We start from the raw sequence: 57,671 nt of genomic DNA on the forward strand, positions 1-57,671 counted from the left end.
CGATCAGGCGGCCGCGACGCGGCCGTAGTGGCTTCGAAAGAACAGCAGTGGGGACGCCTCGGTGTCAGCTCCCAGGTCGTTGACTCGGCCGACGACGATGTGGTGGTCGCCGGCGTCGTGCACGGCATCGATCGTGCAGCCGACCCAGGCCACCACCCCGTCGATGACCGGATCTCCGAGCGGCCCCGGACGCCAGGCCACCTCGGCGAACTTGTCGCCCCCTGACACCGACAGGGCACGGCAGATCCGCTCCTGGCCAGCGGCGAGGACGTTGACACAGAAGCTGCCGCGCTCGGCGATGACCGGAAACGTCGACGACGTCTTGCCGGGCAGGAATGCCACGAGCGGCGGGTCAAGCGAGACCGAGGTGAACGACGAGACGGCCATGCCCACCGGCCTGCGCTCCCCGTCGAGCGAGGTGATCGCGGTGACGCCGCTCGGAAAGTGCCCGAGGACGGACCGGAATCGTGCGGAGTCGAAACCCTGGCAGATCGTAAGCATACTTACACTGTAAAAGCTACCGAACGTCTAGGACAAGCATGCTGATGAGAAGTCAGGATCCGGTTGGCAATATGCTTCGGGGGTGACAGGCCCATTGCCTTACATCGACCCCTTCGACGACGGCCGGTCGCCGAGGCGAGCACCAGCGGACATGGACGAGGCGTCCTCGCTGATCGACGCGGTGTTCCGCCTCGAACGCGCGGTCACGAGGATCGGCAACGCCCGGTTGCGTCCGTGGAACATGACGCTGTCTAGCTATACGGCGCTGCGGATCCTGGCCAACCAGCCGCATCTCACCCTCGCTCAGCTGGCGCGCCGCTGCTATGTCCGGCCGCAGACCATGACCCGTATCGTCACCCAGCTGGAGAACCGGGGCTTCGTGGTCCGCAGCGCGCACCCGGAGAGCGAGCGGGCATTGTCGCTCCAGGTCACTGAAGAATGTATGGCCGCACTGGACGAGATGGGCGCGGAGGTACTCAAGATCAGCGACACGCTCAACGCGCTCCTTGGCCGGGACGACATCGTGGCCACCGATAGTCAGCTGCGGCAGGCCGCGCTCGTGGTCGAGAGCGAGCTCCGGGAGATGAACCGACCGGAGGAGTAAGCATGCGGATGAACAACAAGCATGCTTATACTCGGTTCCATGGTACGAGACCGATTGAGTGCGGCGCTGGCTGCCCTGCGCGACGGGCGCCCGGCGCTGGTGACCGACGCGCACGATCGCGAGGACGAGGGTGACGTGGTGCTCGCCGCGCACGCCGCCACGCCGGACTGGGTGGCGTGGACCGTCCGGCACACCTCAGGCCTGCTGTGCGCGCCGTTGACGCCGCGCCGCGCCGCCGACCTGCGGCTGCCGGCGATGGTGGACCGAAACGAGGACGCCCGCGGCACCGCCTACACGGTCACGGTGGACGCAAAGACGGGCGTGACGACCGGCATCAGCGCCGCCGACCGCGCCCACACGCTGCGGGCACTCGCGGATTCTTCGGCCACCGCCGCGGATTTCGTCCGTCCCGGGCACATCCTGCCGTTACGGGCGCGAGCCGGCGGGGTGCTGGAACGGCCGGGCCACACCGAAGCCGCCGTCGATCTGTGTCGGCTCGCCGGCCTGCCGCCCGTCGCGGCCATCGCGGAGCTGGTCAACGACGACGGATCGATGCTTCGCGGGCCCGGCGTCAAAGCGCTCGGGCGCCGCTTCGACCTGCCGACCCTGAGCATCGCGGAGCTGATCTCCTACCGCCAACAGCATCCACTCCCGGCCGCGGAAGAGCCGCGCGTGACGCGGACAGCCGAGACCGAACTCCCTACTAAGCACGGCCGGTTCCGCGCACTCGGCTATCTCGACCTACGCACCGGCGCCGAACACGTCGCGCTCATCCGCGGCGAGCCGGAGGACCCCGTGCTGACGCGGGTGCACTCCGAATGCCTCACCGGGGAATCCCTACACTCCCAGCGCTGCGACTGCGGGCCTCAGCTCGACGACGCGCTCCGCGCGATCGGCAAAGAGGGCGGTGTGCTGGTGTACCTGCGTGGGCACGAGGGCCGGGCGATCGGCTTGCAGAAAAAGCTGGCCGCCTACCAACTGCAGGACACCGGGCTGGACACTGTGGACGCGAACCTCGAGCTCGGCGAACCAGTCGACGCCCGCGAATACGGTGCCGCCGCAGCGGTGCTGCGCGACCTCGGAGTCACGAATGTCCGGCTCCTGACCAACAATCCGACCAAAGTAGCCGCCCTCGATACTGGCGGAATCTCGGTTTTGGAGCGGGTGCCGCTCGCAGTCGGTGCCGCTCCAGCGAACCTTAGCTACCTGGCCACCAAACAACACCGAATGGGCCACCTGCTCGACCGGCGCGAGGTTTCCTGAACACGCGGCTGCTTCGCAAGCTCGGACGCGAGTTCGGACCTCGCCGTGCAAAACGGCCTGCTGCAGCTGGTTTTCCTTCCCAGGACGGCGGGTTCGTTGTCGGACGCGCACACGAATTCTCCTGAACTCACCACCGGCGACGACGAAAAGTGTCTGTGGAAGGTGGAGGCCTGATGTGCCGCACGGCCTGTACGCCGCTCTCCCGGGGCCAGCCGCCACCATCACAGCCGAGAAAACGGAGCGTCCATGCCGACACTCGAGGAAATCCTCACCGACCTACGCATTGAAGGCGATGAGCTGGACCGGATGGTGCGCCATCTCGATCCGGCGGCGTGGGCCACGCTCACGCCCGCCGAAGGGTGGACGATCGCACACCAGGTCTCGCACCTGGCGAGCACGGATGACTGGGCCATCACCGCTGTTACCGACCCGGCGGAGTTCGGCAGCCGACTCCAGGCAGCATCAAACGGTCTGGTGGAAGCGGAAGCCGCCGAAGGTGCCCGGGAGCATCCCCACCTGCTTCTCGCCCGCTGGCGCCGCGGACGCCACCGATTACTGCACGCCGCGTCCGTCGCCGACCTGGACGCTCGACTCCCGTGGTTCGGCCCTCCGATGAAGCTTGCATCGATGGTCACAGCTCGGATCATGGAGACTTGGGCGCACGGCCAGGATGTCGCCGACGCGCTCCACGTCGACCGCGAACCCACCGCCCGTCTCCGCCACATCGCTCATCTCGGCATCCGCACCATGGCATTCGCCTTTACCATCAACGACCTTCCCGCTCCTGACACACCGGTACGCGTGGAACTCCTCGCTCCGAACGGCGACGAATGGGTCTGGGGACCCGAAGACGCCTCCAATCGCGTTCGTGCTCCCGCACTCGACTTCTGCCTACTCGTCACCCGGCGCCGACACCCCACCGACGTGGCGATCGCGGCCAGCGGCGAAATAGCGCAGCAATGGATGACGATCGCTCAAGCGTACGCAGGCCCACCGGGCCCCGGCCGGTCACCGGCAAAAGCATGATCCAACCGCACAACTTGATCATCTATCACGAAATGTCGTCGCCAGGCGAAAACATCAGCCACCTAGGCATACCTGTAGGGCGGTGTGCTTCCCGCCCGCAGCCTGGTCCACTGAAGGACAGCGTCCTGGGTTGGCACCACGAAATTTCCTGACCGACGTGTATGGGAGTGGAAGGGGACGACGCATCATGGCGGCCACCACGCGTGTTCAACTGGTGCAGGCAGAGAAGGAGAAGACTGGGGCCTCGCGGGCTCGTGGCCGGACTCCCTCCGCGCGGTCGGCGGGCGGGAGGGCTGGGGCGAGTGCGGTGGTCCGCGACGTGGCCACGTTCATACTGGTCGGCCAGCGGCCAGGTGTGCGCAGTGCCCCGGCGACGTCAGGATCGGAGATCGGCGACGTCGTGCCCTCACCTGGTGCGCCCCTGCGTCAGCCACTACAGGCGGAGAGGAAAGCCCGGTTGGTCGCCGACTGCGGCCACGAGCAGGCTGAACGGGCCGCAGTGCAGCGCTCCTGCGTTCACGACGTTCTCCGTAGCGCCGGCCGGCCCCTGGACGACTCCACCCGCACCGATATGGAGTCCCGGCTCGGCGCCGACTTCTCGGATGTCCGCATCCACGACGACACCGCCGCCAGGACCTCCGCCGCAGAGCTCGGCGCCCGCGCTTATACCTCGGGCCACCACGTGGTCATCGGCGATGGCGACAAGCACACCCTCGCGCACGAGCTGACCCACGTGATCCAGCAGCGTCAGGGGCCCGTCTCCGGCACCGACAACGGCTCGGGCCTCAGCGTCTCCGACCCGTCCGACCGCTTCGAGCGCGAGGCGGAGACGAACGCGCGACGCGCGATGAGCGAGCCCCAGCCGCTCCAGCGCAGCGTGGCGCAGGCGGCACACGCCGACCGGTCTGTCACCGAGCTACCGGTGCAACGGATGCCCAAGGAGACCAAGGAGACCGGGGAGCCCGAGGAGCCCAAGGCGAAGAGGGCGAAGACCGACAAGGGGAAGGGCGGTGGACAGAGCCAGGTAAAGGAACTGTTGATCAAGGAACTCACGGGCAGATTGGGGTGGAAGACGCACGGCGGCGGGCAGAGCCTGACCCTCCATCTCACGCGCGCACCGGAGGAGACCGAGAAGACCGCCGCCACGAAAGTCGAGCAGATCTACGGGGGCAGTAGCAACATACGGAAGCCGAAGTCCTACAAGAACAACCGGACCATGCAGAGCATGCGATGGATCTCCACGCTTGCGAAGGACTACCTGGACCGGAAGAATCCCTCCAACAAAGCGGAGGAGGTCCAGGCGACCGTCATCGGCGGCACGATGTACATCTCGGCCAACCAGAACAAGCACAACACGCAGCTGGGCGAACTGGCCGAGAAGCACAACACGGGCGAGGAGTTCGCGAAGGCTCTCGTCGCCGACCTCGGCAAGCAGGAGACAGATGCGACCGACCGCTTCTCCCGGCACGTCGGCAAACTGAGGGAGCGGGTGGCCAACGACGGCACCGGAGACTACGCCGAGATCGCTTCCAAGAAGGTGGAGGTCCCCGAGGACGTGTCGAAGGCCGACGACGGGTTGCACGCGGAACGTCGGCTGGGCCAACTCTCTGGTTTCGACCCGAAGATGACTGTCGGCATCAAACGTCCCTGCGTCGTCTGCTACTCACAGCTTTACGCGGTGGTCGACGCGGAACTGGTCAACGGAGGCAACCTCAAGGTCTACCCGGGCCCGCTGTGGCCGAGCAAAGCGGCAAACAAGGGGATGGCCAGCTACGAGGACAAGAGCGTCTCGGAGTATGCCGGGTACCTCCATGAAACGGTGCAGAAGGCCGGCGGCACCTACATCAGCTTCACCCGGGCCGGGAAGTACTCATGGGACCAGAACAGCGACTCTGACTCGGACGCCTGAGTCCTCATCCCTCGCCTAGCTCTACCGGCCTTCGCGGAATCCCGCCGCCCAGGTGCCCGAACCGTTCGCCACCCTCATCCTGCGCTACCGCGAGCTGCGCCCGAACACGCGCACCACAACCAACCCGAACTCCCGTGGCTGTTCGTTGGTCATGCGGGTAGAAGAGTCGATCCGCCCGGGCGGATCGACTAGATAGTTGATTCCGATTGGATGCCATTACAGGTCCACGTCGCGGGTCTCGGATTCGGTTTCGGCCGCGTGGGGGCTCCCGCCGGTGAGGACCTGGACGGTGTAGCGGCGCGCCGTAGGTGGCGCCGCGCCAAAAGTCGGCGACCTGCGCGAACTTGGCATCGAGCGCCGGCAGCGGGTCGGGGAAACCGGCGGGCCGAGCGGGGCCTGGTCGGTCGGGAAGACGGACAGGACGAGGACCCGCTGGTTCTGGACGTTGACCGAGGGCGTGCCGTTCTGCGGGCCGTGGACGAAGCGCGGCGCGGCGGGGGCGACCCAGCCGTGCTCCTCGGGATAGGGCAGCAGCTCGAAGGCGGGGCCGTCGGCGCTCTCGGGTCCGACCTCGACGCGGATCTCGCCGGTGCGGGCATCCTCGGCGGCCATCACGAGCAGCCGCTGGGGCGAGGCGCGGACGACCAGCGCGGGGCGGTTGCCGACGATCACTGTGTTGGAGGCGCGGTGCGGATCGAAGCCTTCGCCCGTGATCTCGACCAGCGTGCCGGGCCAGCCTTGCCTGGGCGAAACGTCGTGGATGCGAATGGCCATGTCGCTTCGACCGTGCCCTGCGTGTACAGGTGGTTGATCTTCGCCCCCAGGTAGGCGCTGAAGGAGGAGAGCCCGCGAATGCAGGAGGTTCCGCCGGCGTCTCGGTAATGCGCTCATCATTGCCCTGATAGCCGGTCTCGGTTGGTTCGCGCGAGCACTCCAGTTCTTGACCACGAGAGCCAGTTCGTGCTCGGGAGAGCCCGGACCTGCCAGCTCCCAGTCGAGCAGCATCAACCGGCCCGATTCGTTCTGCAGGACATTGCTCGGCGTGAAATCCAGATGACACATGATCAGGCCCGCTGGATCGGCGGGCTTGACCACGGCCGAAAGGTCCTCGATGGCAGGCAAGGCAGCTTCCAGTCGACGGGCCCACTGGACTCCGTCGCCGCGCAGCGCATCGAGCAATCCCTGCCATTCCGACGAAGTCGGTACCGTGCCCCACTTCGACGCCGGTGACCACTCCCAAATCCGTACCGGCAACGCACCCAGAGCGATGTCCTCCCTGCGCAATCTGGCAATCAGCGCCCTACGCCTGGCCGGACACACCAACATCGCCAAAGCCCTACGCCACACCGCCCGCGACCACACCCGGCCACTGACCCTCTACGGAATCACCCCCGGACAAGCCAGAACGACTTTGCCGGAGCCCAAAATTCTGGGTCTCACGGGCTTGCGACAATCAATGCTGTACTGCTCTGCGCTCGAGCTCCTGCCCGAGGACATCGGTACCCATGTGAGCGCTTCGGTATCCGACAAGACTGACGAGCTCAATCACCGACAGGATGTCGCGTGGACTGACGCCGATCCGCAGCGCCTTGCGGATATGGACCCGAGCACCGCTGACGTTCAGGTGCGTGGTTGCCGCGTCGACCGCGATGATCAGTAGCTCCTGGATCTTGGCGTCGACGCCGAGCGGTACCGACATGAGCTTCTGGTACCGACGGACGTAGGCAGGATGCATGGCGACCACCCCGTCCCAGACGGGAGAGTAGAAATCCCTGGTTGCCTGCACCCACGCTCGGAGCTCATCGGCCGCGTCCGGATCCGAGTCGAGCTCGCCATGATAGCCCTCGGTGGCCATCTCGTCCACGAGCACGGGGACGACCTCGGTCATGCTGTGGCTGCCAATGGCGCCGACGACGAAAGCGGCGCGGATGGCCGATGGTTCGACACCGAGGTCGAGTGCGCGTGCAACGTGGTGACGGACGCTGTCTCGATCAAAAAGCGTGATGGCGGAATACGTTGCGATGAGCACGAGCTCGCGGGTCTGCGGAGAAAGTGTGCTGAAATCCTCCACCTCTTGCTCGAGGGCTGCGTGGGCGTCCGTGTAATCGGCACCCATGAGGTCGAGGTATTTGGTCTCGTGGTCCTGTGAGATCACGCGTCCGGCTCCTTGTACTGAGCTGACGGCGACGTAGCCGCACATCAACTAATGATTTCGAGAGTGTTACGGATCGGTCTACTGCTTGCGCAGCGCGACACGCGGTGCCAATCTTGCACCCGCAACCATACACGCGTAAGAAACTACACGTCATGCTGGGTAGCGGCTCGGTCGCTGACGCTTGTGGACGGTCTTCAGTAGTCAAGCCGCGGGTGGGGCTAGGCGGCAGCCGTGGACTGGAAGTGTGTCCGGCTGCACGCGGCGAGCGGCACCGAGAGATCAGGAGCACGGGTATGCAAGTGGGATACGTCCTCCGTCGCATAGGGCAGGCCCTACTCGTGGTGTGGGCCGTGGTCACGATCGCTTTCATCGTTCTCTACGCGATGCCGGGCGACCCCGCCGAACTGATGTTGAGCGGCGGAAGTGCGGGCGTGGCGATCAGCCCCGAGGACTTGGCGCGGGTGCGCGCCGAATATGGCCTCGACCGTCCACTGTGGATGCAATACGTGGGGTTTCTGGGCGGGGTGCTGCACGGCGATCTGGGAACGAGCTTCCTGACACACGAACGTGTCTCGGAGGTGCTCGTGTCCGCCCTCGGGAGCACCACGCAGGTCGTGCTGCTGGCGGCCGTGCTGTCGGTCGTCATCGGTGTCGCACTCGGGACCTCGGCGTGCACGGTGCGCGCCAAGTGGCTGCGGGGCCTGATGACGATGCTGCCTCCGCTGGGCGCCTCGCTCCCCACGTTCTGGGTTGCGTTGCTGCTCATGCAGGTGCTCTCGTTCCAGCTGAACTGGCTTCCGGCCGCGGGTAACAGCGGGTTTGCCTCGCTGGTGCTCCCGGCCGTCACGCTGGCGATGCCGGGAAGTGCTTACGTGGCCCAGGTGTTCGCCGCATCGCTGCGAACAACGCTGCGGGAACCGTTCGTCGAGATCGCCCGCAGTCGCGGCGCCAGCGATCGTCGTGTGCTAGTGCGGCAGGCGATGGGCAATGCGCTGCTGCCGACCATCACGGTGCTGGGCATCGTCGTGGCCAGTCAGCTCGCGTTCTCCACGATTACAGAAACGGTGTTCGGCCGCCGCGGTCTGGGCTCGCTGCTGCACACCTCTGTGCTGCAGAAGGACATCCCGGTTGTGCTCGCCCTGATCCTCGTGATCGCGGTTGTCTACGCCGGGATCAACCTGGTGGTCGACCTCGCCTACCCCCTGCTGGATCCGCGGGTACGGCTGACCGGCGCGACCGCCCCCAGTCGGCGAAGGACCGCCACCGCGGACGGAGCACTGACATGACGACAACCGATTCCACCACGCCGACCGAGAACAACCACCCGCCGGCCCCAGGGCAGGTGAGAACGGCGCAACCGGATCCGCCACGCCCGGCCCGGTGGACAGCGGCGACGGTGCTTTTCCGGCGGCCCGCGGTCGTTCTCGCGGTCGCCGTGATTGCGATCATCGTTCTCTGGGCGTTTCTGCCGGGCCCGATGAGTCCCTACGATCCGCTGCGGGCCCATCCGGCGAACGCATTGGCCGCGCCGAGTTGGAATCACTGGTTCGGTACCGATCAACTCGGACGAGATGTCTTCTCGCGGGTAGTCAGCGGAGCCGCACTGACCCTGCAGGCCACGCTGCTCGCGGTCGCCGTCGGACTCGTCGGTGGTCTGTTGATCGGCCTGGTCAGCGGTTACGCCGGCGGTCGTGTCGACGCCGTTCTCATGCGCGTCGTCGACGTCCTGCAGGCGTTCCCGGTGCTGTTGCTAGCCATGTTGCTAGTCACGATCACCGGCTTCGGGTCGGTCCAGCTGTCCTTCGCCGTCGGAATTGCGCTCGTCGGTACGGTCGCCCGAGTGGCCCGCTCCGAGGTGGTCACCTTGCGGGAGACCACCTATGTCGAGGCATCCCGCTCGTTCGGCGCGACCGGCCCGTTCGCTGTCCGCCGCCACGTGCTGTTTCCCACGATGGTGCCCGTCGCGGCGCTCGCGGTGGTCGAATTCGGGCAAGCCGTCCTTGCCATCGCCGCACTGAGCTTCCTCGGTTTCGGGGCGCCACCACCGACTGCCGAGTGGGGCGCCATGGTCTCCACCGGGCAGGCCTACCTCAGCCAAGCATGGTGGCTGGCCGCGGCCCCCGGGCTCGTGATCGCAGTGCTCGTCATTTCCGCTAACACTCTGTCGCACGCATTGCGGAGGCACCGATCATGACAAAGGACTCGACGAACCGGCCCGTCCTCGAGGTGCGCGGTCTAGACGTCGCCTACGAGGTCGCAGGTGCTACCACCCCTGTCCTGCGCGATGTCGGGATCAGCCTGCATGCGGGCGAACTGCTCGCGGTCGTGGGCGAGTCAGGCTCCGGCAAGAGCACCCTGGCCCACGCCGCCATCGGTCTGCTGCCACCGACCGGGAAGATCACGGGTGGCTCGATCCGGCTCGACGGCCAGGAGACGACAACACTGGGAAGAGCATCGAGTCGGCGGCTGCTCGGCTCGAAGATCGGTCTGGTGCCGCAAGACCCGATGATGGCGCTGAATCCCGTAAAGCGCATTGGCGTCCAGGTCGCCGAGGCCCTGCGCGTCCATCATCGGACGCCGAAGTCGGAGTGGCTGCCGCGGGTGGTGGCCTTGCTCGGAGCAGTCGGCCTGAACGACGCCGGCCGGGTAGCGATGCAGTATCCGCACGAGCTGTCAGGTGGGATGCGGCAGCGTGCTCTCATCGCCGCAGCACTGATCTCCGAACCGTCGCTGCTGGTCGCCGACGAACCGACCTCGGCGCTGGACGTCACCGTCCAGGCCCGCATTCTCGACCTTATCGGCGAGGCTGTCCGTCAGCGCGACGTAGCGACACTGCTGATCACCCACGACATCGGCGTTGCCCTCGAACGCGCCGACCGGATCGCCGTGGTCCACCACGGCGAGGTCGTGGCGCTGGGAACACCGGCCGAGATCGCAGCTGCACCGCCGGGCAGTTACACCGCCCGACTGCTCGGCTCCGCACCGTCGATGACGAGCACCCGGCTCGCGCAACCGACTACCGGCACCGCCGAGGCTCCGCTCGTGCGAGTCGACCGGGTCAGCAAGACGTTCCGTGGACGCGGTCGACACGGCCCCGTGCACGCCCTCACCGACGCCTCGCTCACGATCGGCCACGCGGAGACCGTCGCCCTGGTCGGCGAATCGGGATCGGGCAAATCCACCTTGGGCCGCATCGTGCAGGGAATGGAACAACCGACCACCGGATCGGTCGAAGTGGCAGGGATCGAGGCGTCCCGGTTGACCGGCCGAGCACTACGAGGCTTCCGGCCTCGAGTACAGATGGTGTACCAGAGTCCCTACGCCAGTCTCGATCCCCACCACGACATCGCCGACCTGGTCAAAGAGCCCCTCGACGTGCAACGCCGTGGCACGCGTTCCGAACGTGCCCGCACGGTCGCGGCGATGATCGATCGGGTCGGGCTGCCGACATCGGTGCTGCGCAAACGACCCGCGGAGCTCTCCGGGGGTCAACGTCAGCGGGTGGCGATCGCCCGCGCTCTCGTACTTCAACCCCAGCTGGTGATCTGCGACGAGCCGGTCTCGGCGCTCGACGCCACCGTGCAGGCACAAATTCTGGAACTGCTCGCCCAGTTGCAGCGGTACCTCGGGGTGTCCTACCTGTTCATCTCGCACGATCTTGCCGTGGTCCGCCAGATCGCCCACCGCACCTATGTGATGCACGCCGGCTGCATCGTCGACAGCGGCGAGACCACCGCACTAGTCGACCAGCCCGGACACGCCTACACCCGGGAGCTGCTCGCCGCTGTTCCCCGATCCGACTCCTTCCTGACCCGCCCGTAGCCGAGGGAGACAACGACGTGACGACTCGACGCCCCCACTGGCTGCTCGCCGTGATCAGCGCATGCATCGCCGTTCTCACCGTCGCCGGCTGCACGGCCGGCGACGGCTCGCAGGACGCAGCCGCCGCGACGACACCCCGTCCCGGCGGGACCCTTACCGTCGCCATCCGGACCGCCACCTGCATGGATCCACAACAGCAGTCCGGATCGGTCAACGAAGACGGATTCACCCGCGCCATCGCAGACTCACTCACCAACCAGAACGCCACGACCAAGCAGATCGAACCCTGGCTGGCGAGCTCGTGGTCGGTGAACGCCGACGCGACGATCTACACTTTCCACCTCCGCAGAGGAGTCACCTATAGCGACGGGTCCCCGTTCGACGCCACAGTGGTCAAGGCCAACTTCGACTACATCAAGAACACCCTCGCCGCACGCGCCTACCGCGGCTCCACATTCCTGGCGGCCTACAAGGGAACCGACGTCGTCGATGACTACACCGCCGTCGTGCGCTTTTCGAAGCCATCCGCTCAGTTCCTCAACGGCACCTACACCCCGGCCCTGAGCATGCTCAGCGCGGGTACCACGAAGAAAGCGCCGGGCGCGCGCTGCCTGGGTGAGGTGATCGGCAGCGGGCCGTTCACCCTCGAATCCTTTGATCCGAGTACCGGCGCGGTCCTGAAGAAACGCCCGGGCTACGACTGGGCGCCGGAGAGCGCATCCCACCGTGGGGAGGCATATCTCGACGCGATCGAAGCCAAGGTCATTCCCGACAGCAACGTCCGCGCGGGCGCTCTTCGCTCCGGCCAGGTAGACGCGAGTATCGATCTGGCCGCACAGGACGCGCCCAACCTCACCCGCGGGAACACCGCGGTCGGGCACGCATCAGCCCCCGGGATGTCGGGAAGTGTTCTGTTCAATACGAAACTCGCCGGGCTCGGCGAACAGCCGGTGCGTCAGGCGATCCTGCACGCAGTCGACATCGACACGAACGTGACGACCGTCCTGGGCGGCCTCTATCAGCCCGCCACCAGCCCGATCACCAGCGCTCTGGCAGCCCACTCCGACGAGTCCGCACTCATGGCCCACGATCCCGCTCGATCTCGTCGGCTCCTTGACGCCGCCGGATGGACCCCGGGGCCCGACGGCATCCGCCAGAGGAACGGGCAGCGACTGGCCTACACCCTGGTGCTGTCCTCGGAGTGGAACGGCTCGTTCCAGGCCGACCTGGCCCAGCTCTACCAGCAGGACCTGAAAGACGTAGGTATCGAGGTGACCATCAACGATGTCGCCCGAAGCCAGTTCCTCGATGCGGCCAGGTCCGAGGGCACCGGCATGTTCGTCCTGTCGTCGACCGCCTCGGACCCTGACCAGCTGTGGCTGGTCCTGTCGTCGTACTACCCGGACCAGGCCACACTGACATCAGCAGGGATCCCGGCCTTGATCGACGAGGAACGCGCCCAACCCGACGTCGCTCAGCGAAACGCCACGTACCAGAAGATTCAACAAAAGATCCTCGCCGACGCTCTCATGCTGCCTGTGTACGAGAACGCACAGATCATGGGCTGGCAACGCTCCGTCGGCGGATTGTCGCTCAGCCCGTCCATGCTCCCCCAGTTCTACGACGCCTACAAGCAGCAATGAATGCAATCAGGGAAAGGCCGGAAGTGAATTCAATCGAGTCGCCCATCGTCCCGCTGCAGGAGAACCACGAGGAGGTCATCGAAGCGCTACCCGGCGAAGTGGCCGCCGCCTTCGAAAAGATGTGCCGAACCGGTCTCCGCAACAAAAGACTCAGCGACGTAGAACGAGAACTGGTCCTTCTCGGAATCGCTGTGTCCATCCAGTTCTACGACACCAACGGTGTTCGCTTCCGACTCCGGCAGGCCAGATCGGCCGGGGCCACGCGCGACCAGATTCTCGGAGTCATTCTCCTCGGGGGCGGGCAAGGCTCGCACACCTACGGCAAGCCGGGCGACTCGTTCCTCGCCATCGCGATCGAACTCGGACTCATCCCGGAAAAGGATCCCGAAGGCGTCGAAGCCGCGAACGCCGGGCTCGAACGCCGACGGGGATTCCGCTCGAAGAACTGGCGAGGCTTCATGCGCCTCGATCCCGTCTTCTTCGCGGCCTACCACGACTACATGGCTTCGGCCGTCGCCCTGCTCGACGAGCGGCTCACCGAGTTACTGATCATCGCCGCGGATGTCGTAGCGCCGAACCTCGTCGACGCGGGAACCCACATCCGTAGCGCCCTCAGCCGGGGCATACCGCTCGAGGACATCGTCGAGGTGTTCAATCTTGCGATGTTGGCCGCGTGGAAGTCCTCGTTCATCGCCGCGAACGAACTCCTCGCCGAGGTCGATTAAACTTGCTCGAGCAAATTTTGGCGGCGTGCCTCGCGGGCGGTCGTCCTCAGCTGGGCCGTAACCACGCCGGGGGCGAGGCATTGTCGGGAGCTGTTGGCTCGTGCAGACCGGGTCCGGCGACCGCACTGATCGCCTCGACCACCTCGGCGACGACATCCGCCGCCGGTTGTCGGCCCCGGTCCATCAGCCACTGCACGAAGACCGACACCGCGCCGCCCGCAGCGAATCGGAGCGTGGTCGGCGCGGCGTCGACCACCCAGGCGAACTCGTATGCCAAAAGGTCCACGAGCGACATGGTGGCGGCGACCCCGGTCGGGCCGCCGAACAAACGCTCGTGAAAGGTCGCGTTGGTCGCCAACTCGTCGAGGAGCGACGACATCCCCGGCCGCAGCCCACGCGGACGCCCAGACACGGACGCGTCCATAGCTGCGGCGAGCATATCGAGGCCACACTGCAGAATCGCGTCGTCGCGGTCCTGGAAATACTGATAGAAGGTGACCCGTGTGACCCCCGCCGTCCTGGCAATGTCGCGGACCGTTACCTGCTCTCCGCCACTTCGCTGGACGACGTCACGCGTGGCGGACAGCAGAGCCGTCCGCGTTCTCGACGGTCGGGGGTCCGGATAAGAATTCGGCAACGGTGTCCTCCCACGGCAGTGACTCCCGTCCGACGCTCAGCACGTCGATCCTATCCAGACGGCAGCGGAGTCGGCGGGCGGACTCGGATCGCACTGACTGACGCTGTCCTAGCACTCCACCGCCCGGCCCGCACGGGGAGTGTGTCTCCGACTGACACCGCCGCGCGGTGACCTTCTGATAGAGGGGCGGCCTGTTGCCCGAATTCCCGAGATTTTAACGACTAACGGGCATCATTGCTGTACATGTGGGGGGTGACGGTTTAGCAGAGAGGCGAGGCTGGCTCATACTACCGGCGCGATGGTCTTTTCGGCCTAGCCCGAGTGTGAGCTGATTGGGTGCAACTGTATGTCGCTTATGGTGCCGGTGGAGGTGAGGCGGCTTTTTCAGGTGTTGACCGGTGAGGACATGACGGATGCGGATGAGGATGCGTTGTTCGCGGTGGCGGAGCGGTTGGAGTCGGATGCGGCGGTGGTGGAGATGTTGGCTCCGGCGGTGCAGGACGTGGTCGGGCGCGTGCGGGGTGGGTTTTCGGGTAAGGCGGCGGATCGGTTCGCGGAGCGGTCGGCGGGGTTTTCTCCGGTGTTGGAGGCCGGTGGTGGGGGGTTGCGGGAGTTGGCGGGGTTTGTGCGGAATTTGGCGTTGCAGGTGCAGTATTTGAAGTTTGTGACGGTGGGTGGGTTGGTGTTGTTGTTGGCGGAGATTGCGTGGGCGGTGGCGATGGCGGGTCCCACTGGTGGGGCGAGTATGGCGTGGTTGGCGGCGCGGTTTGCGGTGATGCGGTTTTTGTTGTCGCGGTGGTGGGGTCAGTTGTTCATGCGTTTGGCGATGGGTCAGGTGGTGGGGGTGGGGTTGCAGGTGTTGATGGATGCGGGTGCTCAGGGGTTGCAGTTTGCGTTGGGGACGCGGGATAAGTGGGATGCGCAGACTTCGGAGATGGCGGCGGGGGTGGGGGCGTTTAGTGGGTTGTTGGCGTTGCCGTTGTCGGCGTTGGGGAATGTGGTGGGGAATGCGGTGACGAAGGTGTTGGTGCGGGGTCTGGGTGATGAGGTGGATAAGGAGGTGTTGGAGGCGGCGGTGCGGAATGTGGTGGAGGAGCATGCGGAGCAGTTTCCGGTGGGGTCGATGGCGAAGTTTGCCGATGTGGTGTCGAGGAATATTGAGGATTACACGGGGATGTCGGTGCGGGGGACGTGGGCGGCGCGGTTTGGTGGGGGGTTGGGGGAGTCGATTGAGGAGGGTTTGACGGAGATGTTTGGCGAGGCCGGGTATGGGGCGATCAGTGGTCAGGGGGCGCAGTGGAATCCGTTCTCGTTCACCGCCGGGCTGTCGGAGGCGATCGGCTCCGGGATCGGGAACCTGATGGGCCTAGCGGTGCGGGGTGAGTTGACTCCGGCGGGCCGGGCCCGGGAAGCCGCCGATGGGGAGAAGGATTCCGGCGGTGCGGACACGGACACGGACTTGGACGCGGGTACGACTGAGGAGTTGAAGACCGACTCCGGGTCGCAGACGGGCGAGAAGCTCGGCTTCCAGGAGGCTGTGCCTGAGGTGGATTCCGGGGTGTCGGTGCCTTCCTGGACACGGGCCGGTGGCCCGGGTCCGGGTTCGGACTCGGTACCGGATTCGGCACCGGGTTCGGCACCGGGTTCGGTGGCGTCGGGCATTCCGGTGACTTCGGCTATCCAGCCTGCTGGCTCCGGCCCCGAAAAGGCGCCGCTTGGTGGCGGTACCGGCGGCCCGCGGGGTGGAGACGGCGCGGCGGACAGGGAGGAAACGGCTGGTCTGTCTCCGTCCCCGGGTGCGCCGTTGGCGGACGGTCCGGGATCAGGGCACTCGGTGCCGGGTACCGCGGTGACTCCGCCTAGCGGTGGTGTGGATACGCCTGGTGGTGAGCCCAGGGGTGTGGATGCAGGTGGCGTCGTGAGTGGAGGCGTTGGGTCTGGGGTGTCTGTGACGCCGAGGGGTACGACATCGTGGGGTGAGGGTGATGTGGCGGATCCGGATGTGTTGCGGGGGCAGGCTAGGCCGGGTACGCCGCCACCGGCGTATAGCCCGTCTCAGGGTGATGGCAGTGGTTCGCCGGGTTCTGGTGGTGCGGTCTGGACGGGGGATTCGCGTGTTGGTACGCCGCCGCCGGCGTATGGCCCGGTTGCTGGTGCCGATCGCGTTGGTCCTGAATCGTCTGGTGTGGACGGTCCTGGTGGGTCGGTGGGGCATTCGGAGCCGGGGTCGGGTTCGATCAAGCAGGGTGGTCCGCTGGTTGCTGGTGGTGGGGTGACGTCAGGGGATTCCCGCGCCGATTCACCTTCGCGTGGCGGACAGGTCGGCGCTGACTCGTCTGGTCCACGCGGTCCTGGTGGGTCGGTGGAGCATTTTCCGTCGGCGCCGGGGTCGGATTCGTTCAATTCAGGTGGTTCGCTGGCTTCCGATGGTGTTGTGACGCCGGGGAATGTCCTTGCCGACTTGCCTTCTGGTGACGGCCACACCGCTCCCGGCTCGTTCGCGGGGGAGCCCACGGTCCAGGTTCCTGCCCCGTTGGTGGATGGTCCGTCGGCGGGCGCGACTGATGTGCCTGGTGTGTCTTCGGGCGCTGTGGGTTCGGGGGTGGCTTCGTCTGCGGGTGATGTGGTTCCGGGGTCCGGTGGTGGGGTGGGATTGGCGGGTCAGGGGTCTGTGTGGGGTGACGGGGCTGTTCCTGGGGCGGAGTCGGGCTCTGGTGCGGATTCGGTTGCTGGGAATGGGAATTCGGGTCGTGCGGGTGATGGTGTGCCGGAGTTGTCGCTGTCATCGGGGTCGTCGGACGTGGCGTCGTTTGGTGATGCGGTGTTGGGTGCGGGGCCGGTGGGGTTGCCGGGGGATGCGGTGCGGGTGTCGGTGCCGGTGGATGTGGTGTCTGGGGGCGGGTTTGCGGAGTTTGTGCGTGTTCAGGTGGGGGATGTGGATGCGGGGCCGGTGGTGTTGGTGCCGGGGGAGGGTTCGCCTGCTGGTGGTGTGGTGGTGTCGCCTGCTCAGGCGTCGGAGGCGGCGCGGGGAATGGGGCGTGATGTTGTTGCGTTAATGCCGGCTCGGGGTCGTCGTGGTCCGCGGTGGATGCGTTTTGGTGCGGATGGGTCTCGTCCTCGTCCGGTGGGTGGGCCGGGGTCGGTTCAGGCGCCGGTGCAGGTCGGTGAGGGGCACGGATCTCTGGGTGCGTTGGCGAGTTCGTCGTCCGCTGTTCCGAAGGGCGTGGTGGAGTCGGCGGTTGGGGGGTCGACCGAGAAGGGGCGTGGTGCTGAGGCGGTGGCTGACTCGACGGCGACGGATACCTCGGGCGATGGGGAGGGTGTACAGGGGGACGCGGAGGACGGGGCGGATTCGGCGGGTGTGGCGAACTGGTCGGAGTCGGACCTTCATGGGGAGGTTGCGCGGGCCAGGGAACTGGGTGGGTCGCGTGCGGTGGCGTCCCGGATTGTGCAGGGGACGCATGATGTCGTGGCGTTGGCGCGGGGGGATGTGGGTGTGTCGTTGGATGATGTGGTGGCGTTGGTGGCGGCGCGGGTGGGGGAGTTCGGTCGTGGGGCTGCGGTGCGGTTTTCGCGGGAGTTGGCGGCCAGGCTGGGTAGTAGGGGCTCGGGGTTGGGTGTTCGTGCTGGGGCGGGGGAGGATCCGTTGGCGGACTTGCCGGGGCTTGAGGAGTTCGCGAACGGTGGCCAGGGTAGTCATGGTGGGGTGAGTGGGGGGTCGCCGGATATTCCGATGACGTGGGGGTTTGATCCGGACGCGCCGGAGTGGACGGATCAATTGGGGACGTGGGGTTTTGATCCGAGTCCTGGGGAGTTGGCGCATGATTTGGCGACGTGGGGATTCGATCCGGCGGTTGTTGAGCGATCGGTGGGTTCTGGGTGGGATGTGGCGGGGACGGTGTCGACTGTTGCTGAGGGGGCGGCGGCGGTGGGGGGTGAGCAGTCTTATTCCGCACCGGGTGCGGGCGGTGAGTTTTCGGGTCAGGGTGGGTCGCGGATACCGGTGTCTAATGAGGACACTGATGCCGTTATCAGCGGGACGGTGTCGGTCAGTGACGCTGGTGGCCGCAAGCGGGGCCTTCCCGATGATTCGGTCGATGAGGGTGCTGCGCGCAGGACCGCGGGGCCGGGCCGCCCGACGGCCGAAAGGCTCGAAAACGCGGAGCAGCTGCGCGAGGAGGCGCGTGTGGAGGCGCGGCGTGGTCGAGACGCGGGTAAGCCATACAGCGGTGAAGCGTTGGGGAAGAAGTTCGGTAGGACCGGGGGATGGGGGCGAAGGCGGCTTGCGGAGATCAGCGATGAGGGTGGGGTGACACACGCGGCTTTGCTGGAGCAGGAACGGCGGGAGCAGCGGCGGGAGCGGGAGGCGGCGCGGGCGGAGGCGCAGCGCGCGCATGACGCGGGTGAGCGCTCCAACGGTTCGGCGTTGGGGAGGAAGTTCGGAAGGAGTGCGTGGTGGGGTAAGGCCCGCCTCAGGGAAATCAGGGCCGAAGATGGTGCGACTGGAGGGACTGTGCGGGCGCAGGGCCAGGAGGCGTTGCGCGAGGAGGCGCGTGCGGAGGCGCAGCGTGCCGCTGAGTCGGCGAATGATCCGATGGCGTGGGCGTTTGATCCGGTGGCGGTTGAGTCGGTGTTTGATCCGGTTTCCGCTGAGTCGGTGTTTGATCCGTTGGCGATTGAGTCGGTGTTTGATCCGTTGGCCGTTGAGGGGTTGTTGGCGGGTGTTGCTGAGCGGTCGCGGTTGGTTGCCGAGTTGGGTGGTTTGGTTGATTCGTTGCGGCGGCTTTTGGTTGGTGCGCCGGCCGGTTATATGCCTGGGTTGGGGGAGCGGGTGGAGCACTGGTCGCAGACATTGGCCGAGCGTGGGTTTGATGGTGTGGATGTCGTGGCGCTGCGGAAGCGGGTGAGTGATGCTGCGAGGTTGGTGGAGCGGTTGCGCAGCGACGGTTTGGTGGATGTTACGGCCGATGAGAGTGCCTTGGCGTTCGCGGAATTGGGACCGGTCGGGGCGTCGGTGGGTGAAGCGCTCACCGGTGATGAGTTTGCCGGCGGTGAGGGTGTGCTGGAGGGTGACCCTTTGATGGCGGCTGAAGGGTGGTCGTGGGGTCCTGAATCGATGGTCGGTGATATGGCGGATTCAGGGTTGTCGGGTGCCGGTCCGGAGGTGGTGAGCGCTGCGGGGCTGGCGGAGCCTTATTGGTCTGGCCCTGATGGCTTGGGGGATGCCTTAGCGGCTTCGGATCAGGTGTTGCGGGCGTTTGGTGAGCGCAATGGTGAGGGTGCCGTCACTGTGTTGCTGGGTCAGGCGGATTGGGTTTTGGGGCCGGATTTCCAGGGGGTGGACCGGTTCCGGGTCGTGATGGCGCATCGGTTGTTGTCGCGTCCAGGGGATTGGGACGGTGCTCGGGTGTTGCGGGATCGGTTGGGGCGGTACTTGGCAGGTGAGTTGGAGGTGGAGGTGGAGGTGCGGACGCGGTTGGGCGGGTTCGAAGGGCTGGACAGTTCGGAGTTGGTCAACAAGGTGGCGTGCGCGGAGGCGCGTCGTGCTCTTGAGGCGGGTGAGCCTTACACCGCTGACACGTTGGCGCAAAGGTTCCGCAAGAGCGAAAGGTGGGGCAGCCGGCGGCTTGAGGAAATCAGCGAAGGCTTGTCACGGGTGACTTCTCTGGAGAAGGAGCGGGAGGAGGCGCGTGCGGAGGCGCGTCGTGCTCGTGATGCGGGTGAGGCCCACACCGGTGAGACGTTGGCACAGAGTTTCGGAAGGAGCGCGGCGTGGGGTTGGCAGCGGCTTGCTGAGATTAGGGATGAGGGTGGTGTGACCCGGGCGACTTTGCGGGATCAGGAGCAGGAGGCGGTGCGGGAGGCGGCGCGGGTGGAGGCGCGTCGTGCTCGTGACGCGGGCGAGGCCCACACCGGTAAGACGTTGGCACAGAAGTTCCGACGGCGAGAGGTGTGGGGCCGGCAGCGGCTTGCTGAGATTAGGGATGAGGGTGGTGTGACCCGGGCGGCATTGCGGGGTCGGGAGCAGGAGGCGGTGCGGGAGGCGGCGCGGGTGGAGGCGCGTCGTGCTCGTGACGCGGGCGAGCCCTACAACGGTGAGACGTTGGCCGAGAAGTTCGGAAAGAGCAGGCAATGGGGCCGGGAGCGGCTTGCGGAAATCAGCCGAGATGGTGCGCCGATTCCGGATTCGCGCACGGTTCCGCTGGCTGGTGATGAGTTCGTTGTCGGGCCGGCTGCTATGGCCGGTGAGGCGATGGTTGGTGACGTGGCGGGCGTGGAGATGTCGGGTGCTGGGCGGGTGGCGGAGAGGCCTGTGGGGTTCTCGGAGCCTGGTCGGACTGGGCGCCTGGTTGCGTTGCGCGATGCCTTCGAGGCCGCGGATCAGGTGTTGCGGGCGTTCGGTGAGCGCAATGGTGAGGGTGCCGTCACTGTGTTGCTGGGTCAGGCGGATTGGGTTTTGGGGCCGGATTTCCAGGGGGTGGACCGGTTCCGGGTCGTGATGGCGCATCGGTTGTTGTCGCGTCCGGGGGATTGGGGTGGTGCTCGGATGTTGCGGGATCGGTTGGGGCGTTATTTGGCTGGCGAGGTGAAGGTGGATTTGGGCGGGGAGCTGGGCGGTGTCGAGGGGCGTGACAATGCGGAGTCGGTCAACGAGGTGGCGCGTGCGGAGGCGCGGCGTGCCCGTGACGAGGGTGAGCCTGACAACGGTGAGGCGTTGGCGAGGAAGTTTAAGATGGGCGCGGCGTGGGGTTGGGAGCGCCTTCAGGAGATCAGGCTTGAGGACGCTTCGGCTCGGCCGGAGTTGGGCGAGCAGGAACAGGAAGACCCTGCAGCGGGGCTGGAATCGCCCGTCCAGGGTGGAGTGCTGCGGGATTCGCCGGCGGATATCCGGCCTGCGGAAGACAGCGGTGCGGGTGGCGAGACACAGGGCGAGTTGCTGGAGGGCGAGGCGTTGCGGGAGGCGGCGCTCGCGGAGGTGCGGCGTGCTCGGGACGCTGGCCAGCCCTACACCAGCCGATCGTTGGGGAAGAAGTTCGGAAAAGGCGCGGAGTGGGGGCGGCTGCGGCTTCGGGAGATCCAGGCTGAGGGTGGTTTGACCGGGGCCGAGATGCGGGAGCGGGAGAGCGAGGCGTTGCGGGAGGCGGCGCTCGCGGAGGCGCGGCGTGCTCGGGACGCTGGCCAGCCGCACACCGGTGAAACCTTGGGGAAGATGTTCGGAAGGAGCGAAGCGTGGGGGCGAATGCGGCTTCTGAACATCCGGGCTGAGGGTGGTTTGACGACAGCGGATGTGGAAGAGCAGAAGCGGGAAGCCGGGCGTAGGGAGGCGCGGCGTGCTCGTGACGCGGGTACCCCTTACCGCGCTGCGGCGTTGGGGAAGAAGTTCGGAAAGAGCAGGGAGTGGGGGCGGACGCGGCTTCGGGAGATCGAAAACGAGGTTGCTGGTTCATCCGGTGAGGTGGTGGGCTTCGCGGGTGGTACGTCGGCGAATAAACGGGTCGTCGGTGGAGGTGAGGAGTGCGGCTGATGCGGCGGTGCAGGAGGTGATGGAGCAGCAGGGGCCTGAGGTGGTGGCGCGGTTGTTCGCTGCTGGCGGATGAGGCGCTGGGTAGTGGGGCGACGGAGCCGTTGCGGATGGTGATGGCGCTTCATCTGGTTCCCGACTCGATGAGGCGCCATGTTCCTGGTTGACCTGTCAGGCAGGTTGCGCCGCTGGGTCCTACATGGACGAGGTCTTCGTAGTGATAACCGACGTTCTCGTCGACCCACCCGAGCTCGATCTCCAGGAGCATCCCCTCGACGATGGGGTCGTCATATTCGGGGGTCAGATGCGGTTCTTCATGGAGAACCAGACCGATCCCGTGCCCCACTATGGGCCAGCGGAATTCGAGTCCGAGCCGCTCGTAGTTCTTCTTGGCCAACTGGAAGATCTCCGAAGCCACCACGCCCGGGCACACGGAGTCAACCACGATGTCGAAGACCTCGAGGATCCGGGAGAAATGATCACGCTGGTGAGCGTTGGCCGTACCGACGACTGTGGTCCTGGCGATGTCCGAGCGGTAGCCGTTCTTGCGGATGCCCCAGTCGGCTCGCAGCACATCGCCTTTCTCAAGGAGGCGCTCGCTCGGCCATGGGTGCCATTGGCCACCCCGGCAGTCGCCGCCGAATACAGTGTGGCTCAGCTCGTCCGCGCCGGCGTCGAGCAGCGTGTGCGTGAGCCGCGATGCGACGCTGCGTTCCGTCTCGCCTGGTTCGACTGTCGAAAGCACCTTTCCCATGGCCTGCGCGGTCAACTGGTTGATCGAAGTAATCAGCTCAACCTCTGCCGCGGTCTTGATCTTTCGCATCTCGTTGAGCAGCGGCCAAGCGTCGGCAAAGGTCAGTTTCGGGAACCGCTTCTGGAGACCGCGGACGATTCTGTAGGGGGCAGAGCGGAACTCGACCCCGACGGTGCCGGCAGTGATGCCGTGTTCCTCAAGTGCATCGCCGATGACGTGCATCGCAGCGGCGTGCTCGCCGTCGAAGCCGCGGATGTCGTCGATGTGCGGCCGTTGGTCGTCAGGTCCCCAGGGCTGGGAAGTGTTCGCCATCCAGTTCTGCTCGCGCGGTCGAGGGACAACGAAGACGGGTTCATGCCCCGAGGCCCAGACGACTACGTGGAGTCGTTCCCACGTGAGATGCAGATCCGGGTGATAGAAGCCCGAGACGTAGCCAACGTTCTCGGGCCACGCGACGACGATTGCGTCGATCGAGCTTTCCTCGAGCAGACGTCTCGCGCGAGTCATGTCGGAGTAGACAGCGTCCGATAGGGCCACGGGGACTCCAATACAGTGTATCTGAAAAATATACAGTGTATTTTCGAACCGTAGTGACATGTCCGCTTCCACGCAAGAGCACCGGCGAAGTTCGACCACCAGCCGGGATCTGGCCCAGTCGACAGCTCGCGACCAGGTTGCGGATGCTGCGTTCGAGATAGTTCTGGCCAACGGTCTCGAAGCGATGAGCAAGGTCGCTCACTCAACGAAGAACTCGTGGGCGCTTGCGAGTTCGTCGAAGTCGTCGAGGCGTCCGCTGTTGTCTTTCGGTTGGGACTCGACCAGCGCTTGGAGCAGGAGCCCGCACATCACGCTCGGTGCGGCGTAGGAGTCGAACGTGAAGTCGTGTGAGGGTTCGACGAGTAGCAGGTGGTCTGCGAGATCGGCGATGGAGGAGTAGCGGCTATCCGTGATGAGGATGGTTTCCAGGCCGAGGGATGACGTGAGGTCGAGGGCGTCGCGTAGCTCGCGTGGGTAGCGGGGCATTCCGATGGCGAGCAACGCGGTGGCGCCGTCTAGTTTCGCGCGGGTGAGGGCTTCGGTGAGTGCGGAGCCGCCGTGTGTGTAGATGCGGACATCCGGCATGATCTTGGAGGCGAATTGGCCGAGCATGGTCGCCAGGGGGGCCGAGACGCGTAGGCCGACGATGGGCAGTGGCCTGCTCGCGGCGAGGACGGCCGCTGCTGAGGCGATACCGGCGCCGTCGGCCACGTTCTCCTGTAGGCGCCGCAGCGCGTCGATCTCCCGCTGGATGCGGTGCTGGGCTGGGCTGTCGGACGGCGTGGACGGGGTAGCCGCGTCCGCCGTCGTCGGCTCCACCGCCTGGATCGCGACGCGTAGCTCGTTGAAGCCGCGGTAGCCGAGGGCGACCGCGAACCGGCTCACCGATGGTTGGCTGACGCCCGCTCCGGCGGCTACTTGCGTGATGGATATGCGGGCCGCTTCGTCGACCGGCCGCGAGCTTAGGAACGCCGCGATGCGGCGCTGGCTCGGGGTCAGTGCGTGGCCGGCGAAGAGCTGGGCCAGGCTCGCGGCGCCGCGCTCCTCCGCCGCGTCGGTGGATACCGTGTTGCCGGGGCGACCGGATGCCACTGTCGTCGGAAGCCGCTTCGAGGGCACGCTCACCTGAACCTCCTGCTTCGTCGTTACGGACTCTTCGTGATGAATACTAGACATTCATCGTACTCCTATGTGAATATCTGCATTCATCAACCTTCGTGGAGGCGCCATGGCCGCATTCTCGCTTCTTCGCCGCGTGGCAACGGTTCTCGTGGCACCCCTGGTCGCGGTGTCCGGCTGCGCGCTCGGTGAGCCGCAGGCCGACCCGTTTCCCCTCGGCACCTCGGCGGATCCGGCGCTGGTGGCGACCGTGCCCGCCGAGGTGCGGGCGAGCGGGACGTTGACGATCGCGACGGGAAGCGACTATGCCCCGCTCGAGTTCAAGAACGAGGACGGCAAGCTCACCGGGTTCGAAGTGGACATCACGCGTGCGTGGCGGCCAAGCTCGGGCTGACCCCGAAGTTCGTGGAGACCTCGTTCGACGGTGTCGTCCCCGGGATTCAGGGGCGTCGCTACGACCTGGCCGTGTTCGGCGTGCTGGACAAGAAGTCCCGCCATTCGATGGTCAACCTGGTCGACGACATCAACACCAGCACGTCGATCGTCGTCCGGCAGGAAGATGCCTCCGGGATCGCATCGATCGACGATCTGTGCGGGAAGCGTGCGGGGGCGGGGAACGGCACGGCGCAGGTCACCGACTTGCAGGAGGCGTCGAAGCGATGCGTCGCGGCGAACCGCCCGCCGGTGCAGCTGCAGGTCTATTCGTCGGTCCCGGACATGTTCCTCGCCCTCACCTCGAACCGGACCGACGCGGCGTTGAACGGGACCCCGCCGTCGGTGTACCGGGTCGATCGCACGCCCGGCCTTGCGATCGCCGGTAAGCCGTACCGGCCTCAGCCCTACGGCATCGTCGTGAGCAAGGACCGCCCCGATCTGGCCGCCTCGGTGCACAAGGCCATGCAGGCCCTCCTCGACGAGGGCACCTACCTACGTCTCGTCCGGCGATGGAATCTCGAATCCGGCGCTCTGACCAGTATCGGCGTCAACACAGGAAAGTGAGGAGCCCGCGATGACTGATATGACAGCGGCGCTGCGGCAGCCCGAGGCCCGTCTCGGCGAGCCCGTGAACGCCCGGACCCGCTGGCGCACCGGACAGCTGCTCGTCGCGGTGGTCGTGCTGGTGATCGGGGCGCAGATCGTGTGGGGCTTGATCACGAACCGTCGCCTTCGCTGGGACGTGGTCGGTCAGTACCTGTTCTCCTCGACCATTCTCGACGGTCTGGGACTGACCATCGTGCTCACGGTCGCGTCGATGGCCATCGGGATCGTGCTGGGCAGCCTGCTGGCCCTGATGCGGATCTCCTCGAATCCCGTGCTGGCCAGGGCGAGCCAGCTCTACATCTGGTTCTTCCGCGGAACACCGCTGCTGGTGCAGATGTTGTTCTGGGCCTTCGCGTCCGCGGCGTTCCCCACCGTCTCGCTGGGCATCCCGTTCGGACCCGTGTTCGTGTCCTGGGACACCAACACCCTGATATCGCTGTTCGCCGCCGGTCTGCTCGCGCTCGGTCTCAACGAGGCCGCCTATGTCGCGGAGATCGTCCGCGCGGGCATCATGTCTGTCGATCCCGGGCAACTCGAAGCGGGCCAGGCGCTCGGGATGACGCGCCGCAAGCTCATGTCCCGGATCGTGGCCCGGCAGGCGATGCGGATCGTCATCCCGCCTCTGGGCAACGCGACGATCCTGATGCTCAAAACGACCTCGCTGGTCTTCACGATCGCGCTGCCCGAACTGCTCACCTCCGCGAAAATCATCTACGGCAACAACTTCCAGCAGATCCCGCTACTGATCGTCGCCTCCATCTGGTACCTGGCGCTGACCACCGTGCTGACCTTCCTGCAAAGCCGCCTGGAAAAACGGGTCGGCCGCGGTTTCTCCCGCTCCTCACGCAAGACGCTGCCCACCCGAGAGGAACTGGTGTGAACGAGATCATCATGCGCGCCGAGGGCGTGGGAAAGTCTTTCGGATCGGTCCAGGTCCTCAAGGGAATCGACCTGGAGGTCGCCGCCGGCGAGGTCGTCTGCGTCATCGGACCGTCGGGTTCGGGCAAGAGCACGTTCCTGCGCTGTATCAACCACCTGGAGAAGATCGACCACGGCCGGCTGTCGGTGAACGGGACGCTCATCGGCTACGAGGAGACCGACGGCGGCCTGCACGAGCTGCGCGAGGCGGATATCGCGCGGCAGCGCACCCGGATCGGGATGGTGTTCCAGCGCTTCAACCTCTTCGCCCACCTGTCCGTCCTGGACAACATCGTCGAGGCCCCGATCCACGTCAACGGCGAGAACCGCCGTGACGCCGAGCGCAGGGCACGCACGCTACTGGAACGGGTCGGGCTGGCCGACCGAGCCGACAGCTACCCGAATGAACTGTCGGGCGGCCAGCAGCAGCGGGTCGCGATCGCCCGCGCGCTGGCCATGAATCCCGCGCTGATGCTGTTCGACGAGCCCACCTCGGCCCTGGACCCGGAACTGGTGGGCGACGTGCTGGACGTGATGCGCGACCTGGCCCGCGCCGGAATGACGATGATCGTGGTGACCCACGAGATCGGGTTCGCCCGCGAGCTCGCCGACCGCGTGGTGTTCATGGACGACGGCCGCATCGTCGAACTCGGACCGCCGGATCTCCTGCTGACCGCACCGTCCCATCCCCGAACGCAGGCATTCCTGTCCACCGTCCGCTGAAGCGAGGGAACCACCCATGCGCCGCGCCATCACCGCCTCACTGGTCCACGGGCCCGACGGGTTCCTCGACGACCATGCCGTGGTCATCGAGGACGAACACATCGCCGACGTCCGCCCAAGGTCCGAAGTGGACCCGGCCGTGCCGGTCGAGGACTGGGGCGACGTCGCTGTCGTCCCCGGCACGGTGAATGCCCACGGGCACGCCTTCCAGAGCCTGTTCAAGGGCTTCGCCGACGACCGGGATTCCCTGAGCTGGCGAAACGACGTCATGTACCCGTTCGCGGAAACACTGACGGGAGAGGACATCTACTGGGGCGCGGTGTTCGCCTTCGCCGAGGCCGCGCTGGCGGGGGTCACCACCACGGTGGACTTCTTCTATCTGCACGACCAGGGCAACGCCAACGCCGAGCAGGTGATCCGCGCGGCCCGTGACGTCGGCGTCCGGTTGGTACTGGCCCGCACTTTCTACGACGACACGGCGAAAAACACCGCGCCCGCCCGCTTCCGGGAGAAACCCGAGGCCGCGGAGAAACGGCTGCGGGAGCTGGCGGCGCAGCATCAGGGCGAATCCGGCGTCGTGATCCAGCCGGCACCGCACTCGCTGCGGGCGGCGAGTCTGGACACCGTCGCGCGTGCCCTCGCCGTGGCCGAGGATCTCGACGCGACCTGCCACCTGCACATCCACGAGCGTCCGGACGCCCGTGCCGACCTTGTGAAGCGGCTCGGCGCGACTCCGGTCCGGCTGCTCCACAAGGCGGGCCTGATCACGCCCCGGTTGCTTGTGGTGCACGGTGTTTGGCTGGAACAGGACGAGATCGACCTGCTCGCGCAGGGCGGCGCATCGCTCGTGCACTGCCCGGCCACGTCGATGACCTTCGGCCACCCGGCCCCGCCGATCGTGTCCATAATGGAGCGAGGCATGACCGTCGCGCTCGGTTTCGACGGCGGCTGCGGCAACAACCGGCAGTCGATCTTCGACGAGATGCGCACCGCGTCACTGGAAGCCAAGCAACTCGCCCGCGACCCGCGAGTGCTCGACGCGCACACGGCGTTTTCGATGGGCACCCAGGCCGGCGCGGACGTGCTGGGCCTGGCCGCCGGGCGTCTGGAGGCCGGGCGGTATGCCGACATGGTCGCGCTGGACCTCACCGACCTGTCGCTGCAGCCACGCAAGACCCTCGCCTACCAGATCGCCCATTCGCTGCAAGCCACCGCGATCCGCAAGGTGATGACCGCGGGCAGGCTCACCGTCGACGACGGACGGCTCACCGGGATTTCTCAGGAGGAACTCGTCGCCGCGGTGAACAGGGTGGCCGGGCGCTGGCCGGTACCCGTTCGCCACTGACCCTGCGGCCGAGACACGACGAAAGGACACCGTTGCACACCGACATCCCCACCACACGTGAGCACGACCTGCGTGATCGCGTGGACGAGCTCCTGGCGAGCCTCGCCGACATCGGCCGCGACCCGGCCACCGGCGGCTACCGAAGATTCGCCTGGACCGACACCGACCGGCTATGCCGCGCCTGGTTCGCCGATCAGGCGCAGCGACGTGGGATGACCGTCGAGGTGGACCACAACGGCAACCAGTGGGCGTGGCTCGGCCAACCGGGACCGGGGTCCGTGGCGATGGGCAGCCACCTGGACAGCGTGCCAGACGGGGGCGCCTTCGACGGGCCCCTCGGAGTGATCTCGGCCTTTCTCGCGATCGATGTCCTCCGCGCCCGCGGCACCCTGCTCACCCGTCCCCTCGCCGTGGCGAACTTCGCCGACGAGGAAGGAGCCCGCTTCGGGCTCGCCTGCGTCGGCAGCCGGCTCACCGCCGGGATGCTCGAACCGGAGCAGGCCCGCAACCTCCGCGACGCGTCCGGAACCACGCTGCGGGAGGCCATGGCGGCAGCCGGGCACGACCCGTCCGGCCTGGGCCCCGACAACCAGCGGCTCGCCCGGATCGCGGCATTCCTCGAACTGCACATCGAGCAGGGCCGCGGCCTCGTCGAACTCGGCGCGCCGGTCGGCCTCGCCACCTCGATCTGGCCGCACGGACGGTGGCGTTTCGATTTCACCGGCGAGCCCGACCACGCCGGAACCACCCGCCTGGCCGACCGGCAGGATCCGATGATCCCGCTCGCGCACACCATCCTCGCCGCCCGCGACGCGGCCGCCTCTCACGCCGGTGTGGCCACCGTGGGCAAGACGGTCACGCGCCCGAACGGCGTGAACGCAATTCCCGCCATGACCAGCGGATGGCTGGACTGCCGGGCGCCGAGCAGGGACGCTCTCGAGCGGATCGTCGCGGACGTCACCGAGGCCGCGACCGCCGCCGCCCAGCTCGAGAACGTCGCGATGCGGGTCACCCCCGAGTCCCTCACCGCGCCAACCGAATTCGACACGAAACTGCGCGCCACAGCGCAGCGCGCCCTCGGTGATGTCCCCGAGCTGGAAACCGGGGCAGGCCACGACGCCGGCATTCTCGCCGCGGTCATCCCGACCGCGATGGTGTTCGTACGGAACAACACCGGCGTCTCCCACTCGCCGAAGGAACACGCGACAACCGACGACTGCAAGGCAGGCGTCCTCGCCCTGGCCCGCGTCGTCGAGTACTTGCAGCGTCACGATTTCGACCACCACGATCAAGGAGCCCGATGAGCCTCATGGACATCAGCGCCGACCGCGCATCGGCTGATGCCACCGCCGCGCGAGACCACCTGTGGATGCACTTCGCCCGTCTCGATCAAGGGCGACAGGCTCCGATCCCGATGATCACCCGCGCCGAGGGCGTCCATCTGTATGACGAGCGAGGCCGCCGGATCCTCGACGGGCTCTCCGGGCTGTTCGTGGTGCAGGCAGGGCACGGGCGCCGAGAACTCGCCGAGGCCGCCGCACATCAGGCCGAAACGCTCGCGTACTTCCCCGTCTGGGGCACCGCCACGCCACCCGCGGCGCGGCTCGCCGAGCGACTGGCGCACGAAGCACCAGGCTCCGGGAACCGGGTTTTCTTCACCACCGGCGGCGGGGAGGCCGTGGAGTCGGCCTGGAAAGCCGCCAAGCAGTACTTCAAGCTCACCGGGAAACCCCTCAAACACAAGGTCATCAGCCGCGCCCTCGCCTACCACGGAACTCCACAAGGGGCACTCGCGATCACCGGACTACCCGCCATGAAAAAGGACTTCGAGCCACTCACGCCCGGCGGACACCGCGTGCCCAACACCAACGCCTACCGCCACCCAGAGTTCGGCAATGACCACGAGACGTTCGGGCGCTGGGCGGCCGACCGGATCGAGGAAGCCATCCTCTTCGAAGGAGCCGACACGGTCGCCGCGGTGTTCCTCGAACCCGTCCAGAATTCCGGTGGCTGCTTCACCCCGCCGCCCGGTTACTTCACGCGCGTCCGGGAAATCTGCGACCGGCATGACGTCCTGCTGGTCTCCGACGAGGTCATCTGCGCGTTCGGCCGCCACGGCGCGACCTTCGCCTGCGACAAGTTCGGCTACGTCCCCGACATCATCACCTGCGCGAAAGGCATGACCTCCGGCTACAGCCCGATCGGCGCGATGATCGTCAACGAGCGCGTCATCGAACCCTTTCTGCGCCCCAAGGTCAGTTTCGCGCACGGCTACACCTTCGGCGGACATCCAGTCTCGGCCGCGGTCGCCCTGGCCAACCTCGACCTCATCGAGCGCGAGGGCCTCAATCAGCGCGTCCTTGACCTCGAAAGCACCTTCGAAGCGACCCTGAGGCGGCTGCTCGACCTCGACATCGTCGGCGACATCCGCGGCGACGGCTACTTCTGGGCCATCGAACTGGTCCGGGACAAGGCCAGCCGCGAGACGTTCTCGCCCGCGCAACGCGAACGCCTAGTGCACGAATTCCTGCCCGGCGCGATGCTCGACAACGGCCTGTACTGCCGCGCCGCCGACCGCGGTGGGGACGTCGTCATCCAGCTCGCGCCGCCACTTATCAGCGGTCCGGCCGAATTCGACGAAATAGAGCAGATCCTTCGCCACACCCTCACCCAGGCCCAGGCCATTCTGTGACCTCACGGAAAGAACAGGAAAAAGAACCAGTGGTCGAACTCGAGAACTTGCGGATGCTCATCGCCGGAGAACCGGTCGCCGCGATCTCAGGGAAGACCTTCGAGTCCCAGAACCCCTACACCGCCCGACCCTGGGCCATGATCCCCGACGGCGGTCCCGACGACGTCGACGCCGCCGTCGCCGCCGCGCGCGCCGCACTCGACGGCGAGTGGAGCCGAATGACCGGGTTCGACCGCGCCGCCTGCCTGCGCCGCCTCGCCGACCTCATCGCCGCGAACGCCGAGCGACTGGCCACCTTCGAGGTCAACGACTCGGGCAAGCTGTACCGGGAAATGCTCGACCAGCTCCGCGCTCTCGGCGGCTGGTACCACTACTACGCCGGGCTGGCCGACAAGATCGAGGGGCGCCAGATCCCTGCCCCGAACCCGGACTACCTCGTCTACACCCGCCGGGAACCGGTCGGAGTCGTCGCCGCGATCACCCCGTGGAACTCCCCGCTGATGCTGCTGAGCTGGAAGCTCGCACCCGCACTGGCCGCAGGCTGCACCGTGGTCGTCAAGCCGTCCGAGCACGCCCCCGGTTCCACCCTGGCCTTCGCGACACTGTTCGAGCAGTCCGGCTTTCCCGCCGGAGTGGTGAACGTCGTCACCGGCCTGTCCCGCACGACCGGAGAGCACCTCGCCTCCCATCCCGGAGTCGACAAGATCGCGTTCACCGGCTCCACGGCCACCGGCCGGGTGGTCGCACGCGCGGCAGCCGAGCGACTCAACCCGGTCACGCTGGAGCTGGGCGGCAAGTCACCGCAAATCGTGTTCCCCGACGCCGACCTGCCGGCCGCCGCCAATGGCCTCGTGGCCGGCGTTTTCGCCGCGACCGGTCAGACCTGCATGGCCGGCTCGCGCCTGATCGTCCACCGGGACGCGCACGACCGGCTCCTGAGCCTGGTCGCCGACCGTGCCTCGCGGATCAAACTCGGCGACCCATTCGATCCGGACACCGAAATGGGCCCGGTAGCCAACGCACCGCAGTACCGGAAAGTGCTCAGCTACCTGTCCACCGCGCGCGACGAAGGCGCCACCGTCGCCTACGGCGGCACCGCCGAGGAGTCCCTTGGCGGCTACTTCATCAGGCCCACCGTCCTGTCCGTCACACCCCAGGCGACCGTGTTCCGCGAAGAGGTCTTTGGCCCGGTGCTCTCCGCCGTCACCTTCACCGACGAGCAAGAGGCGATCCGACTGGCCAACGACACGCCGTACGGGCTGGCGGGCGCGGTGTGGACCAAGGACGTCCACCGCGCCCATCGTGTCGCCGCCCGCATCAAGGCAGGCACGGTATGGATCAACGCCTACCGCACGGTCGCCCCCAGCGTTCCGTTCGGGGGTGTCAAACAGTCGGGCCTGGGACGCGAGAACGGCCAAGCCGCGCTCGACGGATACCTCGAGACCAAATCGGTCTGGGTCGAGCTCACCGGTGACACCCGCGACCCCTTCACCCTCGGATGACCCCAGAAGTGATCATGAACAGCACCGTGTACGACTCGTTCCTGTTCCGCGACCTTTTCGGCACCCCACGGATGCGGGAGGTGTTCAGCGACACCGGCTACGTCAAGCGCATCGTCCGGACCGAGATCGCACTCGCGCACGCGCAGGCCCGCGTCGGCGTCATTCCGCGGCAAGCCGCGGACGCCATCGCCGACAAGGCCGACCTCACCCGGCTCGACCGCGACCGGCTGCAGCGTGAGACCGCGAACGTCGGCTATCCCGTCTTGCCGATCGTCACGCAACTCGCCGAACAATGCGGCGACTCCGGCGGCTACCTGCACTGGGGCGCCACGACGCAGGACATCATGGACACCGCGACGATGCTGCAGTGCGCCGACGGGCTGGCCTTGATCGCCGGGGACCTGGACCGGCTGCGCGTCACACTGCGCCGGCTGGCGGAGAACCACATCGACACCGTCACCGCCGGGCGCACCCACCTGCAGCACGCGCTCCCGGTCACCTTCGGCTACCGGTGCGCCGTGTGGGTGTCCGCGCTCGACCGGCACGCCGAACGCCTCACACAGGTCCAGCAGCGGGCACTCATGGTCCAGTTCGGCGGAGCCGCGGGCACCCTGGCCTCACTCGGCGAAGGCCCCAGCGGACTTGCCACACGCGCCGCGCTCGCCGAAGAACTTGGCCTGCGCGACCCCGCGATCACCTGGCACGTCGCCCGCGACGGACTGGCCGAGATCGTCGGCCTGCTCGCCGCCATCGGCGCCTCGATCGGCAAGATCGGCGCCGATGTCGCGATCATGTGCTCCTCAGAGTTCGGCGAGCTCGCCGAACCGTTCGCGCCCGGCCGCGGGGCCAGTTCGACCATGCCCCAGAAACGCAACCCCATCTCCAGCGAACTGATGGTCGCCGCGGCCAAACTGCTGCGCGACAAGTCGTCGACCATGCTCGACGCGATGATGCAGGATTTCGAGCGCGCCACCGGCCCGTGGCACCTCGAATGGGCAACTGTTCCCGAGGCATTCCTCCTGGCTTCGTCATCGCTGTCCCAGGCCGACTTCGCACTCTCCGGCCTCGAAGTCAACGCCGAACGGATGCGTCACAACCTCGACCTCACCGGCGGTCTCATCGTCGCCGAGGCGGTCATGATGACCCTCGCCCCCGTGCTCGGCCGCCAGGAAGCCCACCACGTGGTCTACGAGGCATGCCGCCGCGCCATCGAAAGCCACACCGATCTCGCATCCGTACTGCTCGGGAATTCCAGGATCGTTGACGAGCTCGGCACCGACAAGATCGAGCAACTGTGCGATCCTCGCGGCTACCTGGGCAGCGCGCACACCATGACCCGCTCGGTCATCGCGGAGCGGGATGTGCGCAAGTGATCGACAGATCACGGAGCACCGCCGATCTGTCGGGTGCGGTCGGACTGGCGGGGGGCGGAGGAGACGGTGGCGAAGCTGATAGCCAAGCAAGTCTTCCCGGTTCGGCGGGGCTGACACATCCCTGTCCGGTCGTTCTGTGAGACGCAGGTGAGAGGACTGCCGACGGCGATCAGGGGGTGAGGATGCTTGGCTTCATGGCAGGTAGGCAGGCGAGTCCGTCGAAGGCAGTCAGGACGTCCACTGGGATGTGGGTGTTGGCGTGGCGGATCGACGTGGGGCCGGCGCTACCGCGGGCGGGTCGCAGGTCGAGCAGTACGGGTTCGTGGTGGGGTGTGGTGGAGGCGATGGCCTGCTCGATGCTGTCTTCGGCGGGTGGGTTCAGTGGGCGGGTCACGACTTCGAATCCGTCTCTGGCGTGGGCGTCGAGGCGTACGTCGGTGGTACTGCCGGTGTGGGCGGTGATGCCCAGCGCCAGATAATCCGTGCCGTAGTCGGCGGCGAGATAGGTGCCAGCCGAAGGGAAGTGGGTTCCTGGCAGCAGCTGCATCGGCACGCGCTGCGCATGAGCGTTGTGCAGCATGAGCACGATCCGCTCGTCGGGGCCGTACAGCGCACGTAGCAGGCGCACGGTCTCGGCCTGGTAGATGTCCCGGGAGGAGGGCAGCCAGGCGGGCCGGTTCGGTTCGCTGAGCGCGGCCAGTTCCCGGAGTTGCTCGTCGAGACGCAACGCCCCGAGCGCGTGATGACGGGCGATTCGATGTGCCTGCCGGTCTGGGCCGGGCGGTAGCGCGTCGAGACGCAGAAGCAGCCTGCTCAAGGAGGTGGTGGCCGCATCGCGTGCCGCCGCACCGAGCTCGGCATACCGAACCGGGGCCAGGCCGTTGTTTGGCGCGGAGTAGGGCTCGGTCGCGGTCATGGCCTCCTCGGCGAACCTGAGCTCGCCGGGGGCATGCGCGGCGAGATAGTCACGCACCCGGCGCAAAGCCGGCAGCGGACAGCCGCCCGAGCCGGGCACGTCGAGACCGGCGAACCGGACCCGGCCACCACCATCGTTGTGTGCGCGCAGCCAGCCCAGCATCTGGCGCATCTCCGCCGAGTCACCGAACCGGAACGTCAAGCCCTCCCGTGCCACCGCGTCCAGGTCCCCAGGCCCGCCGCGGATCCAGTCGTCGACCACCGCGGACTCGGCGAAACCCGACTCGAAGCCCAGCACACCGAATCCCAGCTCTACCACCAGGAATCGCAGGATCTGCTCGCGTAGCTGGGTGAATTCGCGGATATGGTGGTTGTTTTCGCCGATCGCTACCACCCGCGCGTGGCCCACCAGATCGGCAAGACCGGATGGGTCGACAATCGGTAGGCGGCGGACCGACCTCGGCAACGACATGGCTGAATTCCCCTCACATCAACAAGGACTTCGGGAGGCAGCCCGTCGACGGCATCCGGGATACTGTCTCGATCCTGTTCCACCACAGGTGGCCCGTAACCCTTGGGCTCAAGAACGCGAAGCAGGACGCAGAAGCGTCCGCGTGCTCCGTGCGCGCGGACGAGATCACGGTACTGCGCCGCCAGGTAGCGCCCCGCCGCCCTGATCGCAGTAGAAGCGTCACGGCGGTAATCTGCTGCGTACACATCTGCAACTCCCGATCAAGGGTTATGCCGTGATCAGTGGTTCTGCCTTTCTACCAGGCCCGCTGCGGTGCTCACCAAGTGCTCTTTACGCTCGGATCATCGCGCCTGGCCACTTCTTGTCGCCCCGGGTGACTCGACGGTGACACGGGGTTCTGCCAAGGTGTCACCGGACGTAACATGGTCAAGAGCGTTTGCGCTGCCGGCTGGGTCTGGGGGTTCATGGGGCTGTGGAGTGGGAGTTTTCCGTTCTGGGCCCACTGGAGGTTCGCCGCGACGACTGCGAGGTGCCCGTGCGGTCGGGGCAGCAGCGCGTGGTGCTCGCGTCGCTGCTGTTACGTGCCAACCACGTTGTGCCGCTGGATGAGCTGATCGACCGCTTGTGGTGTGAATCCCCTCCCCGGGGGGCACGCAATACACTGCGGGCGTATGTCATGCGACTGCGTCAAAACCTCGGCCTCGATGCCGCGAGCCGAAGCGCTGTGATCGTGACGCATTCTGAGGGCTACGGCATCCAGGTCAAGCGGGAGAGCCTGGACCTGCTGTGTTTCGAGGATCTCATCACCCAATCGGCCCAAGCGGGCGACGCCCAGGATCCGGTGGAGGAATCCCGGATCCTGCGGCGGGCGCTGGCACTGTGGCGGGGGCCTGTGCTGTCGAACGTCGACTCCGAATCGCTGCACCGCGATGTGATTGCCGGGATGACCGAGCGGCGGTTGCAGACGTTGCAGCGCCGTATCGACCTCGATCTGCGACTCGGCAACGAGGACGAGGTCATCCCGGAATTGCAAGCGCTGACCTCCGAGTACCCGCTGCGGGAACGATTCTCGGCGCAACTGATGCTCGCGTTGTACCGCAGCGGGCGCCAAGCCGACGCACTCGACACGTATCGCCAAGTGCGTGACCTGCTCGACACGGAACTGGGTGTCGACCCCGGTGAGGATCTGCAGGAGTTGCACCAAGCGGTGCTTACCGCCGATCCTGCGCTCGCACCGTCGCGAACACCACGCATCACCCTCTCCCGGTCGCAGTCGCCTCCTGCGGTACTTCAGGTACCACCTGATATCCGCGGCTTCGTCGGCCGTGCCGAGCATGTCGACGAGATCACAAAACTGATCACTACGACAGACCCGCAGCAGCAGACGCAGGTCGTCACGCTGTCCGGGCAGCCGGGAGCCGGTAAAACGGCACTGGCTGTCCACCTCGCCCACCGGTTGAAAGATGAGTTTCCAGACGGAGTTCTTTTCCTGGATCTGCGCGGGTACTCCACCGATTCGGAATTGACCGCGCACCAAGCACGGTCGCAGCTGTTGCGCATGCTCGGTCTCTCCCCGGAGGCGATCCCGGCGGCGGCCGAGGATCAGGCTCGGCAGTACCAATCACTGTTGGCGGGCAAGCGACTGCTGCTGGTGCTGGACAACGTGGCCGCACCCGATGGGGTGCGGCCGCTGCTGCCTGCCGAGTCGCGCAGCGCGGTGTTGATCACAAGCCGCGATGAACTCCGCGGGCTGGCCGCACTACACGGAGCACGTTCGGTCCCGGTCGACCCGCTTTCGCCCGAGGAGCCCCAGTATCTGCCCGCCAACATCCTCGGCGTGCAGAAGGTGCAGTTGAGCACTGTGTGGCTATCAGCCACCATCCTGACGATATACGCCGCTGTCTTCGACTCGTCCGGCGCTTACTTCATCGGCTTGCTGCTGATGGGAACGGTCATTGCCATGACCGTGATCGCCCTGGCGATCTCCGGTTGCCGACGTCTCAGGTCCGCCCGGGCGTTCACGACCCCACGGTCACGGAAGCATCTGATAGCCCACTCCCTGACGATGCTTCCACTCCTTGTCGCCGGCTACCCGCTCGCCGAACTCACCACCGACTATCTCGGTCTGTCGGTCAGGTGGCTCGTGCCCGCCTTCGCCACCGCTTTCTACGCCACCGCCGGCATCTTCGGTCTCGTTCCCGCAGGGCGACGCGGACGAATGCTCGCTTCCCCAACGGCCTTGATGGTGACGGGCTCACTGGGCGCGATCACGGCCGGTTTGACCATCGGCGCCCTCGCCCTCTTCGCGGAGCGCGGTCCCGAGACCAGCTGGTCGACTGGCGACAGCGTCGACGGCGCCTACGCCGAAGGCAAGATCCACCAGACCGCACAGGGTGAACTCCAAGTGTCCGGCGAGCTCTTGGACACGGAAGCGAACTATCTGGGTACCAGGCTGCATATCCATGTGCAGTACGCCAATGACTCGGTCAAGAGCTGGAACTCCTACAACCACGGGGGTAAAGGCACCGTCGAACCGATTGGCGGTGCGGAGGGACTTGTCGTTCCTGGGGACATCAAGTCCATCCATGTGACGGCCTGTGCCGCCGACGCCGACGAAACACGACACGTCGTCGTCGACACGAGGTGCGGTGCACCGATCGAGATCTGGAAACGCTGACGAGAGCAACCACCGTTGTGAGCGCGCCTCCGAAACCACAACCACTGCTCGGAGGCGGTGCAGGTCACGGTTCATATGTCCGAGGGCCTGAGAACGGTTGCCGAAAGCCGTAACGCGGGGAGCTATTCCGGGCGGAATGCATAAAACCACAAAAACGACCTTGCCGGAACCCTGCGGGCCGGGTAGGGGAGCGGGTGGATTCAGCGGAGATGGTTTCTCGCCCGAAAAATTGTGCGCATGATCGTCCCTTTCGTCGTCTTCGTAAACGCCGCGCGACCCTACGACCTCGTGCATGATTAGTGATGGCATCGTGCCGATGCTGGCCGAGGCATTTCAGCAACTGGCAACGGAATTGCCCGTTCTGCGTCTCCGGCGGAGGGAGACGTCACGGACCAGGCGTTCCTCTTGCCTACCCATCCGGGATAGCGTTCTTCGCCGTGTTGCTTTCGGCTGGTGTCACAAGGAGTTCTCATGACAGTTGATGTCGTCATCGTCGGCGGCGGCCCCAACGGCCTGATGCTGGCTTGCGAGCTGAGTCTGGCCGGTGTGCGACCGATCGTCTTGGAGCGGCTGCACCAGCGCAGCGCCGAGCCCAAGGCCAATGGAGTCATTGGGCAGGTGGTTCGACTGCTGGATCAGCGCGGATTGTATGAGCGGCTACTCGGCGCGCCCGGAGTACCCGAGCCGATGCCGAGGTTCATCTTCGGGGCCGTGCCACTGGACCTAACCAAACTGGACGCCAATCCCATGTATGGCCTGGGCGTATCGCAGCAGCGTCTGGAGGAGGTGCTGGAGGAACGCGCAGGGGAACTCGGCGTCGAGATACGGCGTGGGCACGAGCTCGTCCGGCTGTCCCAGGACGAGGAGGCAGTGACCGTCCAGGTACGCGGATCGCAAGGCTCGTACCGGATGCGCACCGGCTACCTGGTCGGCTGCGACGGGGGGCACAGCACGGTCCGCAAGCAGGCGGGCATCGCCTTTCCCGGTGTGAGCACGACGAACATCGTCTCCCGCACGGCGCACGTCGTCATCCCTGGGGCGAAGCAGATCGATGGGACCGTCGAAATGGAGGTTCCAGGCCTGGGCCGCATCGGGCTGTACGCCTGGCACCGCACCGAGCGCGGCGCGTATGCGGTCCTGCCGCATGCCTCCGGCGTCCTGACCGTCAGCAGCACCGAATGGCATAGTTCGCCTGTCGATGACGACGCGCCGATGACGATCGATGAACTACAGGCCAGCTTGCATCGGGTGCTCGGCGCGGACATTCCCCTCGCCGCACCGCCGTCTTCCGGTCCGCGCCTGCTGCGCCGACTCGTCGGCCGCAATACCCGACTGGCCGAGACCTATCGCAAGGACCGCGTCCTGCTGGTCGGCGACGCCGCCCACGTCCACTCCGCGGTGGGAGCCCCCGGGCTCAACCTGGGCCTGCAGGACGCTGCCAATCTCGGGTGGAAGCTCGCCGCACAGATCCACGGCTGGTCCCCACCCGGACTGCTCGACACCTACCACACGGAACGGCGTCCGGTCGCCGAGCGGCTGGTCCTGCACTCGCAAGCCCAAACAGCCCTGATGGCACCTGGCGAGGGCATCACGGCACTGCGCGCAGTGTTCGGCGAACTCCTGCAGGACAAAGAAAGCATCCAGCGCATCGCCGACCTGATGGCAGGAACAGACGTCTGCTACCCCACAGAGACTCACCACGAGACACCCACAGCACACCCGCTGGCCGGCCGATTCGCGCCAGAGCTCCGCCTGGACACCAAGGCTGGCCCAACACGGCTCGCCGAGCTCATGCGCAGCACCCGGCCCCTCATGCTCAACCTCGGCGGACTTGCCGATCTGCCCGCCGTGGTCGCCCCTTGGAAAGACCGGGTGGACGTGATCACTGCCCGATGCCCGGACACATCCGCAGCTGCGCTCCTGATCCGCCCGGACGGTTACGTCGCCTGGGCGGCAGCCCCGAACAAGCCGGAGGATCGGTTCGACAGCGCGCTCAAGCAGGCGTTGACCCTATGGTTCGGCACAGGACGTACAACCCGGTAACGGGGACATCGGCCGCGGACCGCCTCGGGAAACCCGCAATCCTCGGCTGACCCACGCCTCGGTCAACGAGACGCCGATACTCGGCCGAGGAGATCGTGTTCGCGGTGATCGCGCGGCATGGGTTGACGGTCCGGCGTTGTAATGGGGGCATGGTGGTGCTCCTGGGGTGGGGCGGGGGGAGGAAACCATGCTCGGGGAAACGTTTTCACAGATTCTTGATCCGTTGTCCAACGTGGTCGCGAGCACCCTGTTGGCCTTGGTGCCCGTGGTTGTGCTGCTGGTGTTGTTAACGGTCTTCAGGCTCGGCGCGTGGCAAGCGGTGAGTATCAGCGCGGTGGTCACGGTCGTCCTGGCCAGCACTGTGTGGCGGGCGCCGTTGACCGAAGCTCTCACCGCTTACGGCCTGGGGGCGGCAACCGGGTTTTGGTCGATCGACTGGATCGTGTTCTGGGGCGTCGTCATCTATAACACGTTGGTCGTCACCGGAGCGTTCAGAACGTTCCAACGCTGGTTGGTCGCGCAGTCCACCGCCGACATCCGAGTGCAGACGCTGCTGATCGCGTGGGCGTTCGGCGCGCTACTCGAAGGTCTGGTCGGATTCGGCTACCCGTGGGCGGTGGTGGCACCGTTGCTGATCGGGTTCGGCATCGCCGACCTCGCTTCGATCCGCGTCGCCGCGCTCGCGAATAACGCGCCGGTTTCCTTCGGCGCGCTGGGCGCGCCGCTCATCGGCTTGGCGGCGGTGACGGGCCTTCCGCTGGCGGCCCTGTCGGCTTCGGTCGGGAAAATTGTCGCGATCCTCGCGCTCGCCCCGCCCTGGCTCCTGATCTACCTCGTCAGCGGCAAGCGGGGCTTGAAGGACGGGTGGCCGCTGGCCATCGTGGGTTCGCTGGGCTACATCGCCGGGCAGTTCCCGACCTCGCAGTACCTCGGGCCCTACCTGCCGGACATCATCGGATCCCTCGTGTGCTTCGCTGCACTGCTGCTTCTGCTGCGGGTCTGGCGGCCGCGCGTCGCGCTGGGATTTGGCGGCAAGGAACTCACCGCGGAAGAGATCGCGGCCCAGCAGGCCAGCGGCACCACCGATGACAGATCCGACACCACGCGCTGGACTCCGATGCAGAGCCTGGTGCCGTTCCTGATCCTCATCGGCGTGGTCGTCGCGTGGACGGGTCCGTGGTCGGTGCTGACCAAGTACGTGCCGTTCAAGCCCGAGGTATCGGCGATATCGTCGTTGTCGCACAAGACCACAAGCGTCTCCTGGGAATTCGCGCCCTTCGTCGCGGGTACCGCCATTCTGGTCTGCTGGCTGCTGACCGCCGCCTACCTGCGTCCCGATGCCGGTCAGCTCCGGCAGGTGTTCCGCAACACGTTCAGGCAGATGTGGGGAGCGTTGCTGGTCGGCCCGCTCATTTTCGGACTCGCCCAGGTCTTCAACTACTCCGGCATGGCCAACTCGATGGCCGAAGGCTTCGCGAAGGTAGGCGTGGCTTTCGTGGTGCTCTCCGCGCTGCTGGGCTGGATCGCGGTCGCGCTTTCCGGCAGCAACACGACGGCCAACGCGCTGTTCGGACAGTTCCAGTACTCGGTGGCGCTGCTGCTGCACGCGCCGGTGCTGCTGTTCCCGTCGCTGAACTCGCTCGGTGCCGAAGTCGGCAAGCCGGTCGCTCCGCAAACCGCCAGTGTCGGCGTGTCAACGACCCGATTCGTGCGGAACGAAGGGGAAGTGATCCGGTACAACATGGGATGGACGCTGGTACTTCTCGTCTACCTCATCGCTATCGGCGTGTTCTTCTACTTCGTCATACCGGGCGCGGTCACGCTGTGATAAGTGGAATGCGGCGTCGAAGCAGACGTCAGGTTCAGTCCGGACGGATATGAAGTTTCATCATCTGCACGTCGAAGGCCAGGTCGTCGGCATCAAACGCTCTGCAACCTCAGCGGGTGGTCCAGCCAAACGATTCGGCGAGGTTGTCCACATAGCCGCGGATGGTGGGGTGGTCGCCGAATGGTGACACCGGTATGTTCTCGTCGAGCTCGGCGCCTAGACTCGCGACGATCTCGATCAGATTCAGCGAATCGAAGCCGAGGCTGAACAGGTCAGCATCGGGGTCGACCAGATGCGGGCCGGTCAGCCCAAGCATGGCAGCGACCTCGCGTCGGATGAAATCCACCACGATCTCGGCCTTTCGCCGGCCATCCGCCGCCTGGAAGCGGCCGCGCATGGTAAGAGCGGGTCGGGCCGGATCACAGTGATTCGCGACGCCACGTTGACGGGAAACTGGTTGCCGCGGGCCGAACCCAATGCCGCTGCAATCGTTTCGTTCTGAAATCCGGCCAGACCGCGCTGGCGAGTTCGGTGGCTTTGACTGGTCCGCTCGGGTGGTTCTGGATACCGGCTTGATCAACTAGGTTGCTGGCGGTGCGCCCTCGTGCAAGGGTCAACGGCTGCTCAGTCGGAAGAGCTGAACGTGGGGGTATGGGGTGGATCAGATCGCGGTGGATTTCCGCGCTCTGGAAGCAGCCGAAGAAGCGCTGCGGCGGGCGGTCGACGAGATCGATGTCCGGCTGTCCGAGCTCGAAGGCGTTGTAGCGCAGCTACTCGGTTCGTGGACCGGTGAAGCTGCCGCCATGGTCGAGATCGACCTGGAAGCATTCGGGCCATTTGTCAGAAAATTGTTCGATGAATACTGTCGCACTTCGAACTTCGTCTTCCGGGAACTGACCCGTGGCGTCCTGGCGCCTTCTTTGGTCATGCTCCAGCGAGCCGGACGCCCTATCGCCGCTCCAACCGACGAGCACCGCTCTTTCCTGGACAGCCTAAATCAGTACGCTCACTCGATGCCACGTTAATGACGATCAAGGTCTTGACCACACGCTCTGGTGCCGCTCGGTTGGCGCGGGCGACTTTTCGCTGTGCCGAGGCCGTCTGCCGATCACAGCACCCGCATGCGCCGAGGAATTCCTCGCTGGCGCCCGTAGCTCCGCGACGCCCAGCGGATCGGGCACATCGACGGCGGCGAACGCCTCTGCACAACAGCAGGGTGGCCACCCATCGCGGGTGACCACCCTGCCGCTTACTGTTCGGCTTTTTCTTGCCGGGCCGCTTGGTTACATGGTGTTGCTCCGCTGTCGCCGCATGTCTGAGGGACGCACCGGCGGCGCCCGGAAGGCACTGGGTGCTTGTGTGCGTTCCCGGTCAGTCGTTGAGCAGCTCGATTGCCACCTCAGCCATGAGTTGTACGCCGAGGGTGCAGTCCTCGGGCAGTGACCACTCCTCTGGGGAGTGCGAGATGCCGTCGTGTTGGCTGCGGACGAACACCATCGCGGTCGGGCAGATCGTGGCGAGTTGCTGTGCGTCGTGCCCGGCGCCGGACCAGAGCCTGCGCGCTGGCAGGCCGTGTTCCTCGATCCGGCCGGCCACCCGGTCCACCATTGCCGGATCGAACGTCGCGGGCGCGGTTCGGGATATTCGTTCGCAGGTGGTCAGCTCGCATCCGTAGGTGAGGGCCACGTCTTCGGCGAGAGGGCGGATTGCGCTTTCGGCCTTCGCGAGCACTGCGTCATCCGGGGCGCGCAGGTCGACTGTCAAGGTCGCCGCTGCCGGCACGACGTTGACCTGTTGCGGGAGGGTGTTCATCGCACCGACTGCCACGGTGAGGCCGGAATGCTCCTCGGCGAGGGCGTGCAGGCGCAGCCGCAGCGCGGCCATGGCCAGTCCGGCGTCCCGGCGCATTTCCATCGGGGTCGCGCCGGCGTGTGCTGCCGCGCCGGTGAGCGTAATCCGGGTCCACGAGGTGCCAACGACTCCGGTGACTGCGGCTACGGCAAGATTTTCCCGGAGCAACACCGGTCCCTGTTCGATATGTGTTTCCAGATATGCGTGCGGCGGGCGGCCGGCCAGCAGCGGCGCGGTGCCGAGCAGCCCGTGCGCGCGCAGTTCGTGCTCGACGGTTTTCCCTTCGGTGTCGGCGATGGCCAGTGCCTCTTCCGGTTCGATTAGTCCGCATGTGACGGACGAACCGAGCAAGTCGCGGCCGAAACGAGTGCCTTCTTCGTCGGTGAACACCGCGACCGCGAGCGACCGGCGCGGCCGGGGACCGGCCGCCACCGCGCGCAGTACTTCTACGGCGCCGAGCACACCGAGGCAGCCGTCAAACCGGCCGGCGTTGACCACACTGTCCACATGGGATCCGAGCAGGACCGGGGGAAGGCTGGGGTCGGTGCCGGGCAGGACCGCGATGGTGTTGCCGATGGCATCGTGGTTGATCTCGCAGCCGGTCTCGGCCAGCCAGGACTCCACCAGGCGTCGGCCCTGCGCGTCCGCCTCGGTAAGCGCCAGCCTGGTGACTCCACCGCCGGTCGCGCTGCCGACCATGGACAGTTCGGCCAACCGCTGCCAGAGCGACTCGCCGTCGATCTCCGGCACGGTGGTGCGGCGGTATGTCCCGGTCATGAGACCACCGTCAGTTCGGGCGCGGCCCTGGTGGTGAGCAGCTCGGCGCCGTGTTCGCGGATGACGATGTTCTCTTCGTGCACCATCATCCGGCCGGGCGCGAACTCCATGCCTGGCTCGATGGCCAGCACGGTGCCCGCTTCCAATACCGTTTCGTCGTCCGGGTGGTTGCTCGGTGGCTCGGTGAGCTGGAGGCCCAGCCCGTGCCCGAGCCTGCCCACGTTGTTGCGTGCCGAGCCGGCCGCGGCCAGTTCGTCGGCCATCACCTTCCACAGGTCGCACACCCGGACCCCCGGACGGGCGGCCGCGATGCCGGCCTCGGTGGCGTGCCACACGGCTTCGTAGGCTCGGCGCACCGCGTCGTCGGCCGTGCCGATCGCCCAGTTGCGGTCGAAGTCGCAGAAGTAGCCGTCGAAGACCGTGCCCGTGTCGATGATGAGCACGTCACCGGTGTCCAGCGCCCGGTCGGTGGGCCCCATGATGATGTTGTCGTAGCCGCCAGGGCCGGACACGCCGATCAGGTAGGGACTGGTGTCGGCGCCCCGCGTAATCAGGTCGGCACGCATCCGCTGCACCACGGCGCGCTCGGTGTCACCCGCCCGGATCAGTTCGGGTACTTGGGCGTAGGCGTCCGAGGCGAGTTGGCAGACGAACCGGATCTTGTCGATCTCCAGCTCGGACTTGACGTGTCGGCAGTACCGGATCACCGCAGAGCCATCGGTGATGGTCACGCCCGCTCGGTCGGCGATCTCCGGCAGTTGTCCTGCAGGCATCCGCAGCTGCAACTCGGGGCCCAGCTCGGCGCCGACGGTGCCGCCCGCGCCGGCCAGCTCGCGCAGGGTGCCGGCGAGCAGACTGACCCCGTCATCGCCGGGGTTCGGCGCGGGCCAGGTGCGCACGTCGGTGACCCAGGTGGCGCGCATGCCCGGCTCGCCGATCTCGGGGATCACCGCGACCGGGGCGCCTGCGGCCGGCACCACCACGTACCAGGGCCGGGTCGGGCTCTCCCAGAACTGGGTGTCGAAGCCAGTGAAGTAGCGCACCTGCTGGGGTGCGGTTACCAACAGGGCGTCCAGGCCGTGCTCGCGCATCGCGCGCTGTGCCCTGGAGGTCCGCTGTTCGAACTCGGCGGCGGGGAAGCCCCGCGGCGGGGTTTTCACGGAAATGGCGGTCATAGCGCCTCCTCACTTTCCGGTGTCGGTCGGTACCGAGCTGGCTTGGTGCAGGTCGTGGTGGCGGGTTTCCGGCGCCATGAGCACCGACACGATCAGCCCGATCACACAGATCAGGCCGGCCAGCAGCATGGTGGCGCCGATACCCATGTGCTCCAGCAGGATCGGAGTGACGAACGTGCCGATGCCGGCGCCGATCCGGCTGACCGTGGTTCCCAGGCCCACTGCGGTGGCCCGAATGGCGGTGGGAAAGAGTTCGTTGGGATAGATCCATTGCAGGATCGTCGGCCCGCCGATAGCGAGCGCGTAGAGCACGAACAGTGTCGCGATCACCGAGATGGGTGCGGTGGGCATCAAGCCGAGAAGCAGCAGCGCGACGGTGGCCACAGCGAAAGGCCAAATGAGCAATGTTCGCCGGTTGAGCCGGTTGGCCACCAGCGTTGCGATCACGCAACCGGCCAGGAAGACCACGCCGATGGCGGCCGAGCCCAGGTTGGCTTGCCTCGGATCGTCGAGATTGAGCGCGCTGAGCAGGGCGGGACCGAAGGCGTAGATGGCGTAGACGGGCCAGAGCGAGCAGGCCCAGAACACCGCGACGAAGACGGTCCGGCGCAGGTAGCCCTTGGAGATCAAACCGCGCAGGCTGGTCTGGCCCGGTTCGGCAGGCAAATCGTCCAGCTCCGCGTCCGGTCCGAGTGCTTTGCGCAGCGCGGCCTTGGCTTCCTCGGTGCGCCCCTTGGACAACAGCCAGCGAGGCGACTCGGGTGTGCCGAAGCGGGCCACCATCAGCACGGCTGCGGGGATCGCGGGAGACAGCAGCATCCACCGCCAAGCGTCCGGGCCGAGCTGGAGTAGCGCCTCGCCGACCAGGTACGCAATGGTGTTGCCTGCCGCCCACATGGTCGTCAGCCAGCCGAGCATGCTGCCTCGGTGCCTGCGCGGGGTGAACTCCGCGAGCAGCGAGGTGGCGATCGGGTAGTCCGCCCCGATGGCCAGGCCCACCACGAAGCGCAGGATGAGCAGCCACACCGGCCCGTCCACGAAGAACTGGGCGGCCGAGCCGATGACGATCATCGCCAGATCGATGGTGTACATCGCCTGCCGGCCGACTATGTCGGTCACGTAGCCGAAGACCAGGCCGCCGAGGAACATGCCCAGCAGCGCGGATGCGGCGAGCAGGCCTTGCCAGAGCGAGTTCAGCCCCCACAGGGGCACCACCTGCGTGAGGGCAAGCCCGATGATGCCGAGAACGTAACCGTCCAGCAGTGGGCCGCCGGCGGAGTAGAGGGTCAACCGGCGGTGAAACCAGGTCAGTGGCGCGTCATCCACGCCCGTTTTTGATGTTCGTCGCCCGGGATCCCGGTGAAAGCGGGTCGTTTCGGCTTGTTCTGTGTCGTGCTGTCGCATGGCACCGCCCTGTCTGTGGGGTGGGTTCAACACATGCGGCAGAACACTAGGGTTGTTCAACAAAGACTGTCAATACGCCGCAATATCCGAAGACAGTCTTGAGTGTTGTTGAACAAAATTGTTAGCGTGTGGGCATGGCTGAAGGCATCGACCTGACGAGCACGACCGCCGACCGCGCGGCGGAGGAGTTGCGCGAAGGCATCGTCACGGGCGCATTGCCGCCCGGCACCCCGCTGCGCGAGGTCACCCTGGCGGCCGAGCTCGGCGTGTCCCGAAACACGCTCCGAGAGGCGCTGCGCCTGCTCACCATGGAGGGGCTGGTGAGCCAGCGGCTGCACAAGGGCGCGGTGGTGAACACCATGTCCGCCGAGCGGATCAGGGACATCTACCTGGTGCGGCGAACTCTCGAACTGCGCGCCGTGGAGGAAAGTGGCGCCGCGACACCGGCCGCACTGGCCGCAATCGACGGTGCGGTGCGGGCAGAAGAGCGAGCCGAACAGACCGGTAACTGGCGCGAAGTGGGCACTGCGAGCCTGCGTTTCCACTGCGCGATCGTGGCCACGCTGGGCAGCCCGATGCTGGACGCGATGTTCCGGGGCGTCACCGCCCAGCAGCGACTGGCATTCGCCGTGGTGGCAGAAGAACGAAGGATCCAGCAGCCCTGGGTGTCGCGGGACCGGGAGATCTGCGATCTCCTCCACGCCGGCTACCGCGCAGCCGCCGGAAGAGCGCTGCGGGAATACCTGGACGACTCGGAACGCGTGGTGCTCGGCCTGGTCGGCGAGGACGACAACGCGACCCTGGACGCGATCAACAAGGAGGCATGATGGGGTCCTACCCAGCCGCATACCAGCCGGGTGCGAACGCCGCGTTCGCTGCCGACCGGGACCTCTACCGGCGTATCGGCAACGCCTCGCCGGATCAGCGCACCCAGGTCGAGTCGTTCATCATTCCGCCTCGCTCCGGGCGGGCCTGGGAGGTGCCGGCCGGCTCGGTCTGCCGGATCATTGCCGTCGATGGCCCGCAGGTCGGCGACCTCAACGTGTGGAACCGGCACAACCCGCGTGAGCGGATGTGGGCGTCGCGAACCCGCCAACTCCAGCGTGCGCACGTGTCCACCTACGACCGCATCTGGTCCACGCTGCCCTATCTGCGGCCACTGCTCACCATCACCGGGGACAGCCTCGAGGGTTACGGCCCGGATGAGCACGGTGGCCGCGTTCACGACCTACTCGGCACCCGGTGCGACCCGTACGTCAACCGGTTGCTCACCGGGGAGGACTTCGATTTCCACTGTCATTCCAACATCACCCGCGCGGTGCTGCCCTACGGGCTGACCGAGTTGGACGTGCACGACGTGCTGAACGTCTTCCAGTGCACGGGGCTCAACGACGAGGACCGCTACTTCATGAAGGCGAGCCCAGCGCAGCGCGGCGACTTCCTGGAGTTCTTCGCCGAGGTCGATCTGCTGTGTGCACTGTCGACCTGCCCCGGCGGCGACTTGAGCATTCCCTTGTGGGGTCCGGACGCGGCCGATCCCAGCGAGGTATGCCGCCCGCTCGGTATCGAGGTGTACCGGATGGACCCTGCCGTGCTCGACGGTTGGACACCACCCGAACTGGCTCCGTACCGCAACATGCACGGCCTAGCCCTGCCCTCCTCCGGCCAGTCTCAAGGCGACGGCTCGTGGTGGGTGCGCGACTCTCCGGCGACCGGCGCTGCGGTCGAGCCCCTGGACACCGCAGCGACCGAGTTCCACCGAACGCTGCCCGGCTACCGGCCCACACCACTGCAGGATTTGCCCGAGCTCGCCGAAAAGTACGGCGTCGGCCGGCTCTGGGCGAAGGTGGAATCCGAGAGGCTGGGCATGCCGTCGTTCAAAATGCTCGGCGCGTCATGGGCATGCTGCCGTGCACTTGCCGACCGCGTCGGCGCCTCGCCGTCCCCGGACGAGCTACGGCCGCGGGTGACCGGGCGGTTCACGCTGATCGCGGCCACCGACGGCAACCACGGCCACGCGGTCGCCCGCACCGCCCGCTGGCTCGGCGTGGCATGCCGGATCTACCTTCCCGAGTCGGTCGGCGCCGCGCGGGCCGGTGCGATCAAAGAAGAGGGCGCGGACGTCATAGTGGTGCAGGGCAGCTACGACGACGCGATCGCGCTGGCAGCAACACAGGAAAACGACAGCACGCTGGTCATCTCCGACACCGCATGGCCGGGCTACGAACAAGTGCCCCGTACGGTGATCGACGGTTACGCCACATTGTTCGGTGAGATCGAAGCACAGCTCCCGGACGGAGAGCTGCCCGATCTCGTGATCGTGCAGGTTGGAGTAGGCGCACTGGCAACGGCCGTCGCGCGCTGGCTGTCCCGGCTGCCGGGCCGCCGCCCCCGCTTGTTGGCAGTAGAACCCACCGACGCGGCCTGCCTGCTGCGTTCGCTGCGGGCAGGCGCGCCGACGGAGGCTCCTCCACCACATCGCTCCGGAATGGACGGCCTGAACTGCGGCAATGTCTCGCCGATCGCCTGGCCGACGCTGGTTGCCGGGATTGACGCGGCACTCGCGGTAGACGACGCTACGGGCGCAGCGGCGGTGGCGGCGCTGCACAGTAGCGGGGTGAGCACCGCGATGACTGGCGCCGCGAGCATCGCTGGCCTGGATCGTCTGACCAGCGACGAGTCGCTCGACTTGCTCCGCCGCCACTTGGACGTCTCGGCGAACACTCGAGTGCTCGTTCTGGTCACCGAGGGGCTACCGCAGGGCTGCGACAAAGTCGTTAGGTGAGCGCGAGTAGCCGGAGGACTTCAATGGAGTAACAGCGCAGCCGAGCAAGGCTACCAACGAAATTCTGGCTCCTAGGTGTCCGCGAACGCCCGCCGCCTTGGTCGAAGTCAGGGGCCCCCGCCCTTCGCCGGGTGAGGCCGGTCCGCGGAAGTCGGCAACCGGAGCAGGCGACCGCAGTGGGGTGTTCCGTCGGCGGCTCTGTCCACTGTGGTCATGACGGAAGCCGTAGCCCATGCGGGTTTCGGTGAGCAGGTGTCGCCGCTGGTCGGGGCTTGTTTCGAGTTTCGGCGCAGACGATAAGGTCGGGGTGCCAGTCGGCGGCGCAGCGCAGTGCGGCGATGCCGTCGGCGCGACGGCCTAGGTGCGACGGAGGTCTGTGGTCGGCGTGGCGGTCAGCCGGTGGCATGCAGCTGGCGCGCGCGCCCAGTCACCCCGGCTAGCGCCCGCTCAAGCGTGGCATAGCAGGGGAACACCTCGGTCAGCTCCGCGGCGGTCAGTGCCCGTTGCAGGCAGCGTGGACCGGTGACCAGGCGCAGTTGCACACGGCGGATGTCAGCCTGTCGCTGAGCGTGCAGTAGCAGTTCCAGTCCTGCCACGCCGATGAAGGTGAGCCGGGATAGGTCCAGTACGACTGTTTCGGCCATCGAGGACAATCGGGGGGCCAGTAGTTCGTGCAGTCGAGCGGCGGTTTGGGAGTCCAGGTCACCGCTGACCTGTAGCAGCACGGACGTGCTCGTCGGGCGGGACAGCTGAAGATCGAGATCCGGGTGAGGTTTCGGTGGATCCTGCATCTGCTGCCCGCCGCGGTGGGTGTTCTGCGTGGCGCGGTGACGGGGAGCAAGGGCGGTCATGTGGCTGCCTCCTTAGACAGGGCAGCCAGCGAAGAAGACTGACGATCCCACAACGACATCCCTGGCCCGGTCGGAGGCCGGGACAACAACCCCGAAACGGAACCGACGGAGCAACTCCGTCAGGCTGTCGCGTTCGGTGCGAGGGTTCATCGGCTGTGTGCTCAACCGTTGGCGCTCACCTTACCGTCCAGCATCGATCTGTCCAACGCCGCGCGAGTGATGGTTTCCTCCCACTGGAGGCGGTGCGTCGGGTGCGGGAGCCGCGAAAGTCCACAGCTGTAATGGATACCCTGCGCACAGCCGGCCCACGGTACGAAGTTCACCCGACCCGTGGGGCCTGCGCGCTGCGGAACCACTCCTCGAACCGGGGCTGAAACGCCTCGCGCAGGTTGCGGCCAGCGGTGTACTGCGTCGCGGAAGCGTTGGCCCTAGTGGCGGCAGACGCACCCTGGCTGAACGTCAAACTTGGTTCTGATTCGGATCGCGCTCAGACCGAGCCTTCTGATGCGCGCGTCTCCGGTTATCAGCCTGCCTGCGGGCGCGTTCTCGATGCACCACATGGGCTTGCTCCGGAGTCGCGGTCCCCTCGGCTACCGCCACCTCGGCTTCAATGATCCGCCGTTCTCGTTCATCGGCTTCATTCGCCCGAATCTGCTCGTCGGGGTCGGGCCGCCTAGTGCGGACCGGATGTCTCCTGCGATACGGGTTGTCCGGAGGCAACCCGCCGGATACCCGGCCGTAGCAGCCAAGGAAGAGCAGCACGAGGCCGACGACGAGGCTGAAAAGGACATTCGACAGGCGGGAGCTCATCGCCACCGGTCGGGCCGCCTAGTGCCTCGCCGAGACAGTCCCAAAGCTGGACATACCAACGGCTATGAGCTTTGCGTGCCGGATAGTGCTTGGCATCTAGGTATGCGTGCAGCTGCACGAGATCCACTCCGGTCACGTCGGCGACCACACCGCCTGGTTGCTGTTCGGAACCACCGCCCTGGCCGCGCTCGTCTCGATTCCCTTCTGGCTCAGGTGAATCGATCCGCCACGTGCCCGGCCGACGCACCAGCGCGCGCATGGCGCTCGCCGTTGCGGCACGGCGCGCCAGCTGGTCGATCTACGGCCCTGCCTGCGCCAGCACGTCAGTCGTAGCCCAGCTTGATCACGTCGTTCTCGTCAGCGTCTTCGACCGGCTCCGAGCCGGCTGGACTGCCCATCTCATCATTTGGTTCCGCGGTTGGCATGATTTCGCTCTCCACCGCGTTCTCGTCCCAGGAAGCCAATCGGACCATCCCTAGTGCGTCGCGAAAAATCCCATTGCACACCAAGCAGAGCCGTCTCATCGGCCCCAGGCAATTAAGCCGACTAGTGCTCCTCTCGGCTACCCCACCCGGTTCCACGGCAAACGCCGGTTGTCCACGCACTGCCGAGCGCGGAAACAGCGGCAAGGCAAGGGTGATCCGGTTCTTGCCGCCAGATCATTCGACCTGGTCAGAACAATTGGCCTGCGTAGACACGAGTTTTGCGCGGCGACGCTCCCGCGCTGCGGTCGCCACCATTCGCCGCACCCGCTGCATCAGGAATCTTGTACTGGCAGCTCCCATGCGACCGACCAGCAGAGCCGCACCGGCGCACATCCCAGCACCACCAAATTTCACATTGATTAACCCTGATAGACAGGACACAATCGCCACGCATGCCGAACTGCTGACCGCCTCGTCACACCGGGCCCGGCTGCGTTGCGTTTGCGCGCGGAGCGCGCGGGAAACCGACTGGAAGCAGGCCCGGCGGAAACGGGAGGTGGCGTGATGGAAGCCCCCATGGACTCGAAGACCCGCGACCTGTTGCGTGCTGGAGCACGGGGATTGTTCGGCGCCATGGCGATGACCGGTATGCGAACGCTCACTGGGAATGTCGGACTTGTCCACGAGACCCTTCCCGAAGCGATCGTTATGAAGCACGCACCAGAACCCGTCCGCCGACTGGCCGTAGAACATCGCGTCGCGCTCACCGAGGCTGCGCATTGGTCCTACGGCGCCGTCGCCGGGCTCGGCTACAGTTTTCTCCCCAACCGGGTCCGGGCGAACCCGTGGTGCGGGCCGGCGTACGGCTTGCTTATCTGGCTGGCATTCGAAGCGGTCATCGCTCCGCTGCTGGGAGTGCGCCCGGCTCGGCGACGCCTGATCGGCCGGTTGGTCATCGCGCTCGACCACGTGTTGTACGGCGTGATCGTGGCCGGGCGGCTCGCCCCCGAGCCTGGTGCGGTCGCGCAGCCAGTCGGGGACGGGCGACAGCACCACGTCGTGGGGGGCGCCCGGCCACGTGGCGGCAACCAAATTGAGCCGAGTCGGCTCGAAACATAGATGGCCCGACTCCGCAGCGGCGAGCTGTACGGCAAAGGTGTTCCCATCGTTGGGCGCGAACGGTCGAAGGTCCAGGCACCAGGAATCGGCCGGTATGGAATGCAGCGCCGACGGGTACCACCAAGGCACGGAGAGACGGCAGAGCCTCTCAACAGGAGGAAGACGGGTCATGATCACGCTGGGAATTATCCTGCTCGTTACCGGTTTCCTCACCGGAATTCACATCATCTGGACTCTCGGCATTGTCGCAGTGGTGGCGGGTGCCGTACTAGCCATCGCCGGCGGTACCGGTCACGCCATCGCTGGCCGCAAGCATTGGTTCTAAACCGCGCGGGCAGGCGCTAAACCGTGCGGACAGCGCCACGGAAGCCGTGGCCAGCAATTGATGCCCGAGCTACGGAAGGATGCAAAGCAGTGTTGCCGGCGTCGCTGCCCTCCCACTCCCGGTAGGCAGCGACGCATCCGGCCCCGGTTTCGGCGTCGTCACCGGTTTTCTCCGCCTCTGCGTTGAATGTGGGGGCTCCGTTCTGGTCAAAACCGTTCCACCTGTGGGTAGCGGAGCCGGTTGCGGGTATCCAGCACGCGGTCGGCGTATCGCTCCAGCAGCGCCCAGTCGAGTATGTCGTGGTCGGTGAGCACGATGATCAGGTCAGACTGGGAGATCTGGTCGGCATCGAATCCGACCAGTCGCACGTGTGGCGGGACCTCGTCCGGGTCGATAAGGGGGTCGACCGCGCGAAGGTCGGCGCCGAGCCGGTCGAGGCGCTCGGCCACGGCCATCGACGGGGAGTTGCGTGCGTCGCCGGAGTTCGCCTTGTAGGTCAGCCCGACCAGCAGGACGGCGCTGCTGTTGACGGGTTTTCGGCGCCGGTTCAGGTGTTCCGTGGCGCGTGCGACGACATAGTCCGGCATGTGTTTGTTGATATCGTTGGCGACGTCGACCAATCGGAACTCCTTTCCCAGGCAACGCCGCACCTGCCAAGACAGGTAGGAGGCGTCGATCGGCAGGCAATGCCCGCCGACCCCGGGTCCGGGGGAGAAGCGCATGAACCCGAACGGTTTGCTGGCCGCCGCATCGAGGACTGACCACACGTCCACCCCGAGGCCGTGCGAGAACACCGCGAGCTCGTTGACCAACGCGATGTTGATGTGCCGGAAGGTGTTCTCCAGAAGTTTTGCCAGTTCCGCCTCCCGAGTTCCTGGCACCGGAACGGTCACGTCCACCAGTTGGTCGTAGAATTCGCGAACGACGCGCAGCGACGCCGGGTCCACACCGGACACGATTTTGGGCGTGTTGTGGAACTTCCAGGTCGGGTTGCTCGGGTCGATGCGTTCCGGGCTGTAACCAACGTGAAAGTCGGCTCCCGCGCGCAGTCCTGAACCGGCCTCCAGGATCGGTACGAAGATTTCCTCCGTGGTCCCCGGGTAGGTGGTGGATTCGAGCACCACGCAGCAGCCGGGCGTGATGTGCGTGGACAACGCACGGGCGGCCTCTTCTATGTAGCGCAGATCCGGTGCGTCGTCGTGCAGTGGAGTAGGAACACACACCGAAGCGAAGTCGAAACCGCGCAGTTCGGCGTGCTCGGTGGTCGGTAGGTACCGGCCCGTCGCCAGAGCCGCCGCGAGTCGTTCGTCGTCCACGTCGTCGATGAAGGACTTGCCCCTCTGGAGCAGATCGATGCGGTCCTTGTCGACGTCAAGACCGACGACGTCGAATCCCGCCTCGCAGGCGCGCATGGCGACGGGAAGGCCCACGTAGCCCTGGCCCACGATGACAACTCGTGCACCGGACACTCCGATCACCTCGTCCGGGCGTTTCCCGTATTCGTCCGTTCGTGGAAATGCAACGGCACGCTTCGTTTTTGGGGCTGTTCGGTCATGTCGCTGCATGAAGACTCCTAGCAGAAGTACCGGTAGAGCAGGGAACCGGCTTTGCCGGTGATGTCATCGGAGACGGATTCGTCGGTGAGCAACCCGGTGATGTCGCCGAGCACCTTGTCCACTTCGGACCGTGTAGTCGTCCGCTCGTCTTGTGAGCCCAAGGCCACGACCAGCTTCTCGTCGTCGGCGAACTTCCGCTTGAAGTGCAGCAGCCCCGGCTGGTCGAGGTCGCTAACACCCCAGTCGACCAGCCGCAGCCCGCGCTCGGTGGCCCAGCGGATACCGGCCCAGTAGATCGCTTCGTTGGGGCGCAGTCGCAGCCGGTCCTGCAGCGACGAACCGAACTTGAAGTGCAGCACGTCGTTCCACCGGAGGAACACCCCAGCGGCGACGGGTTCGTCGCCCACGCGCGCTGTCATCGTCACGACCGAGTCGTCGGAATGGAACTGCTCCCACAGGTTCTCGAAGAACTCCACCGGCTGGGCCAGCATTCGGTACTTGTGCTTGCGCAGCCGGACCTGCATCCGGTGAAAGTTCCTCAGCGCTTCCACACCGGTGTCGGCGACGATCCGGACGCCGTTGCGCTCGGCTACGGCTATGTTGCGGCGGGCGGTGCCGGAGATCCGTCGGTGGAGTTCGGACAGGGGGGCGTCCAGCCGCGTCGCGTGCCAGGCGAGCCGGCCGGTTTCCCGCAGCCGCGGATCCCGCACGGGGACTTCGGAACGCAAACACCGCAGTGCGATGGGGACGCCCTGGTCGACGACCCCGTTGGTAAGCCGGCGCCAGACGGTCTCGTTGGGCGCGAACGGGTCCGCCCAGTCGGAGAACGGAAGGCTGCACAGCCGTTCGCCGCGGACGTCCCGGACGCGGACCCAGGCGAAGCCGCCGATTGCCGCTCCGGATGCGTCCACCGCGATGCGGGCTTCAGGGGTGAAACCGTACGTCCGGCACAGTGCCTCCAGCCACGGCTGGGAGGTGAATACGCTGCCCTGCGGACCAGCGGCGAGTTCGGCCCACCGCGAGTCTTTCCGCGGGTCGACGGTGACGATCTCGGGTGTGGTGCCGCGGGTCTTCGCAGGCGTTCGGGAGAGCTGGAACGGCGGTGGCTTCCGCAGCTTTTCCACCGCCGTGGACCGCGCCGCCAGCAGGTCATCGACGGTGATGGCGCCGAGTTCCCGGGGTAGTACCAGGCCGCGGCGGCCGAGTTCGGTCGCGAGCTGGCGCTGGTGATCGTCGATGGCCTCGCCGAACCGGCGCTCCCGGGTGACCACCACCGGCGCCTTGCCCGCATCGAAGGCCAGTAGCACGGAACCGGTACCGGAATGGCTGACCACCACGTCGGCCGACGAAAGCGCCTCCGCGAGCTGGGTGATGGGCAGGTACGGCTTGGTTTGGATCGGCAGGTCGTCCACCGGCGCCGGACCGGTCTGCCAAAGCACCTCGACCGGCAGGCCGGTCGCGCGGTGCAGCGCACCGTCCGGCTCTAGCAGCGGCACCAGAGATTCGATCATCCGCCGGAATGGGTACACCGATGCGCCGACCGTGACCACCACGCGCAACCTGTTTCCCAGCGGGCGGTCCGCGGTCGCCGCCCGGTAGACGTCGAACTGGCTGCCGCCGTGGCGCCAGCCGCGGTCGGCAGCATGCGGGTACTGGGTGTAGACCCGGACCCGGGGAACCCAGCGGAGTATTTTTCCGGTCAGTGACGGACTTTTCACTCGTGCGGCGCTTTCAATGTAGTGGCACTCCACGCCGCGCGCGGCCAGGTAGGGCAGGAAACCGAGTGCGATGCCGGAACCGGTGGAAATGGCCCGGGTGATGCCCCGGGCACGCCACAGCCGGTGCGCGATCGGCAGGCACCGCAGCACTCCCGGCACGCTGCGGCATCCGACCGGCGGGACGTATACGACGTCCCGATCTGCCAGCATCGACTTGCTCTGCTCGTTGCGGCTGGTCACCCACACCGCCGGGCCGTCCGCCGGAATCCGCTCGGACAGGCTGTGCAGCTGCGCCAGGTGACCACCAGTGGTTGCCAGGAAGAGTGTCGTCATCGGGCACCGTCCCCGCGCAGCATCGACGGCAGGGTTCGGGCCAGGATGCCGAGGTCGGTCTGCAGGCTGCAGGACCGCACGTAGACCATGTCCAGCCGAAGCATGTCCAAGGTGCCCATGGTGCTGCGGCCGCTGACCTGCCACAGCCCGGTCAGCCCGGGTTTCACCGCGCTCCGTTCGGCGAACTCCGGTGGGAACATCGCGGCCTCCCACTCAAGGCATGGACGTGGGCCCACCAGCGCCATGTCACCGCGCAGCACGTTGAGCAACTGCGGCAACTCGTCGAGGCTGGTGCGCCGCAGCCAAGAACCAATCGAGGTGATGCGCGGATCGCCGTCCAGCTTGAAACTGCCGTCGACGGAGGTGTTCTCGCCGCGCAACTCGCGTGCGATCATGTCGCGCAGCGGTTCGTCGCTGGATCCCAGGCGCATGGTGCGGAACTTGTAGAGCGTGAACGGCTTTCCGCCCTGCCCGACCCGGCGTTGCCGGAACAGCGCCGGGCCTCGGCTGGTGAGGCGGATGATGCCGGCGACGATGAGCATCGCCGGCGCGAGCACGGCCAACCCGACGGCTGCGGCGATCACGTCGATTACGCGCAGCATGGCCCGCTCCCACCGCGGTCGCCGACCGCGCAACGTCGACGGTTCCGGCTTGCGCTTCGCCCGCACCGTCGGCGTTGGTCTCCTACGCTGTGCGAGACCGGTCGAAAGCAGGAATCTGAGTGCCGCGCCCGTCATCATTGAGCCTCCCGGACATGATCGCCAGCAAAACGAACAGCAGATCGCCGAACCCGCGG

43 protein-coding genes and 3 pseudogenes (1 of these 46 running past the window's edge) are annotated in these 57,671 nt (G+C 66.5%); 26 read left to right on the forward strand and 20 right to left on the reverse strand.

The genetic code is table 11. The annotated features are described in order from the left end of the window. Nucleotides 1-3: 3 nt before the first annotated feature. Nucleotides 4-501 (reverse strand): flavin reductase family protein, encoded by a 498-nt coding sequence (locus BJ970_RS35870; protein WP_184732863.1) that lies wholly within the window; start codon nucleotides 499-501, stop codon nucleotides 4-6. Between the two features lie 82 nt (nucleotides 502-583). On the opposite strand from BJ970_RS35870, the gene BJ970_RS35875 reads away from it, so the two are divergent. The 4 genes from BJ970_RS35875 to BJ970_RS37460 all read left to right on the forward strand — a co-directional run bounded on the left by BJ970_RS35875 (nucleotide 584) and on the right by BJ970_RS37460 (nucleotide 5,303). Further along, entirely contained in the window at nucleotides 584-1,105 is a 522-nt protein-coding gene (locus BJ970_RS35875) for a MarR family winged helix-turn-helix transcriptional regulator (RefSeq protein WP_184732864.1), read from the forward strand. A gap of 39 nt (nucleotides 1,106-1,144) precedes the next feature. Next, nucleotides 1,145-2,368, forward strand: coding sequence for a GTP cyclohydrolase II (gene ribA, locus BJ970_RS35880; RefSeq protein ID WP_184732866.1), 1,224 nt, complete (start codon nucleotides 1,145-1,147; stop codon nucleotides 2,366-2,368). Nucleotides 2,369-2,614: 246 nt separating this feature from the next. After that, complete coding sequence (locus BJ970_RS35885) at nucleotides 2,615-3,394, forward strand: TIGR03084 family metal-binding protein (RefSeq protein ID WP_184732868.1); 780 nt, start codon at nucleotides 2,615-2,617, stop codon at nucleotides 3,392-3,394. A gap of 187 nt (nucleotides 3,395-3,581) precedes the next feature. Beyond that, nucleotides 3,582-5,303 (forward strand): eCIS core domain-containing protein, encoded by a 1,722-nt coding sequence (locus BJ970_RS37460; RefSeq protein WP_221468586.1) that lies wholly within the window; start codon nucleotides 3,582-3,584, stop codon nucleotides 5,301-5,303. Between the two features lie 216 nt (nucleotides 5,304-5,519). Here the strand turns inward: BJ970_RS37460 and BJ970_RS38645 are convergent, their stop codons facing one another. The 3 genes and pseudogenes from BJ970_RS38645 to BJ970_RS35900 all read right to left on the reverse strand — a co-directional run bounded on the left by BJ970_RS38645 (nucleotide 5,520) and on the right by BJ970_RS35900 (nucleotide 7,503). Next, complete coding sequence (locus BJ970_RS38645; protein ID WP_246472199.1) at nucleotides 5,520-6,077, reverse strand: IPT/TIG domain-containing protein; 558 nt, start codon at nucleotides 6,075-6,077, stop codon at nucleotides 5,520-5,522. 159 nt (nucleotides 6,078-6,236) lie between these two features. Then, a pseudogene (locus tag BJ970_RS40315) lies at nucleotides 6,237-6,629 on the reverse strand (phosphotransferase family protein); the annotation flags it as partial. Nucleotides 6,630-6,756: 127 nt separating this feature from the next. After that, the gene (locus BJ970_RS35900) at nucleotides 6,757-7,503 is read right to left on the reverse strand and encodes a carboxymuconolactone decarboxylase family protein (protein ID WP_184732872.1); all 747 of its coding nucleotides are present in this window, start codon (nucleotides 7,501-7,503) and stop codon (nucleotides 6,757-6,759) included. Nucleotides 7,504-7,751: 248 nt separating this feature from the next. Between BJ970_RS35900 and BJ970_RS35905 the strand changes: the two genes are divergently transcribed. From BJ970_RS35905 to BJ970_RS39790, 5 genes are read left to right on the forward strand one after another with little or no spacing between them, the layout of a single operon-like run. Further along, nucleotides 7,752-8,744, forward strand: a complete 993-nt coding sequence (locus BJ970_RS35905) for an ABC transporter permease (RefSeq protein ID WP_184732874.1) — start codon at nucleotides 7,752-7,754, stop codon at nucleotides 8,742-8,744. Continuing rightward, nucleotides 8,741-9,652: an ABC transporter permease gene (locus BJ970_RS35910; RefSeq protein WP_184732876.1), complete on the forward strand. Its 912-nt coding sequence runs from the start codon at nucleotides 8,741-8,743 to the stop codon at nucleotides 9,650-9,652. Before BJ970_RS35905 ends, BJ970_RS35910 begins: the two co-directional genes overlap by 4 nt. After that, nucleotides 9,649-11,280: an ABC transporter ATP-binding protein gene (locus tag BJ970_RS35915; protein WP_184732878.1), complete on the forward strand. Its 1,632-nt coding sequence runs from the start codon at nucleotides 9,649-9,651 to the stop codon at nucleotides 11,278-11,280. Before BJ970_RS35910 ends, BJ970_RS35915 begins: the two co-directional genes overlap by 4 nt. Before the next feature lie 17 nt (nucleotides 11,281-11,297). After that, nucleotides 11,298-12,923 (forward strand): ABC transporter substrate-binding protein, encoded by a 1,626-nt coding sequence (locus BJ970_RS35920; RefSeq protein ID WP_184732881.1) that lies wholly within the window; start codon nucleotides 11,298-11,300, stop codon nucleotides 12,921-12,923. A 23-nt stretch (nucleotides 12,924-12,946) separates the two neighbouring features. Then, nucleotides 12,947-13,648 (forward strand): carboxymuconolactone decarboxylase family protein, encoded by a 702-nt coding sequence (locus BJ970_RS39790; protein ID WP_184732884.1) that lies wholly within the window; start codon nucleotides 12,947-12,949, stop codon nucleotides 13,646-13,648. A gap of 46 nt (nucleotides 13,649-13,694) precedes the next feature. On the opposite strand, the gene BJ970_RS38655 is transcribed toward BJ970_RS39790, so the two are convergent. Both BJ970_RS38655 and BJ970_RS40320 read right to left on the reverse strand, forming a co-directional pair. Then, nucleotides 13,695-14,060, reverse strand: coding sequence for a hypothetical protein (locus BJ970_RS38655; RefSeq protein ID WP_246472201.1), 366 nt, complete (start codon nucleotides 14,058-14,060; stop codon nucleotides 13,695-13,697). 63 nt (nucleotides 14,061-14,123) lie between these two features. After that, a pseudogene (locus BJ970_RS40320) lies at nucleotides 14,124-14,285 on the reverse strand (TetR/AcrR family transcriptional regulator); the annotation flags it as partial. Nucleotides 14,286-14,631: 346 nt separating this feature from the next. Between BJ970_RS40320 and BJ970_RS35935 the strand changes: the two are divergent. After that, the gene (locus tag BJ970_RS35935; protein WP_184732888.1) at nucleotides 14,632-21,810 is read left to right on the forward strand and encodes a WXG100-like domain-containing protein; all 7,179 of its coding nucleotides are present in this window, start codon (nucleotides 14,632-14,634) and stop codon (nucleotides 21,808-21,810) included. Between the two features lie 121 nt (nucleotides 21,811-21,931). On the opposite strand, the gene BJ970_RS35940 is transcribed toward BJ970_RS35935, so the two are convergent. Further along, nucleotides 21,932-23,158, reverse strand: coding sequence for a M24 family metallopeptidase (locus BJ970_RS35940; RefSeq protein WP_184732890.1), 1,227 nt, complete (start codon nucleotides 23,156-23,158; stop codon nucleotides 21,932-21,934). 138 nt (nucleotides 23,159-23,296) lie between these two features. Further along, entirely contained in the window at nucleotides 23,297-24,223 is a 927-nt protein-coding gene (locus BJ970_RS35945) for a MurR/RpiR family transcriptional regulator (RefSeq protein ID WP_184732892.1), read from the reverse strand. Nucleotides 24,224-24,326: 103 nt separating this feature from the next. Between BJ970_RS35945 and BJ970_RS35955 the strand changes: the two are divergent. From BJ970_RS35955 to BJ970_RS35990, 8 genes and pseudogenes are all read left to right on the forward strand, one after another. Beyond that, nucleotides 24,327-25,216 (forward strand): annotated as a pseudogene (locus BJ970_RS35955) (ABC transporter substrate-binding protein). A gap of 10 nt (nucleotides 25,217-25,226) precedes the next feature. Further along, a complete protein-coding gene (locus BJ970_RS35960; RefSeq protein WP_246472204.1) occupies nucleotides 25,227-26,138 on the forward strand; it encodes an amino acid ABC transporter permease in 912 nt (303 codons plus the stop codon). 11 nt (nucleotides 26,139-26,149) lie between these two features. Continuing rightward, nucleotides 26,150-26,899, forward strand: a complete 750-nt coding sequence (locus BJ970_RS35965) for an amino acid ABC transporter ATP-binding protein (RefSeq protein ID WP_184733058.1) — start codon at nucleotides 26,150-26,152, stop codon at nucleotides 26,897-26,899. Nucleotides 26,900-26,915: 16 nt separating this feature from the next. Next, a complete protein-coding gene (locus BJ970_RS35970) occupies nucleotides 26,916-28,244 on the forward strand; it encodes an amidohydrolase family protein (protein WP_184732898.1) in 1,329 nt (442 codons plus the stop codon). A gap of 32 nt (nucleotides 28,245-28,276) precedes the next feature. Next, nucleotides 28,277-29,548, forward strand: a complete 1,272-nt coding sequence (locus tag BJ970_RS35975) for an allantoate amidohydrolase (protein WP_246472206.1) — start codon at nucleotides 28,277-28,279, stop codon at nucleotides 29,546-29,548. Between the two features lie 5 nt (nucleotides 29,549-29,553). Then, nucleotides 29,554-30,936, forward strand: coding sequence for an aspartate aminotransferase family protein (locus BJ970_RS35980; protein WP_376775191.1), 1,383 nt, complete (start codon nucleotides 29,554-29,556; stop codon nucleotides 30,934-30,936). A 53-nt stretch (nucleotides 30,937-30,989) separates the two neighbouring features. Further along, on the forward strand, nucleotides 30,990-32,438 hold the full coding sequence (locus BJ970_RS35985) for an aldehyde dehydrogenase (RefSeq protein WP_184733062.1): 1,449 nt from the start codon (nucleotides 30,990-30,992) through the stop codon (nucleotides 32,436-32,438). A gap of 14 nt (nucleotides 32,439-32,452) precedes the next feature. Next, nucleotides 32,453-33,811 carry a class-II fumarase/aspartase family protein gene (locus BJ970_RS35990; RefSeq protein ID WP_184732902.1) on the forward strand — a complete coding sequence of 453 codons (1,359 nt, stop codon included), beginning with the start codon at nucleotides 32,453-32,455 and terminating at the stop codon, nucleotides 33,809-33,811. A 169-nt stretch (nucleotides 33,812-33,980) separates the two neighbouring features. Here the strand turns inward: BJ970_RS35990 and BJ970_RS35995 are convergent, their stop codons facing one another. Next, entirely contained in the window at nucleotides 33,981-35,198 is a 1,218-nt protein-coding gene (locus BJ970_RS35995) for an erythromycin esterase family protein (protein ID WP_184732904.1), read from the reverse strand. Nucleotides 35,199-35,757: 559 nt separating this feature from the next. On the opposite strand from BJ970_RS35995, the gene BJ970_RS36000 reads away from it, so the two are divergent. The 3 genes from BJ970_RS36000 to BJ970_RS36010 all read left to right on the forward strand — a co-directional run bounded on the left by BJ970_RS36000 (nucleotide 35,758) and on the right by BJ970_RS36010 (nucleotide 41,746). After that, nucleotides 35,758-37,875, forward strand: coding sequence for an AfsR/SARP family transcriptional regulator (locus tag BJ970_RS36000; RefSeq protein ID WP_312864653.1), 2,118 nt, complete (start codon nucleotides 35,758-35,760; stop codon nucleotides 37,873-37,875). Between the two features lie 471 nt (nucleotides 37,876-38,346). Beyond that, complete coding sequence (locus tag BJ970_RS36005) at nucleotides 38,347-39,918, forward strand: FAD-dependent monooxygenase (protein ID WP_184732908.1); 1,572 nt, start codon at nucleotides 38,347-38,349, stop codon at nucleotides 39,916-39,918. A gap of 187 nt (nucleotides 39,919-40,105) precedes the next feature. Further along, nucleotides 40,106-41,746 carry an L-lactate permease gene (locus BJ970_RS36010; protein WP_184732910.1) on the forward strand — a complete coding sequence of 547 codons (1,641 nt, stop codon included), beginning with the start codon at nucleotides 40,106-40,108 and terminating at the stop codon, nucleotides 41,744-41,746. 109 nt (nucleotides 41,747-41,855) lie between these two features. Here BJ970_RS36010 and BJ970_RS36015 read toward each other — a convergent pair whose 3' ends face one another. Continuing rightward, on the reverse strand, nucleotides 41,856-42,143 hold the full coding sequence (locus tag BJ970_RS36015) for an acyl carrier protein (protein ID WP_184732912.1): 288 nt from the start codon (nucleotides 42,141-42,143) through the stop codon (nucleotides 41,856-41,858). A gap of 259 nt (nucleotides 42,144-42,402) precedes the next feature. Between BJ970_RS36015 and BJ970_RS39795 the strand changes: the two genes are divergently transcribed. Continuing rightward, nucleotides 42,403-42,771 (forward strand): DUF6086 family protein, encoded by a 369-nt coding sequence (locus BJ970_RS39795; RefSeq protein WP_184732915.1) that lies wholly within the window; start codon nucleotides 42,403-42,405, stop codon nucleotides 42,769-42,771. A gap of 346 nt (nucleotides 42,772-43,117) precedes the next feature. Here BJ970_RS39795 and BJ970_RS36025 read toward each other — a convergent pair whose 3' ends face one another. The 3 genes from BJ970_RS36025 to BJ970_RS36035 are packed head-to-tail and all read right to left on the reverse strand — an operon-like array spanning nucleotide 43,118 to nucleotide 46,875. Continuing rightward, the gene (locus BJ970_RS36025; RefSeq protein WP_184732917.1) at nucleotides 43,118-44,374 is read right to left on the reverse strand and encodes a M20 family metallo-hydrolase; all 1,257 of its coding nucleotides are present in this window, start codon (nucleotides 44,372-44,374) and stop codon (nucleotides 43,118-43,120) included. Continuing rightward, on the reverse strand, nucleotides 44,371-45,549 hold the full coding sequence (locus BJ970_RS36030) for a M24 family metallopeptidase (protein ID WP_184732919.1): 1,179 nt from the start codon (nucleotides 45,547-45,549) through the stop codon (nucleotides 44,371-44,373). The genes BJ970_RS36025 and BJ970_RS36030 overlap by 4 nt, the downstream gene beginning before the upstream one ends. A 9-nt stretch (nucleotides 45,550-45,558) precedes the next feature. Further along, nucleotides 45,559-46,875, reverse strand: a complete 1,317-nt coding sequence (locus BJ970_RS36035) for an MFS transporter (protein ID WP_184732921.1) — start codon at nucleotides 46,873-46,875, stop codon at nucleotides 45,559-45,561. Nucleotides 46,876-47,087: 212 nt separating this feature from the next. Between BJ970_RS36035 and BJ970_RS36040 the strand changes: the two genes are divergently transcribed. Together BJ970_RS36040 and BJ970_RS39800 are read left to right on the forward strand one after the other, a co-directional pair. Continuing rightward, a complete protein-coding gene (locus BJ970_RS36040) occupies nucleotides 47,088-47,780 on the forward strand; it encodes a GntR family transcriptional regulator (protein WP_184732923.1) in 693 nt (230 codons plus the stop codon). Next, a complete protein-coding gene (locus BJ970_RS39800) occupies nucleotides 47,780-49,738 on the forward strand; it encodes a diaminopropionate ammonia-lyase (RefSeq protein WP_184732925.1) in 1,959 nt (652 codons plus the stop codon). Before BJ970_RS36040 ends, BJ970_RS39800 begins: the two co-directional genes overlap by 1 nt. 392 nt (nucleotides 49,739-50,130) lie before the next feature. Here the strand turns inward: BJ970_RS39800 and BJ970_RS36050 are convergent, their stop codons facing one another. The 3 genes from BJ970_RS36050 to BJ970_RS36060 all read right to left on the reverse strand — a co-directional run bounded on the left by BJ970_RS36050 (nucleotide 50,131) and on the right by BJ970_RS36060 (nucleotide 51,863). Next, entirely contained in the window at nucleotides 50,131-50,589 is a 459-nt protein-coding gene (locus tag BJ970_RS36050) for an STAS domain-containing protein (protein ID WP_184732927.1), read from the reverse strand. Between the two features lie 459 nt (nucleotides 50,590-51,048). Continuing rightward, a complete protein-coding gene (locus BJ970_RS36055) occupies nucleotides 51,049-51,405 on the reverse strand; it encodes a hypothetical protein (RefSeq protein WP_184732929.1) in 357 nt (118 codons plus the stop codon). Between the two features lie 317 nt (nucleotides 51,406-51,722). Next, nucleotides 51,723-51,863: a hypothetical protein gene (locus tag BJ970_RS36060; RefSeq protein ID WP_184732931.1), complete on the reverse strand. Its 141-nt coding sequence runs from the start codon at nucleotides 51,861-51,863 to the stop codon at nucleotides 51,723-51,725. Nucleotides 51,864-52,400: 537 nt separating this feature from the next. Between BJ970_RS36060 and BJ970_RS36065 the strand changes: the two genes are divergently transcribed. Then, nucleotides 52,401-52,943, forward strand: a complete 543-nt coding sequence (locus tag BJ970_RS36065; protein ID WP_184732933.1) for a hypothetical protein — start codon at nucleotides 52,401-52,403, stop codon at nucleotides 52,941-52,943. A gap of 169 nt (nucleotides 52,944-53,112) precedes the next feature. Then, nucleotides 53,113-53,268: a DUF6131 family protein gene (locus BJ970_RS36070; protein WP_184732935.1), complete on the forward strand. Its 156-nt coding sequence runs from the start codon at nucleotides 53,113-53,115 to the stop codon at nucleotides 53,266-53,268. A 206-nt stretch (nucleotides 53,269-53,474) separates the two neighbouring features. On the opposite strand, the gene BJ970_RS36075 is transcribed toward BJ970_RS36070, so the two are convergent. The 4 genes from BJ970_RS36075 to BJ970_RS36090 all read right to left on the reverse strand — a co-directional run. Further along, nucleotides 53,475-54,737, reverse strand: a complete 1,263-nt coding sequence (locus tag BJ970_RS36075; RefSeq protein ID WP_312864650.1) for a nucleotide sugar dehydrogenase — start codon at nucleotides 54,735-54,737, stop codon at nucleotides 53,475-53,477. Between the two features lie 104 nt (nucleotides 54,738-54,841). Continuing rightward, nucleotides 54,842-56,875 (reverse strand): GNAT family N-acetyltransferase, encoded by a 2,034-nt coding sequence (locus BJ970_RS36080; RefSeq protein WP_184732937.1) that lies wholly within the window; start codon nucleotides 56,873-56,875, stop codon nucleotides 54,842-54,844. Next, a complete protein-coding gene (locus BJ970_RS36085; protein ID WP_246472210.1) occupies nucleotides 56,872-57,477 on the reverse strand; it encodes a sugar transferase in 606 nt (201 codons plus the stop codon). The genes BJ970_RS36080 and BJ970_RS36085 overlap by 4 nt, the downstream gene beginning before the upstream one ends. A gap of 82 nt (nucleotides 57,478-57,559) precedes the next feature. Continuing rightward, nucleotides 57,560-57,671: the end of an O-antigen ligase family protein gene (locus BJ970_RS36090; RefSeq protein WP_184732939.1), read on the reverse strand. 1,337 nt of this gene lie beyond the right edge of the window; the window shows 112 of its 1,449 coding nt (coding positions 1,338-1,449); its start codon lies beyond the right edge, outside the window; the stop codon is at nucleotides 57,560-57,562.

This window comes from Saccharopolyspora phatthalungensis (assembly GCF_014203395.1).
In the GTDB taxonomy this organism is placed as follows: domain Bacteria; phylum Actinomycetota; class Actinomycetes; order Mycobacteriales; family Pseudonocardiaceae; genus Saccharopolyspora; species Saccharopolyspora phatthalungensis.

Bases quoted from the DNA above. Each gene is read 5' to 3' on its own strand.
- BJ970_RS35870 (WP_184732863.1), bottom strand. From the start codon at position 501: ATGCTTACGATCTGCCAGGGTTTCGACTCCGCACGATTCCGGTCCGTC.
- ribA (WP_184732866.1), top strand. From the start codon at position 1,145: ATGGTACGAGACCGATTGAGTGCGGCGCTGGCTGCCCTGCGCGACGGG.
- BJ970_RS35885 (WP_184732868.1), top strand. From the start codon at position 2,615: ATGCCGACACTCGAGGAAATCCTCACCGACCTACGCATTGAAGGCGAT.
- BJ970_RS37460 (WP_221468586.1), top strand. From the start codon at position 3,582: ATGGCGGCCACCACGCGTGTTCAACTGGTGCAGGCAGAGAAGGAGAAG.
- BJ970_RS38645 (WP_246472199.1), bottom strand. From the start codon at position 6,077: ATGGCCATTCGCATCCACGACGTTTCGCCCAGGCAAGGCTGGCCCGGC.
- BJ970_RS35900 (WP_184732872.1), bottom strand. From the start codon at position 7,503: ATGTGCGGCTACGTCGCCGTCAGCTCAGTACAAGGAGCCGGACGCGTG.
- BJ970_RS35905 (WP_184732874.1), top strand. From the start codon at position 7,752: ATGCAAGTGGGATACGTCCTCCGTCGCATAGGGCAGGCCCTACTCGTG.
- BJ970_RS35910 (WP_184732876.1), top strand. From the start codon at position 8,741: ATGACGACAACCGATTCCACCACGCCGACCGAGAACAACCACCCGCCG.
- BJ970_RS35915 (WP_184732878.1), top strand. From the start codon at position 9,649: ATGACAAAGGACTCGACGAACCGGCCCGTCCTCGAGGTGCGCGGTCTA.
- BJ970_RS35935 (WP_184732888.1), top strand. From the start codon at position 14,632: ATGTCGCTTATGGTGCCGGTGGAGGTGAGGCGGCTTTTTCAGGTGTTG.
- BJ970_RS35940 (WP_184732890.1), bottom strand. From the start codon at position 23,158: ATGTCACTACGGTTCGAAAATACACTGTATATTTTTCAGATACACTGT.
- BJ970_RS35960 (WP_246472204.1), top strand. From the start codon at position 25,227: ATGACTGATATGACAGCGGCGCTGCGGCAGCCCGAGGCCCGTCTCGGC.
- BJ970_RS35965 (WP_184733058.1), top strand. From the start codon at position 26,150: ATGCGCGCCGAGGGCGTGGGAAAGTCTTTCGGATCGGTCCAGGTCCTC.
- BJ970_RS35970 (WP_184732898.1), top strand. From the start codon at position 26,916: ATGCGCCGCGCCATCACCGCCTCACTGGTCCACGGGCCCGACGGGTTC.
- BJ970_RS35980 (WP_376775191.1), top strand. From the start codon at position 29,554: ATGGACATCAGCGCCGACCGCGCATCGGCTGATGCCACCGCCGCGCGA.
- BJ970_RS35985 (WP_184733062.1), top strand. From the start codon at position 30,990: ATGCTCATCGCCGGAGAACCGGTCGCCGCGATCTCAGGGAAGACCTTC.
- BJ970_RS35990 (WP_184732902.1), top strand. From the start codon at position 32,453: ATGAACAGCACCGTGTACGACTCGTTCCTGTTCCGCGACCTTTTCGGC.
- BJ970_RS35995 (WP_184732904.1), bottom strand. From the start codon at position 35,198: ATGTCGTTGCCGAGGTCGGTCCGCCGCCTACCGATTGTCGACCCATCC.
- BJ970_RS36005 (WP_184732908.1), top strand. From the start codon at position 38,347: ATGACAGTTGATGTCGTCATCGTCGGCGGCGGCCCCAACGGCCTGATG.
- BJ970_RS36010 (WP_184732910.1), top strand. From the start codon at position 40,106: ATGCTCGGGGAAACGTTTTCACAGATTCTTGATCCGTTGTCCAACGTG.
- BJ970_RS36015 (WP_184732912.1), bottom strand. From the start codon at position 42,143: ATGCGCGGCCGCTTCCAGGCGGCGGATGGCCGGCGAAAGGCCGAGATC.
- BJ970_RS36025 (WP_184732917.1), bottom strand. From the start codon at position 44,374: ATGACCGGGACATACCGCCGCACCACCGTGCCGGAGATCGACGGCGAG.
- BJ970_RS36030 (WP_184732919.1), bottom strand. From the start codon at position 45,549: ATGACCGCCATTTCCGTGAAAACCCCGCCGCGGGGCTTCCCCGCCGCC.
- BJ970_RS36040 (WP_184732923.1), top strand. From the start codon at position 47,088: ATGGCTGAAGGCATCGACCTGACGAGCACGACCGCCGACCGCGCGGCG.
- BJ970_RS39800 (WP_184732925.1), top strand. From the start codon at position 47,780: ATGGGGTCCTACCCAGCCGCATACCAGCCGGGTGCGAACGCCGCGTTC.
- BJ970_RS36050 (WP_184732927.1), bottom strand. From the start codon at position 50,589: ATGACCGCCCTTGCTCCCCGTCACCGCGCCACGCAGAACACCCACCGC.
- BJ970_RS36065 (WP_184732933.1), top strand. From the start codon at position 52,401: ATGGACTCGAAGACCCGCGACCTGTTGCGTGCTGGAGCACGGGGATTG.
- BJ970_RS36070 (WP_184732935.1), top strand. From the start codon at position 53,113: ATGATCACGCTGGGAATTATCCTGCTCGTTACCGGTTTCCTCACCGGA.
- BJ970_RS36080 (WP_184732937.1), bottom strand. From the start codon at position 56,875: ATGACGACACTCTTCCTGGCAACCACTGGTGGTCACCTGGCGCAGCTG.
- BJ970_RS36085 (WP_246472210.1), bottom strand. From the start codon at position 57,477: ATGCTGCGCGTAATCGACGTGATCGCCGCAGCCGTCGGGTTGGCCGTG.